Origin of the sequence: Kitasatospora sp. NPDC101235 (assembly GCF_044767505.1) — a bacterium.
Taxonomy (GTDB): domain Bacteria; phylum Actinomycetota; class Actinomycetes; order Streptomycetales; family Streptomycetaceae; genus Kitasatospora.
In genome coordinates, this window is the sequence record NZ_JBIWNZ010000001.1 from 245652 (window position 1) to 301762 (window position 56111).

Annotated in this window: 56 protein-coding genes and 1 tRNA gene (1 of these 57 only partly in view); 24 read left to right on the forward strand and 33 right to left on the reverse strand. The window is 71.8% G+C overall.

The genetic code is table 11. The features are described 5' to 3' along the window. Positions 1-266: 266 nt before the first annotated feature. Both ACIRRH_RS01170 and ACIRRH_RS01175 read left to right on the forward strand, forming a co-directional pair. A complete protein-coding gene (locus ACIRRH_RS01170; protein WP_403059902.1) occupies positions 267-845 on the forward strand; it encodes a TerD family protein in 579 nt (192 codons plus the stop codon). A gap of 147 nt (positions 846-992) precedes the next feature. Further along, positions 993-2087: a DUF475 domain-containing protein gene (locus ACIRRH_RS01175; RefSeq protein WP_403059905.1), complete on the forward strand. Its 1095-nt coding sequence runs from the start codon at positions 993-995 to the stop codon at positions 2085-2087. Positions 2088-2241: 154 nt separating this feature from the next. Here ACIRRH_RS01175 and ACIRRH_RS01180 read toward each other — a convergent pair whose 3' ends face one another. Continuing rightward, positions 2242-3381, reverse strand: coding sequence for a DUF2637 domain-containing protein (locus ACIRRH_RS01180; protein ID WP_403059908.1), 1140 nt, complete (start codon positions 3379-3381; stop codon positions 2242-2244). 341 nt (positions 3382-3722) lie between these two features. Here ACIRRH_RS01180 and ACIRRH_RS01185 point away from each other — a divergent pair, with 341 nt between their 5' ends. Further along, positions 3723-4460: a Tellurium resistance gene (locus ACIRRH_RS01185; RefSeq protein ID WP_403059911.1), complete on the forward strand. Its 738-nt coding sequence runs from the start codon at positions 3723-3725 to the stop codon at positions 4458-4460. Between the two features lie 90 nt (positions 4461-4550). Here ACIRRH_RS01185 and ACIRRH_RS01190 read toward each other — a convergent pair whose 3' ends face one another. Continuing rightward, entirely contained in the window at positions 4551-5684 is a 1134-nt protein-coding gene (locus ACIRRH_RS01190; protein WP_403059914.1) for a TerD family protein, read from the reverse strand. A gap of 357 nt (positions 5685-6041) precedes the next feature. Between ACIRRH_RS01190 and ACIRRH_RS01195 the strand changes: the two genes are divergently transcribed. The 3 genes from ACIRRH_RS01195 (at position 6042) to ACIRRH_RS01205 (ending at position 10729) form a co-directional block, all read left to right on the forward strand. Then, the gene (locus ACIRRH_RS01195) at positions 6042-7250 is read left to right on the forward strand and encodes an HpcH/HpaI aldolase/citrate lyase family protein (protein ID WP_403059917.1); all 1209 of its coding nucleotides are present in this window, start codon (positions 6042-6044) and stop codon (positions 7248-7250) included. Positions 7251-7343: 93 nt separating this feature from the next. Continuing rightward, on the forward strand, positions 7344-9896 hold the full coding sequence (locus tag ACIRRH_RS01200; protein WP_403059920.1) for a phosphoribosyltransferase: 2553 nt from the start codon (positions 7344-7346) through the stop codon (positions 9894-9896). Then, a complete protein-coding gene (locus tag ACIRRH_RS01205; RefSeq protein WP_403059923.1) occupies positions 9896-10729 on the forward strand; it encodes an HAD family hydrolase in 834 nt (277 codons plus the stop codon). Before ACIRRH_RS01200 ends, ACIRRH_RS01205 begins: the two co-directional genes overlap by 1 nt. A gap of 33 nt (positions 10730-10762) precedes the next feature. Here the strand turns inward: ACIRRH_RS01205 and ACIRRH_RS01210 are convergent, their stop codons facing one another. Together ACIRRH_RS01210 and ACIRRH_RS01215 are read right to left on the reverse strand one after the other, a co-directional pair. Further along, positions 10763-10978, reverse strand: coding sequence for a zinc ribbon domain-containing protein (locus tag ACIRRH_RS01210; protein ID WP_403059926.1), 216 nt, complete (start codon positions 10976-10978; stop codon positions 10763-10765). A 178-nt stretch (positions 10979-11156) separates the two neighbouring features. Then, entirely contained in the window at positions 11157-12563 is a 1407-nt protein-coding gene (locus tag ACIRRH_RS01215) for a hypothetical protein (protein WP_403059929.1), read from the reverse strand. 193 nt (positions 12564-12756) lie between these two features. Here ACIRRH_RS01215 and ACIRRH_RS01220 point away from each other — a divergent pair. Beyond that, positions 12757-12831 (forward strand) — tRNA-Val (locus ACIRRH_RS01220). A gap of 67 nt (positions 12832-12898) precedes the next feature. Here the strand turns inward: ACIRRH_RS01220 and xerC are convergent. The 17 genes from xerC to ACIRRH_RS01305 form a co-directional block, all read right to left on the reverse strand. Continuing rightward, the gene (xerC, locus tag ACIRRH_RS01225) at positions 12899-14041 is read right to left on the reverse strand and encodes a tyrosine recombinase XerC (protein ID WP_403059932.1); all 1143 of its coding nucleotides are present in this window, start codon (positions 14039-14041) and stop codon (positions 12899-12901) included. Then, positions 14041-14232 (reverse strand): helix-turn-helix domain-containing protein, encoded by a 192-nt coding sequence (locus ACIRRH_RS01230; protein ID WP_403059935.1) that lies wholly within the window; start codon positions 14230-14232, stop codon positions 14041-14043. The genes xerC and ACIRRH_RS01230 overlap by 1 nt, the downstream gene beginning before the upstream one ends. A 159-nt stretch (positions 14233-14391) precedes the next feature. Continuing rightward, complete coding sequence (locus ACIRRH_RS01235; RefSeq protein WP_403059938.1) at positions 14392-15648, reverse strand: DUF3631 domain-containing protein; 1257 nt, start codon at positions 15646-15648, stop codon at positions 14392-14394. 79 nt (positions 15649-15727) lie between these two features. Next, positions 15728-16597, reverse strand: coding sequence for a DNA primase (locus tag ACIRRH_RS01240; protein ID WP_403059941.1), 870 nt, complete (start codon positions 16595-16597; stop codon positions 15728-15730). A 193-nt stretch (positions 16598-16790) separates the two neighbouring features. Next, a complete protein-coding gene (locus ACIRRH_RS01245; protein WP_403059944.1) occupies positions 16791-16973 on the reverse strand; it encodes a hypothetical protein in 183 nt (60 codons plus the stop codon). Next, on the reverse strand, positions 16970-17728 hold the full coding sequence (locus ACIRRH_RS01250) for a DNA methylase (RefSeq protein WP_403059947.1): 759 nt from the start codon (positions 17726-17728) through the stop codon (positions 16970-16972). The genes ACIRRH_RS01245 and ACIRRH_RS01250 overlap by 4 nt, the downstream gene beginning before the upstream one ends. A 239-nt stretch (positions 17729-17967) precedes the next feature. Beyond that, positions 17968-18243 (reverse strand): hypothetical protein, encoded by a 276-nt coding sequence (locus ACIRRH_RS01255; protein WP_403059950.1) that lies wholly within the window; start codon positions 18241-18243, stop codon positions 17968-17970. 14 nt (positions 18244-18257) lie between these two features. Next, complete coding sequence (locus ACIRRH_RS01260) at positions 18258-18650, reverse strand: hypothetical protein (protein WP_403059953.1); 393 nt, start codon at positions 18648-18650, stop codon at positions 18258-18260. A 58-nt stretch (positions 18651-18708) separates the two neighbouring features. After that, positions 18709-18897, reverse strand: coding sequence for a hypothetical protein (locus ACIRRH_RS01265; protein ID WP_403059956.1), 189 nt, complete (start codon positions 18895-18897; stop codon positions 18709-18711). Positions 18898-19103: 206 nt separating this feature from the next. After that, complete coding sequence (locus tag ACIRRH_RS01270; RefSeq protein ID WP_403059959.1) at positions 19104-21227, reverse strand: hypothetical protein; 2124 nt, start codon at positions 21225-21227, stop codon at positions 19104-19106. Positions 21228-21321: 94 nt separating this feature from the next. Then, positions 21322-23025: a hypothetical protein gene (locus ACIRRH_RS01275; protein WP_403059962.1), complete on the reverse strand. Its 1704-nt coding sequence runs from the start codon at positions 23023-23025 to the stop codon at positions 21322-21324. Positions 23026-23115: 90 nt separating this feature from the next. Next, a complete protein-coding gene (locus ACIRRH_RS01280; protein WP_403059965.1) occupies positions 23116-23367 on the reverse strand; it encodes a hypothetical protein in 252 nt (83 codons plus the stop codon). 15 nt (positions 23368-23382) lie between these two features. Continuing rightward, positions 23383-23757: an RRQRL motif-containing zinc-binding protein gene (locus ACIRRH_RS01285; RefSeq protein WP_403059968.1), complete on the reverse strand. Its 375-nt coding sequence runs from the start codon at positions 23755-23757 to the stop codon at positions 23383-23385. Further along, positions 23754-24128 (reverse strand): hypothetical protein, encoded by a 375-nt coding sequence (locus ACIRRH_RS01290; RefSeq protein ID WP_403059971.1) that lies wholly within the window; start codon positions 24126-24128, stop codon positions 23754-23756. The genes ACIRRH_RS01285 and ACIRRH_RS01290 overlap by 4 nt, the downstream gene beginning before the upstream one ends. Next, on the reverse strand, positions 24125-25156 hold the full coding sequence (locus tag ACIRRH_RS01295) for a DUF2637 domain-containing protein (RefSeq protein WP_403059974.1): 1032 nt from the start codon (positions 25154-25156) through the stop codon (positions 24125-24127). Before ACIRRH_RS01295 ends, ACIRRH_RS01290 begins: the two co-directional genes overlap by 4 nt. Before the next feature lie 61 nt (positions 25157-25217). Continuing rightward, a complete protein-coding gene (locus tag ACIRRH_RS01300) occupies positions 25218-25598 on the reverse strand; it encodes a WhiB family transcriptional regulator (RefSeq protein ID WP_403059977.1) in 381 nt (126 codons plus the stop codon). After that, complete coding sequence (locus tag ACIRRH_RS01305) at positions 25598-25846, reverse strand: hypothetical protein (protein WP_403059980.1); 249 nt, start codon at positions 25844-25846, stop codon at positions 25598-25600. The genes ACIRRH_RS01300 and ACIRRH_RS01305 overlap by 1 nt, the downstream gene beginning before the upstream one ends. A gap of 702 nt (positions 25847-26548) precedes the next feature. Between ACIRRH_RS01305 and ACIRRH_RS01310 the strand changes: the two genes are divergently transcribed. Together ACIRRH_RS01310 and ACIRRH_RS01315 are read left to right on the forward strand one after the other, a co-directional pair. Further along, a complete protein-coding gene (locus ACIRRH_RS01310) occupies positions 26549-27319 on the forward strand; it encodes a helix-turn-helix domain-containing protein (RefSeq protein WP_403059983.1) in 771 nt (256 codons plus the stop codon). Continuing rightward, positions 27316-27789 carry an NUDIX hydrolase gene (locus ACIRRH_RS01315; protein ID WP_403059986.1) on the forward strand — a complete coding sequence of 158 codons (474 nt, stop codon included), beginning with the start codon at positions 27316-27318 and terminating at the stop codon, positions 27787-27789. The genes ACIRRH_RS01310 and ACIRRH_RS01315 overlap by 4 nt, the downstream gene beginning before the upstream one ends. Here the strand turns inward: ACIRRH_RS01315 and ACIRRH_RS01320 are convergent. Together ACIRRH_RS01320 and ACIRRH_RS01325 are read right to left on the reverse strand one after the other, a co-directional pair. Then, positions 27786-28331, reverse strand: coding sequence for an HD domain-containing protein (locus tag ACIRRH_RS01320; RefSeq protein WP_403059989.1), 546 nt, complete (start codon positions 28329-28331; stop codon positions 27786-27788). The genes ACIRRH_RS01315 and ACIRRH_RS01320 overlap by 4 nt on opposite strands. 28 nt (positions 28332-28359) lie before the next feature. Further along, on the reverse strand, positions 28360-28794 hold the full coding sequence (locus ACIRRH_RS01325) for a GntR family transcriptional regulator (protein WP_403059992.1): 435 nt from the start codon (positions 28792-28794) through the stop codon (positions 28360-28362). Positions 28795-29005: 211 nt separating this feature from the next. On the opposite strand from ACIRRH_RS01325, the gene ACIRRH_RS01330 reads away from it, so the two are divergent. Further along, on the forward strand, positions 29006-30334 hold the full coding sequence (locus ACIRRH_RS01330; RefSeq protein ID WP_403059995.1) for a PIN-like domain-containing protein: 1329 nt from the start codon (positions 29006-29008) through the stop codon (positions 30332-30334). A gap of 587 nt (positions 30335-30921) precedes the next feature. After that, positions 30922-31272, forward strand: a complete 351-nt coding sequence (locus tag ACIRRH_RS01335) for a hypothetical protein (protein ID WP_403059998.1) — start codon at positions 30922-30924, stop codon at positions 31270-31272. A gap of 183 nt (positions 31273-31455) precedes the next feature. On the opposite strand, the gene ACIRRH_RS01340 is transcribed toward ACIRRH_RS01335, so the two are convergent. From ACIRRH_RS01340 to ACIRRH_RS01365, 6 genes are all read right to left on the reverse strand, one after another. Next, entirely contained in the window at positions 31456-32010 is a 555-nt protein-coding gene (locus tag ACIRRH_RS01340; protein WP_224277079.1) for a hypothetical protein, read from the reverse strand. 66 nt (positions 32011-32076) lie between these two features. Beyond that, positions 32077-32514 (reverse strand): hypothetical protein, encoded by a 438-nt coding sequence (locus tag ACIRRH_RS01345; RefSeq protein WP_403060001.1) that lies wholly within the window; start codon positions 32512-32514, stop codon positions 32077-32079. Between the two features lie 42 nt (positions 32515-32556). Next, the gene (locus ACIRRH_RS01350) at positions 32557-33354 is read right to left on the reverse strand and encodes a hypothetical protein (protein WP_403060004.1); all 798 of its coding nucleotides are present in this window, start codon (positions 33352-33354) and stop codon (positions 32557-32559) included. Positions 33355-33382: 28 nt separating this feature from the next. Continuing rightward, the gene (locus ACIRRH_RS01355) at positions 33383-33892 is read right to left on the reverse strand and encodes a hypothetical protein (protein ID WP_403060007.1); all 510 of its coding nucleotides are present in this window, start codon (positions 33890-33892) and stop codon (positions 33383-33385) included. Positions 33893-33953: 61 nt separating this feature from the next. Continuing rightward, a complete protein-coding gene (locus ACIRRH_RS01360) occupies positions 33954-35513 on the reverse strand; it encodes a hypothetical protein (protein WP_403060010.1) in 1560 nt (519 codons plus the stop codon). Between the two features lie 75 nt (positions 35514-35588). After that, on the reverse strand, positions 35589-37055 hold the full coding sequence (locus tag ACIRRH_RS01365; protein WP_403060012.1) for a pyridoxal phosphate-dependent decarboxylase family protein: 1467 nt from the start codon (positions 37053-37055) through the stop codon (positions 35589-35591). Between the two features lie 763 nt (positions 37056-37818). Between ACIRRH_RS01365 and ACIRRH_RS01370 the strand changes: the two genes are divergently transcribed. The 6 genes from ACIRRH_RS01370 (at position 37819) to ACIRRH_RS01395 (ending at position 46193) form a co-directional block, all read left to right on the forward strand. Next, positions 37819-40389 carry an ATP-dependent Clp protease ATP-binding subunit gene (locus ACIRRH_RS01370; RefSeq protein ID WP_403060014.1) on the forward strand — a complete coding sequence of 857 codons (2571 nt, stop codon included), beginning with the start codon at positions 37819-37821 and terminating at the stop codon, positions 40387-40389. Between the two features lie 94 nt (positions 40390-40483). Further along, the gene (locus tag ACIRRH_RS01375) at positions 40484-41743 is read left to right on the forward strand and encodes a sensor histidine kinase (protein WP_403060016.1); all 1260 of its coding nucleotides are present in this window, start codon (positions 40484-40486) and stop codon (positions 41741-41743) included. Further along, positions 41740-42417: a response regulator gene (locus ACIRRH_RS01380; protein ID WP_403060018.1), complete on the forward strand. Its 678-nt coding sequence runs from the start codon at positions 41740-41742 to the stop codon at positions 42415-42417. Before ACIRRH_RS01375 ends, ACIRRH_RS01380 begins: the two co-directional genes overlap by 4 nt. A gap of 136 nt (positions 42418-42553) precedes the next feature. Continuing rightward, complete coding sequence (locus tag ACIRRH_RS01385) at positions 42554-42835, forward strand: SHOCT domain-containing protein (protein WP_403060021.1); 282 nt, start codon at positions 42554-42556, stop codon at positions 42833-42835. Next, a complete protein-coding gene (locus ACIRRH_RS01390) occupies positions 42832-43587 on the forward strand; it encodes an ABC transporter ATP-binding protein (RefSeq protein ID WP_403060024.1) in 756 nt (251 codons plus the stop codon). The genes ACIRRH_RS01385 and ACIRRH_RS01390 overlap by 4 nt, the downstream gene beginning before the upstream one ends. Further along, a complete protein-coding gene (locus ACIRRH_RS01395; protein ID WP_403060027.1) occupies positions 43584-46193 on the forward strand; it encodes an ABC transporter permease in 2610 nt (869 codons plus the stop codon). Before ACIRRH_RS01390 ends, ACIRRH_RS01395 begins: the two co-directional genes overlap by 4 nt. A gap of 80 nt (positions 46194-46273) precedes the next feature. On the opposite strand, the gene ACIRRH_RS01400 is transcribed toward ACIRRH_RS01395, so the two are convergent. The 3 genes from ACIRRH_RS01400 to ACIRRH_RS01410 all read right to left on the reverse strand — a co-directional run bounded on the left by ACIRRH_RS01400 (position 46274) and on the right by ACIRRH_RS01410 (position 47966). Beyond that, complete coding sequence (locus ACIRRH_RS01400; RefSeq protein WP_403060030.1) at positions 46274-47158, reverse strand: metallophosphoesterase family protein; 885 nt, start codon at positions 47156-47158, stop codon at positions 46274-46276. Positions 47159-47384: 226 nt separating this feature from the next. Then, positions 47385-47753, reverse strand: a complete 369-nt coding sequence (locus tag ACIRRH_RS01405) for a DUF4190 domain-containing protein (RefSeq protein ID WP_403060032.1) — start codon at positions 47751-47753, stop codon at positions 47385-47387. A gap of 57 nt (positions 47754-47810) precedes the next feature. Next, the gene (locus tag ACIRRH_RS01410; RefSeq protein ID WP_224277104.1) at positions 47811-47966 is read right to left on the reverse strand and encodes a hypothetical protein; all 156 of its coding nucleotides are present in this window, start codon (positions 47964-47966) and stop codon (positions 47811-47813) included. A gap of 120 nt (positions 47967-48086) precedes the next feature. Here ACIRRH_RS01410 and ACIRRH_RS01415 point away from each other — a divergent pair, with 120 nt between their 5' ends. The 6 genes from ACIRRH_RS01415 to ACIRRH_RS01440 all read left to right on the forward strand — a co-directional run bounded on the left by ACIRRH_RS01415 (position 48087) and on the right by ACIRRH_RS01440 (position 55175). After that, a complete protein-coding gene (locus tag ACIRRH_RS01415) occupies positions 48087-48716 on the forward strand; it encodes a TetR family transcriptional regulator (protein ID WP_403060035.1) in 630 nt (209 codons plus the stop codon). 306 nt (positions 48717-49022) lie between these two features. After that, positions 49023-49877 carry a serine protease gene (locus tag ACIRRH_RS01420; RefSeq protein WP_403060038.1) on the forward strand — a complete coding sequence of 285 codons (855 nt, stop codon included), beginning with the start codon at positions 49023-49025 and terminating at the stop codon, positions 49875-49877. Between the two features lie 236 nt (positions 49878-50113). After that, entirely contained in the window at positions 50114-51652 is a 1539-nt protein-coding gene (locus ACIRRH_RS01425) for a S28 family serine protease (RefSeq protein WP_403060041.1), read from the forward strand. Positions 51653-51923: 271 nt separating this feature from the next. Then, a complete protein-coding gene (locus ACIRRH_RS01430) occupies positions 51924-52607 on the forward strand; it encodes a TetR/AcrR family transcriptional regulator (RefSeq protein WP_403060044.1) in 684 nt (227 codons plus the stop codon). Beyond that, complete coding sequence (locus ACIRRH_RS01435) at positions 52591-54225, forward strand: acyl-CoA dehydrogenase family protein (protein ID WP_403060047.1); 1635 nt, start codon at positions 52591-52593, stop codon at positions 54223-54225. The genes ACIRRH_RS01430 and ACIRRH_RS01435 overlap by 17 nt, the downstream gene beginning before the upstream one ends. Beyond that, the gene (locus ACIRRH_RS01440; protein ID WP_403060050.1) at positions 54222-55175 is read left to right on the forward strand and encodes an amidohydrolase family protein; all 954 of its coding nucleotides are present in this window, start codon (positions 54222-54224) and stop codon (positions 55173-55175) included. The genes ACIRRH_RS01435 and ACIRRH_RS01440 overlap by 4 nt, the downstream gene beginning before the upstream one ends. Positions 55176-55189: 14 nt before the next feature. Here ACIRRH_RS01440 and ACIRRH_RS01445 read toward each other — a convergent pair whose 3' ends face one another. Then, on the reverse strand, positions 55190-55993 hold the full coding sequence (locus tag ACIRRH_RS01445) for an inositol monophosphatase family protein (RefSeq protein WP_403060053.1): 804 nt from the start codon (positions 55991-55993) through the stop codon (positions 55190-55192). A gap of 113 nt (positions 55994-56106) precedes the next feature. Here ACIRRH_RS01445 and ACIRRH_RS01450 point away from each other — a divergent pair, with 113 nt between their 5' ends. Next, positions 56107-56111: the start of an Lrp/AsnC family transcriptional regulator gene (locus ACIRRH_RS01450; protein WP_403060056.1), read on the forward strand. It continues 988 nt past the right edge of the window; 5 of the gene's 993 nt are visible here — the first part of the coding sequence; the start codon lies at positions 56107-56109; the stop codon falls past the right edge of the window.

The following is a 56111-nucleotide window of genomic DNA, read 5'->3' on the forward strand; positions in this document are numbered from 1 at the left end:
GCGGCGTGCCGGCCTGCTTTTCGCTAGACCCCCCGCCCCCCCCCCGGCGGGGGGGGGGGGGGGGGCGGGGGGGGGCCGGGGGGCCCCCCCCCCCCCCCCGGGGGGCCCCCCCCCCGCCCCGGCTTCGTGCGACCCGGTGCCGTGGTGGCCCGTCGCGCTGCGAGGATGTGAGTTCAGGAAGTTCAGCCGACCGGAGCCGGTCGGCCGGGGCCGCGGGGGACTACACCTGGATGGCGCCCCGGAACAAGCAAGGGAGGAAGAACGTCATGGTGGTCACGCTCGCCAAGGGCGGCAACGTCTCGCTCACCAAGGCCGCGCCGAACCTGACGCAGGTCCAGATCGGCCTCGGCTGGTCCGCCCGTTCGACCACGGGCGCCCCGTTCGACCTCGACGCGAGCGCCCTGATCTGTGGTGGCGGGCGGGTGCTCGGTGACGAGTACTTCGTCTTCTACAACAACCTCAAGAGCCCCGAGGGCTCGGTGGAGCACCAGGGCGACAACCTCACCGGCGGCGACGACACGGGTGACGACGAGGTGGTCCTGGTCAACCTGGACCTCGTCCCGGCGCAGGCCGACAAGGTGATCTTCGCGGTCTCGATCTACGAGGCCGAGGCGCGGCTCCAGAACTTCGGTCAGGTCCGCAACGCCTACATCCGGGTCGTCAACTCGGTCGACGGCCAGGAGATCGCCCGCTACGACCTGTCCGAGGACGCGTCCAGCGAGACCGCGATGATCTTCGGTGAGCTGTACCGCTACGCGGGCGAGTGGAAGTTCCGCGCAGTGGGCCAGGGGTACGCCTCCGGCCTGCGCGGCATCGCACTCGACTTCGGGGTGAACGTACAGTAAGGGCGAAAATCGGACTTGTCGCACCCGACCCGATCATGAGAACAGAGGGCGGTGCGGGGGTGACCTGACCGGGCCCGGCCCGGTCAGGGGCGTCTCGGGGACGAGGCCGCCCCGGCACGGCCAGAACCCGAAAGGTAGCCAACTCCCGTGTTCCTCCGCACATTCGGCTGGTCGTTCGCGATCACCGCCATCGGCCTGGTCGCGGCCGGACTGCTCTGGGGAGCCCAAGGCTTCGGCATCGTGCTGATCCTCTCCATCCTGGAGATCTCCCTGTCGTTCGACAACGCGGTGGTCAACGCCACGGTGTTGAAGCGGATGAACCCGTACTGGCAGAAGATCTTCCTGACCGTCGGTGTCCTCATCGCGGTCTTCGGCATGCGCCTGGTCTTCCCGCTGCTGGTCGTCGGCCTCACCGCGAAGCTCAACCCCGCGACGGTCATCGACCTCGCGCTGCACTCCGACAAGACCCACGAGGGCCTCACCTACGGCCAGTACCTGGAGGCGGCCAACCCGGCCATCGCGGCCTTCGGCGGCGTCTTCCTGCTGATGATCTTCCTCGACTTCATCTTCGAGGAGAAGGACTACAACTGGCTGGCCTGGATCGAGCGCCCGCTGGAGAAGGTCGGCAAGCTGGAGGCCTTCTCCAGCGTCGTCGCCCTGGTCTCCCTGCTGCTCGCCGCCAACTTCTTCGCCGGGGAGCACGCGGAGACCGTCCTGCTCGCCGGTGTCCTCGGCCTGGTCACCTACCTCGCGGTCAACGGCCTCTCCTCGATCTTCGAGTCGGGCCTGGAGGCCGAGGAGGAGCGCGAGGAGGAGGCGGAGAAGGCCGGCAAGTCGATCGTTCAGGTCGGCGGCAAGGCGGCGTTCTTCCTCTTCCTGTACCTGGAGGTCCTGGACGCCTCGTTCTCCTTCGACGGCGTGGTCGGCGCGTTCGCCATCTCCAGCGACATCTTCCAGATCACCCTGGGCCTCGGCATCGGCGCGATGTACATCCGCTCGCTGACCGTCTTCCTGGTCCGCAAGGGCACCCTGGACGACTACGTCTACCTGGAGCACGGCGCGCACTACGCGATCGGCGCGCTGGCGGCGATCCTGCTGGTCGGGATCAAGTACCACATCCCGGAGATCGTCACCGGCCTGATCGGCGTCGCCTTCATCGGACTGGCGCTCGGCTCGTCGATCCTGCGCAACCGGCGTGAGGGCGCGGACGAGGAACCGGAGCTGGTCAGCAGCGGCAAGTAGCCGTCCGTCCGGCACGCGAAACGGCCGCCCCCGGGAATCCCGGGGGCGGCCGTTCCGTGTCGGTGGTCCGGTGGGTCCGTGGTCCGGTGCGGCCCGTTCGGACCACGGACCGGACCGCTGCCCCGCTGCGGACGCGGGGCCCGGACGCCCCGGATCAGCCGAGCTGCTGCTCGATCGCGCGCAGCTTGCGCTCCAGCGAGTCCAGCTTCGGCATCGACAGGGTGTCGTCGTCGGCCGTCAGGTCGATCGTCGAGCCGCTGCGGGACGACCCGGTGCCGGAGGATGAGGAGGCCGAGGAGGACGAGTACGACGAGTACGAGGAGCCGACGGCTGCGCGCGGGCGGCGGCCGGCGTCCAGGGCGGCCGGTTCGAGCGAGTCGGTGGACTGGCGCGAGGCCGAGGTCGAGGTGGTGGCGTCGGAATCCGCGGCTAGGGCAGGCTCCGTAGTGCTCGGGCCGTCTCCGGCAGCCGTGAGGGCGGGCACCTGGCGGCCGCCGCGGGCCCGGGCGAGCATGCCACCCTGGCGGGAGATGGCCTTCAGCTCGGCCCGCTCGCGGCGGTCGGCGGTACGGGCGCGGGCCTTGGCGTCCAGCTTCGCCTGGCGCTCCTCGCGCACCTCGTCGACCGCCTCGTCCAGGCTGCGGACGTTCTCCAGCAGCATCAGCGACCAGGCCGCGTAGGTCTCGCGCGGGGCGCGCAGCCAGCGGACGATGCGGATCTGCGGCAGCGGACGCGGGACCAGGCCCTGCTCGCGCAGCGCGGCCTTGCGGGTCTGCTTCAGCGCCCGGTCGAACAGGATGGCCGCCGAGATCGACATGCCGGAGAAGAACTGCGGGGCGCCGTCGTGCGAAATGCCGCGCGGGGCGTGCACCCAGTTGAACCAGGCCGAGGCGATCGCGAACACCCAGACCAGCAGGCGCGAGCCGAGCGCGGCGTCACCGTGGCTGGCCTCGCGGACGGCGAGCACCGAGCAGAACATCGCGGCGCCGTCCAGGCCGAACGGGACGAGGTACTCCCAGCCGCCGGACAGGCCCAGGTTCTCCTTGCCGAAGCCGACCAGGCCGTGGAAGGAGAGGGCGGCGGCGACACCGGCACAGCAGAACAGCAGCGTGTACGAGGAGATGCCGTAGATCATCTCCTTGCGGCGGCGGCGCTCCTCGCTGCGCTCCCAGGAGTCGCCGGACTCGTCCTTCTTCGAGCTCTTGAAACGCAGTGTCGCCATCAGGACGGCGACGAACAGCAGGGCTGCGCCGCCGACGACGGTCCAGACCAGCTGTATGGAGGTCAGGTTCATTGCGGGTCGGGCCTCGGGTTTCCGCAGGGGACAGGATCACAGCGCGACACAGGCGGTCAGGACCAGTCGTGCGGGCACTGCCTGACGGTTCGTTCGTCGCCGCACGGCATGCCCGCCGCGCTCGCGCAGGGGCGGACGGGACACCTGTGCGGCTAGACGATATCGCGTCCGAAGGGGCGGCATGTTACGGGAGGGCGGCTTCCTCCGGCCAATCGACCCGCCGGTCGGGCCGGGTTGGGTAGGGGAGGGGGCGGACGGGGTATCCGACGGCCGGGCCGATGCCCGATCATTGGTCGGCGGACCGTCAGAACGCCTGGCGGGAGCAGGGGGGAGAGGACTGCATGGTCTCGATCTGGGAGTACCTGCGCGGGGACAAGAGCTACACCTTCGACAACCCCGGCGGTCAGCACAAGGTCACACTCACCAAGTCGTCCCCGCAGCACGCGATCACCGGGTCGGCCGCCACCACCGGCTACCTCTACGTCAACCTGCACTGGACGATGAGCTCCGGCGGCGTCCGGCCGAGCACCCGGGACTCCGTCAAGCGGTTCTTCAGCCCGCGGATCCTGCGGCCGCAGGAGCCGGACTCGGCCCAGAGCAGCGAGCCGGTGAACGTCGACCTCGACCTGGCCTGCATGTACGAGCTCTCCGACGGGACCACGGGCGTGGTGCAGCCGCTCGGCGGGCTCTTCGGCGACCTCCAGAGCGCGCCGTACATCAAGCTCAGCGGCGACGACCAGTACGGGGCGCCGTCCGGCGAGACGATGTACGTCAACCTGGAGAAGAAGGACAAGTTCAAGCGGCTGCTGATCTTCGTCTACATCTACGACGGCACGCCGGCCTTCGAGCAGTCGCACGCGGTGGTCACGATCGTGCCGCAGGCAGGGCCGCGGATCGAGATCAAGCTGGAGGAGCGGGCCCGCGCGGCGCGCTCCTGCGCGGTGGTGCTGATCGAGAACGCGGGGGACAACCAACTGACGGTGCGCCGCGAGGTGCGGTACGTCAACGGGTTCCAGGCGGACATCGACCGGCTGTACGGGTTCGGGATGCAGTGGCAGCGCGGGTACAAGAGCGACTGACGGCGACCGACGGTCTCGCGGCGGGGACCGGCCCGGGCGGGGGCCCGGGTTCGGCGGGGCCGGGGCCGTCGGGCGGCCCCGCCGGGGGCGTCAGCGGGGCTGGAACTGCGGGCCCTGCGGGGGCAGCGCGAACTCCTCGCCGGTGGGCGCCGGGGGCTGGGCCGTCGGCGGCTGCGGCGGGACGGGCGGCTGCTGGCCGGTGCCGGGCTGCGGGTAGCCGTAGCCCGGGGGGCGCTGCTGCTGCGGGACGGGCTGGTTCGGCTGGGGGTAGCCGTAACCGCCCGGCTGCGGGTAGCCGTAGCCGCCGGCGGGCTGCTGGGGGTAGCCGTACCCCGTGCCGGGCTGCTGGGGGTAGCCGTAGCCGGTGCCGGGCTGGTGGCCCGGGGGCGCGGTGGGCGGCGGGGGCATGGTCGGCGGGGCCGCGGGCGGCGGCGGGGTCGCCGGTGCGGGCGAGGTGCTCGTGGCGGCGGCCGGGGCCGGTGCGGTGGCCGAGGCCGGGGTGGCGGCCGGCGGCTGGGCGGGCGGCGACTGCGGGACGGCCGGGGCCAGGGTGAACGTGCCCGGCTCGGGGGTGGTCGGGCGCGGGTCCGGCACCGGGGTGCTGCGCGGGTCGAGCGGGCCGGAGGGGGTGGTGGTGCCCCCGGGCGCCGGGGCCGGCGCCGGGTCGGCCTGCGCCTCGTCGTCCACGGTGATGCCGAAGTCGGTGGCGAGTCCGATCAGCCCGGAGGTGTAGCCCTGCCCGATCGCCCGGAACTTCCAGGCCCCGGACCGGCGGTACAGCTCGCCCGCGACCAGGGCGGTGACGTTCTCGGCGTCGTCGATCTCGAACTCGGCGAGCGCGGACGCGCCCTCGCCGGCCGTGGCGTCGAAGAGCAGCAGGCGCAGCCCCGGCACCGAGCGGAACGGCCCGCCCTCGGAGGAGCCGGCCAGCACCACGCGGTCCACCTCGGCGGGCAGCTTGCCCAGCTCGACCTCGACCGTGTCGATGATCTCGGCGCCGCCGGAGGTCTGCTGCTTGGGCAGGTGGCGGACCAGGCCGGAGGGGTGGCGGGGCTGGTTGTAGAAGACGAAGTCGGCGTCCGAGCGGACCTTGCCGGTGGCGCCGAGCAGCAGCGCGGACGCGTCCACGTCCGGCGCACCGGGCGTGGCGCTCCAGCGCAGCACGGCGCGGACCGCCGCCGCCGGCAGTGCGATGTTGGCGCCCTTGGCCATCACGTGCGTCATAGCCGACCATCCTGCCTGTTCGCCACCCCTTCGGACAACGTGACCGGACCGCTCCGCGCCGGGTCGGGCTTTGCCAAGACTTGCGCTTTCCGGGGTTTGCCGACGTCGTTTCCGAGGTTCACCGACGGCGCGCCCATGATCGTCCAAGTGGACCGGGATGTTCCGGGAGTTCAGTGCCGGGGAACCGGGAGGGGCCGGATCCCGTCCGTACGATGGGCGGTCGAAAGGTCCCCGGGGGCTCGGCGCAGGGGCGCCCGGTGGAGGCGTGCCCGGGAACCATGGCGCCCGGTCGGCCGGTTGACCAGGGTGTCGTCGGCAACGGGCCGCAGGCCCGTCCACTTCCCGGAGGAGAGCACCTTGCGCCATTTCGGCCACCTCGCCGAGGACGTACGCGGCCGGCTCTTCCTGGAGCAGCCGCGTCCCTTCACCGCGCGGAGCGAGCCGGCGGTGCTCTCCACCGCCCTCGGCGGCACCCTCTACAGCCCGGCCACCAGGCCCGCCCTGGCCGCCGACATCCGCAAACTCGCCGGTCGGGGCGTGGTGTCGATGGTGCTCTGCCTGGAGGACGCGATCGCCGACCACGAGGTGGACGCGGGCGAACGGAACCTGGTCGAGCAACTGAATGACCTGGTCAAGGATTTCACCGACTGTGCACAGAGCCACCCCCTGCTCTTCATCAGGGTCCGTGCCGCCGCCCAGATCCCCGACCTGGCCGAACGCCTCGGACCGGCCGTCGAACTGCTCAGCGGCTTCGTGCTGCCGAAATTCACCCCCGCGAACGGCGGCGAGTACCTGGCCGCGCTGACCGCCGCCGAGGCCGCGACCGGGCGGCGGCTGTTCGCCATGCCCGTCCTGGAGTCGCCCGAACTCGCCCACCTGGAGACCAGGCGGGAGCAGCTGTTCGGCATCGCCGAGCTGCTCGCCGGCCACCGCGAGCGGGTGCTCGCCGTCCGGCTCGGGGTCACCGACCTCTGCTCCGCGTACGGCCTGCGGCGCTCGCCCGACCTCACCGCGTACGACGTGGCGCTGGTCGCCGCGGTGGTCGGGGACGTGGTCAACGTGCTCGGCCGGGCGGACGGCACCGGGTACACCGTCACCGGACCGGTCTGGGAGTACTTCCCGGTGCAGGAACGGATGTTCAAGCCGCAGCTGCGCCGGACCCCGTTCACCGGGGCCTCGGTCCCCGCCTCGGCCGGGGCGTTCCGGGCCTCCGGCGAGGAGGTCCGCCGGCGGATCATCGAACACGACCTGGACGGGCTGATCCGGGAGGTCGAACTCGACCGGGCCAACGGCCTGCTCGGCAAGACCTGCATCCACCCCAGCCACGTGCCGGCCGTGCACGCCCTCTCCGTGGTCACGCACGAGGAGTACTGCGACGCCCGCGACATCCTCCGGCAGGAGCAGGACGGTGGCGGAGTCCTGCGCTCGGCGTACACCAACAAGATGAACGAGGCCCGGCCGCACCGGGCCTGGGCGGAGCGGGTGCTGCTGCGGGCGGAGGTGTTCGGGGTGGCCCGGGAGGACGTGAGCTTCGCGGAACTGCTGTCGGCCTGCCTGTGCGGCTGATTGTTTCCGCGGCCGAGCCCGAGCCGTTCCCCCCGGTTTCCGCAGCGCCGATATGACGAACGCACCACCGCACCATCGAAGGCAGGACCAGCAGTGACAGCAACACCGCAGACGTGGACCGGCCGTTGGGTCGCCGACCGGGCCGGAATCGCGCTGACCGGCTCCGAGCGACTCCCCGAACTCGTCGGCCTGGCCCTCCGGGAGAACCGCAAGCGCGCCCACCTGCTGGTCTCCAACGTGCTCGGCAAGCACGTGCCGCAGCGGCCCTCGGTGGTCCACGGCGCCGGGCTCGAACTCGGCCGGAGGGTCCGCCGACTGCTCGGCGAGGAGGCGGCCGAGCGGGCCGTCGTGCTCGGCTACGCGGAGACCGCCACCGGCCTCGGCCACAGCGTCGCCGACGGCCTGGACGCCCCCTGCCTGCACTCCACCCGCCGCCCGGTGCCCGGGGTGGCCCCGCTCGGCGGCTTCGAGGAGGAGCACTCGCACGCCACCTCGCACCTGCTGCTGCCGGCCGACCCCGCGCTCCTCGCCGGGGACGGGCCGCTGGTGCTGGTGGACGACGAGTTCTCGACCGGACAGACGGTGCTCAACACCATCCGCGAACTGCACGCCCGCCACCCGCGCGGGCACTACGTGGTGGTCGCCCTGGTGGACCTGCGCTCCGCGGCCGACCGGCAGCGGCTCGACCGGACCGCCGCCGAACTCGGCGTCCGGCTGGACCTGGTGGCGACCGCGAGCGGCGGCGTCGAACTGCCCGCCGACCTGCTGGAACGGGCCGAGCGGCTGATCGCGGAGGCGGCGGCGGACGCGCCTTCGCAGGCCGTCACCCCGGGCACCGTGCCATCGACGGCCGCCGCGCCGCTGGTCCGGGTCGAGCTGGACTGGCCCGCCGGGCTCCCGGACGGCGGCCGGCACGGCTTCACCGCCCGCGACCGCGCCCGGCTGGACACCGTCCTGCCCCGGCTGGCCGGGCAGCTGGCCGAGGCCCTGCCCGCCGGGGCGCAGCGGGTGCTGGTGCTCGGCTTCGAGGAGCTGATGTACGCGCCGCTGCGCCTGGCCGACGCCCTCGCCGAGCGGCTCGGCGGCGACCGCGTCCGGTTCTCCACCACCACGCGCTCGCCCGTCCTGGCGGTGGACGACCCCGGCTACGCCATCCGCACCCGGCTCGCCTTCCCCGCCCACGACGACCCGCAGGACGGCGGATCGCACGAGCGCTACGCGTACAACGTCGCCCCCGGCAGCGACCCGGCGCGGCGCTTCGACGCCGTGGTGCTGGTGGTGGACGACGTGGCCGACACCCCCGCGCTGCACGAGGGCGAGCGTGCGCTGCTCGGCCAGCTGCGGCAGGTGACCGGCCGGGTGGTGCTCGCGGTGCTGCCCTCGCACCGGCCGGTGGCCGCGCCGGCCGTACTGCCCGCGGCTGCCGCGTCTGCCTCGCTGCCCGCACCCCCTTCGCCGCCCGCGCCGGCCGTACTGCCCGCGCCCCTGTACGGGCCGGCGTTCTCCTCGTACCCGGCCGAGGAGGTGGCCTGGCTGCTCAAGGACCTCTCCGGGGTCGCGCTCGAAGCCCCCACCGAGGAGCGCGAGGAGGCAGTCCAGAACGGCGGCGCGCACTACGCCGAGTCGCTGCCGGTCGAGTACCAGCCCAGCCCCGAGTACCAGGAGCTGTTCCACCAGGCGTTGCGCGGCTCCGCCGGCCGGATCGCGCTCGCCGTCGGTACCGTCGCCGAGACGCTGCTGCGCGAGCGCGGTCCCGGGCTGGTGCTCGCCTCGCTGGCCCGGGCCGGCACGCCCGTCGGCATCCTGGTCCGCCGCTGGCTGTCCTTCGCGCACGGCCTGTCCGTGCCGCACTACGCGGTCTCGATCGTGCGCGGCCGCGGCATCGACCCGGTCGCGCTGCGGTACCTGGCGGCCCACCACCGCGCCGGGGACGTGGTGTTCGTGGACGGCTGGACCGGCAAGGGCGCGATCACCCGCGAACTCGCCGACGCGCTGGCCGGCACCGGCTTCGACCCGGACCTCGCGGTGCTCGCCGACCCGGGCCGCTGCGTGCGGACGTACGGCACCCGGGACGACTTCCTGATCCCGTCCGCCTGCCTCAACTCCACGGTCTCCGGGCTGGTTTCGCGCACCGTGCTGCGGCCCGGGCTGATCGGGCCGGACGACTTCCACGGCGCCAAGCACTACGCCGAACTGGCCGGGAGCGACGTCTCGGCGGCCTTCCTGGACGCGGTGGCCGCCCGCTTCGGCGAGGTCCGTGCCGCGGCGGTCGAGGGCGCCGAGCGGCTCGCCACCGACCCGCACCGGGCGCCCGACTGGGCCGGCTGGGCCGCCGTCGAGCGGATCAGCGCCGAGTACGGCATCGACAACGTCAACCTGGTCAAGCCCGGCGTCGGTGAGACCACCCGGGTGCTGCTGCGCCGCGTCCCCTGGCGGATCCTCGCCCGGCGCGGCGCCGGTGCGGACCTCGACCACGTCCGGCTGCTCGCCGCCCAGCGCGACGTCGAGGTCGAGGAGGTGGACGGCCTGCCGTACACCTGCGTCGGCCTGATCCACCCCCGCTACAGCCGCGGGGCGACCGGGGACGACGGGCGTGCCGTGACCGGCGGGCGCGCCGTGACCGAGACTGCGGGGAAGGATTCCTGATGGGTGTTCTGGTGGCCAGCGACCTCGACCGGACGCTGATCTACTCCGAGCGGGCCATGGCCCTGGGCGTGCCCGACCGGCTCGCGCCGCGGCTGCTCTGCGTCGAGGTGTACCAGGGGCGGCCGCTGTCCTTCATGACCGAGCGGGCCGCCGGGCTGCTCGCCGAACTCGCCCGGGAGGCCTGCTTCGTGCCGGCCACCACCCGGACGCCGGAGCAGTACGGGCGGGTCAACCTGCCCGGTCCGACGCCGGACTGGGTCCCCGCGTACGCGATCTGCGCCAACGGCGGGCAGCTGCTGGTGGACGGCGTGCCGGACCGCGACTGGCGGGCCGAGATCACCGCGCGGATCGCCGCCGGCTCGGCCCCGCTGGAGGAGGTGGTCCGGCGGCTCGCGCTGTGCGCCGACCCGGAGTGGACGCACAAGCGGCAGGTCGCCGACGAGCTGTTCGCCTACCTGGTGGTCGAGCGGGCCGCGCTGCCGGCGGGCTGGCTGGCGGAGCTGACCGGCTGGTGCGCCGAGCGCGGCTGGACGGTCTCGTTGCAGGGCCGCAAGGTGTACGCGGTGCCCGCGCCGCTCACCAAGAGCGCCGCGCTGGCCGAGGTCGTGCGGCGCAGCGGCGCCGACACCGTGCTGGCCGCCGGGGACTCGCTGCTCGACGCGGACCTGCTGCTCGCGGCGGACGCCGGCTGGCGCCCGGGGCACGGCGAGCTCGCGGACAGCGGCTGGACGGCCCCCGGCGTCACCGCCCTGACGGAGATGGGGGTGACGGCGGGGGAGGAGATCGTCCGGCGGTTCCTGGCGAGGGCGTCGGCCGTGCCGGTCGGGGCCTGACCGGGGCGATCAGGGGCTGCTGACGGCCGGCGGTCAGCCGCAGCAGCCGCCGCCGCAGCAACCGCTCCCGCCCCCGGCGGCGGGGGCCTGCTGGGCGGCGGCCGCGCCGGTGACGGCAACGGTGGACAGCAGCTTCACGGTGTCCTCGTGGCCCTGCGGGCAGACGGCGGGGTCGTTGGCCTGGGCCATCGGGCGGCGGAGCTCGAAGGTGGCTCCGCAGGAGCGGCAGCGGAAGTCGTAGCGAGGCATACCGGCAGGGTACCCAGCAGGGTGTCCACCGGTCGCCCGGTCCGCGGATCGGCCGGCTGCCGATCGCCTGGTTGCCGATCGTCTGGCTGGCGATCGTCTGGCCGGCGACCGCCTGGCCGCCTGGTTGGCGCTCGCCCGGTCTGCCGCTTACCCGGTCTGCCGCTCGACCGGTCCGGTGCTACCGGTGGCCGCCGAGGTCGCCGCGGATCAGGCCGATCACCCGTGCCGCCGTGTCCCGTACCGCCGCGAGCTCGGTCAGGAAGTGCCAGTAGTCGGGGTGGCGGCCGGCCGCCTCCAGCGAGCCCACCGCGCGGTCCAGCCGGGCCACCGCCTCGTCCAGCGGGGCGGCGTGCCGCGGGTCCGGCGCGGTGCGGCCGGCCATCGCCAGCCGCTGCGCGTCCCGGATCGCGAAGCGGGCGCGCTCGATCTCGCGGTTGGGGTCGTGCTGCACCTCGTTCAGCTGCCGCAGCCGGTCGTTCACCGCGAGCACCGAGCCGTCGGCGGTCTCCAGCAGCGCGCGGACCGTCCCGATCGCGGCGGTGGCGTCCGCCCAACGCTGCTCGTCCCGGGCCCGGGCGGCCTCGGCGAGCTTGCGCTCGGCGGCGCGCCCCGTCTCCGCGACCTGGTCCGGCACCCGCTGGAGGTCCTGCCAGCAGGCGGTGCTGAAGCGGCGGCGCAGTTCGCTCAGGGCGGGCTCGACCGTCGCGGCCTTGGTCTCCAGCGCCTGGATGCGGGTCCGCAGGCTCGCCACCCGCCGGTCTATCTCCCGCGCACGCTCCGGCAGCTGCCCGGCGTCGGCGGCGATCGCCTCGGCGCGCTGCTTCACGTCGTCCGCGCGCCGCAGGGTGTCCGCGACCCCGTGCCGGGCCGGGCCTTCGGTCAGCCGGCCGAGCTCGGGCGCCAGTTCGGCCAGCCGGGCCGCCAGGTCGTCCGCCCGCAGGCCGGCGCCGCGCGCCTCGTCCAACGCGGTGGTGGCCGCGAGCAGCGCCCGCTTGGCCTGCTCGACCGCCGGGGTGACCCGCATCAGCTGCTGCTCGGCATGCTGGACGGTCGGCTGCAGGCGGCGCAGGAAGTCGTTCAGCTCCGCCCGGGCCGAGCCGAGCTGGCCCTTCACGTCCTCCAGCCGGCGCTTGGCCTGCGCGGCCGTGCCCGCGTCCAGCGTCTCGCTGTCCAGGTTGTGGGCGTCGAGCGCGGCCAGGTAGTTCACGGTGACCTGCTCGACCCGGCCGGAGATCGCCGCCAGGTCGGCCAGCGCGCGCTGCGCCGTCTGGCCCTCCTCGGCCGCGCGGACGGTCTCCACCGCGAGCTGCACCTCGCGCTGGGTCTCCTCCAGCTCGTAGAAGGCCTCCTGGGCCGCCGCCCGGGCCTCCCGCGCCTGCGCCCGTCCGCCCTCACCGCCGCGCCGGCCCCACCAGCCGCCGCTCCCGGCCGACGCCAGTGCAACCGTCCCCAGCGCACCCGCCAGCACCACCGGCAACACCAACGCGTCGGCCAGCGCACTCCCCGCCCGACGCCGCCCCCGCCCGCTCCCGCCGGCCACCGTCACTGCGCGCTCCCTGCTCCGACCCGCTGATCCGGCCTCCATTCTCCCCGATCCCCCCACTGGCCCGTCACCCCCTCCCACCCCATGGCCCGCCCCCTTCCCACCCACCTGCCGCGCCGCCCGCCCGGGCGGCTCCACCGCCTCGCCCGGCGCCCCATCGGACACCCGGCCCACACCACTCCTCGGGACCAGGTACCCTAGGCACTTGTCGTGCGCCCACCGGGCCACGGCAAGGGGGCGCGTAGCTCAGTGGTAGAGCGCTGCTCTTACAAAGCAGATGTCGGCGGTTCGAAACCGTCCGCGCCCACCAGCACAAAAGGCCCGCAGCGATCGTGCTGCGGGCCTTTTGACTGCAACAACTGACGGCAACGGCTGTGTCAGCCCGTCTTGCGGCGCCTCTTGAGGAGGCGGTCCATGTGCCCGAGCGCCTCGCGTCGAGTCTCCTCCGAGACGTGCGTGTAGACGTTCATCGTCACGGCGATCTGCGAGTGCCCCAGGATCTCCATTACGACTCGCGCGGCGACGCCGGCCGCGAACAGGATGGTCGCGCAGCCGTGCCGCGTGTCGTGGAGGCGGATGCGCGGCAGGCCGGCGTCAGCGCCGATCCGCTCGAAGGACCGGCTGAGGTTCCGCGGCTCGATCGGACGGCCGGTCCGGGAGGTGAACACGTACCCCGTCTCCTCCCACTCCCTCCCCGCGGCCTCGCGCTGCTGAGCCTGCTGGAGCCGTCGCCAGCGGAGCGGCGCGATGCACATCGACGGCAGCGGGATCACCCGGGTTCGCCGGTTCTTCGTGCTGTCGGCATACAGCTCCTTCTGCACCCGCTGGAGCTGGTTCCGAACCGTGAGCGTGCGGTGGTCCAAGTCGATGTCACTCCAGCGCAGTCCCAGGATCTCCCCGCGCCGCAGGCCCAGCGTGATGGCCAGCACGAACGCCGTGTACAGCGGGTCCGGGCGAGCAGCCTCCAGGAAGGTGATCGTCTGGTCCAGCGTCCACGTCTTCATCTCGCGCACCTCCACACGCGGGGCCGGAACCAGGGTGGCCACGTTCCGGCTGATCAGTTCCTCGCGGCACGCGGCCGTAAGGGCCGTACGGAGCACGCGGTGCGACTCCTTCGCCGTCGCGGCGGAGGCCTGACGCGTCACCGCGCTGACGAGACGTCGGACGTCGGCGACGCTCAGCGACTCCAGGCGCTTGGTCCCGATGTGCGGGATCAAGTAGAGCCTCACGTGGGTCTCGTACTTGGCGTACGTGGTCTTCTTACGCTGCGGTCGGATGAACTCCTCCAGCCAGTAGGGGAGCCACTCGGAGAGCTTCTGCGAGCGGGTCGGGGTGGGGACGCCGTCCCGGGCGCGCTTCACCAACTCCTGGCGCTTGGCGTCGCACTCCTCCCACGTGTCGCCGTAGACGGTCTTGCGCTTGCGGGTGCCGTCCGGCTGCGGCACGTACACGCGCCCCTCGTAGCGGCCGTCCTTGCGCTGCCAGATGCTGCCGGCGCCGTTCGGATTCTTTCGGGCCATCAGAGACGGTTCCCCTCGGTCTTGGTGTGGATGTAGTCGGCGAGGCTGTCGACAGCGATCCGTCGGCAGCGACCTTCGGTGAAGCTGACGAGCGTCTTGGAGCGGATGAGGTCGTAGACCTTGCTGCGGCTCATTCGGAGTGCGGCCATGACCTCGGGCACGGTCAGGGCTTCGGGGATGGCGGTGGTCATCGGGCGACTCCCGGAGGTCGGGGCATGGCAAAGGGGTGGAACCAGTGCCGGTTCCACCCCTTTGTTTTCTGAGGTCCGCTACCGCCGCTACTCCGCTACCACGCAGGTCAGATGGGGCGCGGCGGTAGCGGATGGGGTAGCGGTAGCGGACTGGTGCTGTCAGCCGGCGGTGGTGAGTTCGGCCGTGGTTTCGGTGGTGGTGGGCGGTTCGGTATCCGCTACCGCTACCGGTTCCGCTACCGGGAAGAGGGCCCTGACCTGGGCGGTAGCGGGAGTAGCGCTGGTAGCGGAGGTTTCGGGAATGGGCGGGCAGTAGCGCAGCCAGGCGTCGGCGAGGTCGCTGGCGTAGTAGCCCTTGGCGACAGCTCCGCCGATCTTGATGTTGCGGGGGCGGATGGGCTGGTTGGTGGCGGTGACGTAGTCGCCGAGCATCCGGGAGAGGGAGCGGGTGTTGAGGGGGCGGCCGTCGAGGTCGGCCCACGGGGCGTCGTCCATGCCGGTGAGGCGTTCGATGATGGTGGCGCTGGTGAGGCGCTCGGCTCCGGCGAAGGCGTCGCGCAGGTCGGCGAGCAGGCGCACGCCGAGGCTGCCTTTGTCGTTGCCCTTGGCGGCGTTGACGAGTTCGAGGCAGGCGGTGCGGGCGCGCTCGGGCCAGTGGCCGCCGGCGGCGTCGGCGACGGCGAGCAGGGGCTCCCACACGTCGGCGGGTCGGTCGGTGACGCCCTCGGGCATCTCGGGCCACGCGCCGGTGAGCTGCTCGCGGACGGTGTCGGCCCAGTCGGCGAGGCGGTCGCGCAGGGCGTGGCCCTCGGCTTCGTGGATGCGCTGGCGGAACGCCTCGACCTTCTCGTTGGGGGCCCGGCGGCGCATCCGGATGACGATGGAGCGGCTCATGATGGTGTCCGGCAGGTCGCCGAGGCCGGCGAGGACGAGGGCGGCGTAGACGGGGAACTTCTGGACGACGTGGTTCTCGCCGTCGCGGACGCTGCGGACGACGCCGCCGGTGCGGCGGTATCCGGCGTTGATCAGGCCGCGCAGGTCCTCGTTTCCGCCCGCCGCCGCACCGAAGACCGTGTCGACCTCGTCGAAGAGGACGGTGGGGCGGGCCTGCTCGTCGCACACGGAGCGGAACAGCGCGGACGCGCTGATGTCCACGGTGGTGAGCGGCCGGGGGACCAGGGTCTCGGTGATCTCCAGGGCGCGGGTCTTGCCGCTGCCGGGTTCCGGGGAGAGGAAGGCGAGTCGGGGGGTGGCCTCGAACGCGTCCATGAGGTGGGCGTGCGCGTCCCACAAGGTCACGGCAACGTAGGCGGACTCCGAGGGGAAGACGTTGAAGCGGCGGTGGTGCCGCTCGACCTCGTCCAGCAGGGCGGCGCCATCCTCGGTGGTGGTGACGGGCGGGGTGGGATCGGTCATCCTGGTGTCTCCAGTTCTGTTGGGCTGGTTGGGCGGGCCGCCGGCTCTTTGGTCGGATCGGCGGCCCGCTTCGGGCAGGTCAGGCAGTGCTGGCGCAGACGGCGGCGAAGCCGCGGGTGACTGCCCGGGTGGCGTAGTCGTGGGGGACGCCGACGTTGACGGCGGCGTCGATGAGCTGCCGGGCGATGGTGTCGAGGCCGCAGGGGCCGGGGCAGCGGGTGTGCTGGGCGGCGAGGAATCGGGCGACGCCGAAGGCCTGCGATCCGGCGCCGTTCTCCGGGCAGTCCGCGATTTTGGCGAGGCCTCGTTGCAGGCCGGTGTTGATGTAGCGGTCGGTGTGGCGGCATCCGCTGCCTACGGTGCGGGTCCAGGGCGGCGCAGGTGAAGAGACCACCTGCGCCCCGCTCGGCGGCGGGGTGGCCTCTTCCTTGGCCACCAGGGCGCGAACGGCGTCGGGCAGCAGAGTGATGGTGCCGGTGCCGTAGCCGAGCCAACGGGCGTACGCCATGGTCGACTTGACGTCGACACCAGGGCGGACAGCGTTGGCCGAGGCCATGGCGCCCCGGTACACCCAGTGCTCGCCCCGGGTGGTGGGCACGGTCAGGGTGGCAGGCAGGGCTGTGCGGGCCCAGGCGACGGCGTCGGTGTTGTCGAGGTCGACCACGGTCAGCCCCGCGCCGCCCGGGTGGTAGGCCACCGCTTCGGCCTCCCGCCACGCCCGCAGCCACGGCGGGCCGGTTAGTACGGCCGGGTCGGTGGTGGCGGCGGCCCACGCGTGGCAGGGTGCCGGGCAGGTGCACGGGCCCGGGTTCTTCATGTTCGGCCGGCCGCCGCAGGCGTTGTCCCTACAGGCCGGACAGTTGCCGACCGGGCGTTTCCCGGCTCGCAGGGGCAGCAACGGCAGGCCGAGTCGGGCCAGTTCTAGGGCGAGTTGAAGGATGGGATTCACGCCGGTCTCCAGACGTCGGCGGGGGCTCCTCGACGGCGTGCTGTTCGGCGCAGACCTTGTGCGCGGGTCTGCGCTGCTCGTCGCGAAGCGGGGTGGGGCGACGGCACCAGCGGCAGGGCCGAGGGCCGGTGCGGTCGTAGTGGTGGGCGTCGCGCCAGTCCAGGTAGGCGGACACGGTCGCTGGCCGGGCCGGTCAGCGGCGTCCGGCGGCCCAGCAGTCGGGGCAGATGTCCCGGCCGCCGGGGCGCTGGTGCCAGCCGTCGGCCTTGCGCCAGGCGCGGACCTCGGTAACGGTCCTCGCCGCGTGGTGGTGGATCTCGGGCTTCTCGCAGCCAGGCGCGTCGCAGTGGACGATCGGGATCATGTAGAAGCTCACGCGGCGACTCCGACGGCGCCGAGGTGGTGGGCGACCTGTCGGCCGATCAGCCGCGTGTAGTCCGGGGGGATGGCCTCGGCGATCTCGCGTCGGACGGTGGTCCAGTGGATGCCCATGGCGTCCTGCCACTCGGGCACGGTGCCCTTGCCGCCGCCGCTGCCGTAGACCTGGAAGTACCGGCCCTCGTCGGGGCTGACGTACCGGCCGTGCCGGTAGCCGATGGTCAGACCCCGGTGCGGGACGTGCGGCGGCTGGTCGAGCAGCAGCCCGCCACCGGCCTCGAAGTTGCGGTGCCTGAGCACCCGTCGGCCGAACATCTCCCCGCACAGCGTGAGGTCGATCCTCATCCGGCGCGAGGCGCGGCCGGGGGGCTGCTCGATGACGTACGGGCGGCCGGTGGACTCCAGCGCCTCGCGGGTGGGTTCGAGCAGGTCCGCGTACTGGTCACGGCGGGCGGCGTTGGTGCCGGCGGTGAGCGTGCAGTCGAACTGGCAGGGCGGCCCGGCGGAGATCAGGTCGAACCGGTGGCCGTGGGCGGCGATGGTGTCGACTGCGTCCCCTTGCAGGAACGGGAAGGGGTAGCGGGGCTGGTCGAGGATGTCGACGCCGACGACGTCGAAGCCGGCCAGCCAGAACCCCATGCCGGCGCCGCCGATGTTGCAGTAGGCGTCCAGCACGGTCAGGCCGTTCCACTGTCGCGCGGGCAGCCATCCGGCCGCCGGGCGGAGGTCGAGGGACAGCTCCGGGGCGGTCACTGGGCGCCGCCGAGCAGGTCGTCCAGGATCACGAGCGTGAAGCGGGCGAAGTCGGGCATGCTTGGTCCCATCTCTGAGGGGATGCACGGCCCCGCACCGACCGCCTGTCTTGGCGGATTGCCGGTCGGTGTGGGGTTTCGTGCTGTGCGGCAGCGGGTCTGCCGGTCCCCCGCACCGTCCGGGCCCCGGCCGCTGGCCGCGGCGGTGGTCCGGGCGGCACGGCCGGTCGGGCAGGCCGGTTAGAACGGCGGGTCGTCGGAGTAGACGGGCTGGACCTGGTCGAGCCAGCGACGGGCGGCCCAGCGCGGTACGGGCAGCAGGCTGCGGGTGCGGTCGGGGTTCCAGCAGCTGCACCAGATGTTCTCGGTGCCGGCGTACTCGCCGGTGTCGTAGTCGCCGTAGTCCTCGGTCCAGCCGCCGACGCCCCGGCAGTCGGGGCAGGCCGGGTCAGGGGTGTCGGTCAGGTGGATCGCGGGGTGGGGCCAGGTGATGTAGCGCATTCGCATACGGGCCATGACGGTTCCTCCGGTCAGCGGTTGCGGTTGGAGACGGTGACGTTGACGTTCACGGCGCCCTGCCCGCCCCCGCCGCCGGAGCCGCGGGTCTTGGCGAGGCAGTAGGCGCCGGCGCCGATGACGGCGAGTCCGCCGAGGCTGCTGCCTGCGGCGGCCACGGCCTGGAGGGCGTAGCCGATGCCGAGTCCGGCGGCGCCGAGGCCGATGCCTCCGGCGGCGAGGCGGGCGGGCCACGGGTCGCGGCCCGGCACCGTCGGTGCGGGGGCCGGGATGACGACGGTGGGCTGCTGCGGGACAACGGGATGGGTGTAGGCGGGGGCGGGCTGCGGCGGGGCCTGGTAGAGGGCGGGCGGTGCGGTGAGCGGGGCGGCGGCGTACAGGGGTTGGCCCTCGGCGGTGTAGAGCACCGGGGCGGGCTGCGGGTACAGGGTGCTTCTCCCGTCGGGGTTGGTGCGGGGCGGGTGGTCAGTGGCCGGAGACGATCCGGGTGACGGTGGCGAGGATGTTGTTCACCGGGTCGGCCATGCCGGTGGAGGCGATCGTGAAGCCGCTCAGCCAGAGCACGAGGGCAGTGGGCAGGGAGACGCGCCGGTCGCGGATGAGGACGGCAGACAGGAGCGCGAAGAGGACGGCGGCGCTGAGAGTGACGGCCATGAGCGGACCCTTTCCGGGGCGGTGGAGGGTGGTGTGTCGGGCTGGCGCGGCTTGTCGTCTTGCTTGTCGTGCGGCTTGTCGCCTGTCGCTTGTCGGCTGTGGCTTGTCGCTTGTCGCCTCGCAGGTCAGAAGGGGGTCCGTGGCCCCGCGAGCGGCTTTGGACCCCCTTCTCGGCGTGGCGGGCGACAGGCGACAAGCGGCCGGTATCAGTCCTCGGCGGGGGGCTGCGGGGCGTGGGCGCGGTGGACGTAACGGGTCTTGGTTCCGGACCCGGTCCGCACGACTTCGCCCGCCTCGGCCCACTCCTTGAGCCAGCCGTTGATGGTCTGGCGGGTGGTCCCGAACTCGGGCTTGAGGATCTTCTCCATGGCGCTGGCGCCGGTGCCTTCGGGCCCGGCCTTGATCAGGAGCATGAGTGCGGCCTCACGCGCGCCGGGCTTGTCCGGGGCGCTCTCCTCGCGGCCGGTGGTCCAGGTGGACGGGTCGGCCCAGTCGGTGCCGTCCGGGGTGTCGCCGTCCTTGGTGGCGGAGGGCAGCAGCCAGATCGATTCCAGGTCGTCGTCCGGCGCGGCCGGGGGCTTGTCCCATCCGGCGGTGGCCTTCCACCCGCCGGCCGGGGCGCCGCCCTTGGCCGGGCGGGCGGGCGCGGGGCCGGACGTGGTGGTCGTCGCGGCCGGGGCGGCTCCGGCGGTGACGGGTTCGGTGCCGGCCCAGAGGTGGCCGCAGCGGTCCATGGTCCAGCGGTCGGTGTAGTCGGTGCCGGCCGCTTCGAGGGAGGGGGCGTCGAGGGCGGGGCGGCGGTGGGCGGTGGCTGCGCTGATCTCCTCGATCATGTCGGGGGTGATGCGCGGCTGGCGGGCCTTGGCGGGCTGCTTGCCCTCGGTGCCGAGCAGCACCGACCCCGGTCCGGAGAACGAGTCCTCGGCGCGCAGGGCCCGCCAGCCGAAGAGGTGGCCCAGCTCGCTGTCCTCCAGGGCGCCGGTGGCGAGCCGGTTGGAGGCCATCTTGCGCACGAGCGGGTCGGGCATGACGTCCTGGGTGACGCGCAGGACGGAGATGACGGCGCGGATCGCCATGGCGCGGGCGATGCGGACGACTTCGGAGACGCCGGCGAGGATCTGGCGGGCTTCGCGGGTGGCGGCGGCCTCGGCGCCCTCGTCCATGATGATGACGATCTCCGGGACGGTCGGGGAGACCGGGAGCTTGTCGTCGTTCGCGTCGCGCATCGCGTCCTGGTAGGCCACCTTGCGGGACTTGGCGATGCGCACGGCTGCGGCGAGCATACGCTTGGCCTCGCCGATGGTGGAGGCGACCCAGTCCACGCCCGGGACGGGAATGTCGGCACCGGCCCACCGTGAGCCGTCGCGGCCGAGCTGGGCGTCACGCCAGGCGTTGAGCCACGGCAGGCCGATCGAGCCGCCGTTGAGGTCGATCACCCACACCAGCACGTCGTTCGTCTGGTCCAGCCGGGCAATCAGCGAGTGCAGCCAGTTCGTCTTGCCGGTGCCGGTGGGGCCGGTCACGATCGTGGACGCCTGCCGCAGGTCCATCTCCGCCCGCGCGCCGTCGGACAGCATCGCGACCGGGATCGGGTTGTTGACGGTGGTGGTCTCCTCGATCTCCTCGACGGGGAAGAACAGTTCGTCGGTGAGGACCTTGGTGGTGACCTGGATGAGCACGCGGCGCCGAGAGATGCCGGGCATGACCTGGAGGCCGCAGCCGTCGGGCAGGTCGAGGTCGGAGCCCAGCGCCTCGGCGCGGTCGGCGATGGAGCGGCGGGTGGTCCCGCCCTCGGGGAGTTCGAGTTCGAGGGTGTAGCCGGCGCCGGAGGGCCAGTGCTCGATGCCGAGCACGGTCACCTCGACGTTGCAGACCCGCTTGATGCGGTCGGTCCAGTCGGCGGCGAGCTGGCGGCGCGCGCCGATCAGCAGCAGGTGTGCGCGCTTGGCCTGCTCCACCTCCTCGTGCGCGGCGAACGCGGCGCCGAGGGTGCCGGCGGCGATCCCGGCGACGGCGAGCGACCCGAGCTCGGGCCACTGCCACGGGCCGCCGTGGGCGAGCGCCCACGACGACCAGCCGCCCGCGGCCATCCAGCACGTGCCCCGAAACGCCATGGTGGCGCCGGTCAGACGGTTGCGCAGGCCGGCGCCGAGGGTGCCGAGGGCGCCGGCGGCGCCGGCGGCGAGTGCCCATCCGGCGGGCATGCTGGTGGCGTGGCCGAGCGCGGTCGTCGACAGGGCGCCGAGGGTGCCGTTCAGGGTTCCGGACAGCAGGCCGTGCCCGGCCTTCCAGTCCAGACGCGGTCCGGTGTTCTTGGTGTTCTTGGTCATGGCGGCGGTCTCCAGCCGGGAAAGGGCGGCCGGGCCGTCCACAGGGTGTGGACGGCCCGGCGAGGGGTGTGGGTGCTGGGGATGCGACGGTGGGTCAGACGTTCCACTTCCGCTCGGCCTCCAGGCCGTTGCGGGGGTTCTCCTGGCGCTCCAGGTCATCGGCGTGGGCCTGCCGGAAGGTCGGGCCGACCTCCTCCAGGGCGTTGACGACGCGGCCCATCGCGCGGTAGCCGGAGCCGATCTCCTCGACCACGGACGGGTCGACCGGCAGCTGCTCGGCGGCCTTCTCCGCGAGGACCCGCAGCACGTCCTGGAGCGTGGTGAACGCGGCGGGCAGTTCCTCGATCAGGGCCTTGAAGTCGCCCATGGTCTCGGGGTCGAAGGTGGTGGCCGCCTGGAGGATCACGTCGGCGGCGGAGGTGAGGCTGAACGTGGCGGCGGTGCCGTCCAGGGACTCGGACATGGCGGTCTCCTTCACGGTGGGCTTGCCGAGGGTGATCGGGTCGACGGCGGGGGTGGTGTCGGGGCGGCTGGGGCGACCGAAGAGCTCGAACACGAGGCCGTCGGCGCCGGCCGGGCTGGTCCCGGGGCCCTCGCCCGGCTGCTGCCGGCGGGGGAACGCGCTGGCCAGAGCGTCGGCCACGGCCCGGGCCCGGCGGCCGGGGACGTTGACGGTCTCGGCGGGCACCGGCACCTGCGTGCCGTCGGCGGCCTGCTTGCCGAGGATCGCGGAGTCCCGGGTCTGCCGGACGGCGCGGGCACGGGTGGCCAGGCGCTGCCAGGTGCGGCGCATGTGACCGGCGACCTTGCCCTTGTGCTTCCAGTTGCCCGCCAGTGCGGAGCCGATGCCGACCAGGCCGGTCGCGAGCGCGGCACCGCCCATCCGGGCCCGGTGACGCATGGCCGAACGCTTCAGCGCCTTGGCCTGCACCGGGGAAACCCGCCCGGCCCCGGCCGAACCGGCCGGGCTCTTCGAGCGGGCACCGGAGCCGGTGGCCGGGTCGATGCCGGCCGCGCGCAGGGCCTTCGCCTGACCCTTCTCGACCCGGCGGGCGGTGCGCTCGGCGACCCGCGCCAGACGCTCATCCCGCCGGGCCGGACGCTGCGCGGACCGCCCGGCCGGGGCCGGGTCCTTCAGGCCCGGCAGGCGGGAGGCGGCCTTGGCCAGCGTGTGCACGATCGCCGGCGGACGGTAACCGGTGCCGGAGCCAGGCCGCCCGGCCTGCCGGGACGAACCACCGGTGGCCGCCCCGGCGCGGTGGGCGGCGTGGTGCGTGGTTCCGGCCGTTCGCTGCATGCCGGGCCGTCCCTTCGGGTCTGCGGTGTGGTGAGCGGGAACACCGGCCCCGCCCCGGCTACCGGCCGAACCAGGGCCGGACCGGCGGGCGGCAGCGGCAGAGTTCGCCGCACGGCTCTGCGGCGAAGCAAAGTTGGAGCCGGCGACGCGGGCGGGAGGGAGGCCACCGGCCCCGCCCGCACGATGGGCGGCGACCGTACGGGCGGAGGGGCGGGGGTTGGTGTGGCGGTTGCGGGCCTTGCGGGCCTTGCGGGCCAGGCAGCCGAGGGCGGCGGCGCCAGCGGCGGCACCGACCACGGCAACGGCCCCGCCGCCGAGCGAGGCAGCACCGGCGCCGGCAGCCCCGAGGGCGTTGGCGACGGCCACCGCCAGCGGGACACCCGGAACCGCGCCCTGAGGCGCGGAGGGCTTTGGTTCGGGCTTGGGCTTCGGGTCGGGCGGTGGCTGGTTCTGGGGTGCGGGGACGACCTCGACCAGCGTCGAGGCCACCGGTTCGGACATGATGGGCACTCCGGTTCTCTGAGAGGACGGGTAGCCCGGAACCGCCGACAGCTCGCCAGCAATGCGGCGGTTCCGGGCCGTTATGGCTGGTCAGAGCCGGTAGGGCTCCAGGGAGAAGAACACGAGGTGCGCGTTGCTCTCGGCCAGCTCAGGCTCGTACCGAGCGAGCCAGGCCCGGATGGCGACGTAGGCCCGTTCGCGGGAGCTGCCCGGCGGGAAGGTTGAGCTGCCGTGGCGGCTGGTGACGGCGAAACCGCCGTTGCCGAGCGGGTACTGCAAGGTGATCAGCCAGGTGTGCGTGGGCTCGGCAGCCGGGATGGCGCCGGCGATGGTGTCGGGCACGAGGACTCCGTGGGGTCAGGCGGTGATCGAGTAGGGGGCGGCGCAGGTCAGGCAGGTGCCGAGGTGCGCGGGCAGGACGTAGCCGGCATCCGTGCCGCAGGCGGGGCAGGTGCGGCGCGCCCGGTTGGCTTTGGCGAGGGCGGCGGCCCGGGCGGGGGTCATCGGCCGTACGGGCTTGGCCAGTGCGAGGCGGTAGAGGTAGGCGGGGCGGGTGCCGCCGTAGCGGGAGCGCCACATGACCTGCGCGGCGACGTCCTGGCCGCCGGGGCGCAGGCCCTTGGCGCGGAGCTGGCGGCGGGTGAAGAGGCCACGCGGCGCCATGCGCCACGGGTAGGTGGGCGTTCCGCCGTGTCGGGCCCCGTCGGGGTCCCAGTGCCGGGGGCGGCTCACCGCTCCTCGCCCGTGGCTGCCTCGGGCAGGGTGAAGTAGCCGACCAGCCTGATCGGCGTGCCGGCGTAGGTGGTGGTGGCGCTGAGCCAGGCGAAGCGGCCGGTTGTGGCGAGGTCGACGCCGGCCGGGTCGAGGCCGAGGCGCTGGCGCCACTGCTCGAAGTCGGCGAGGGCGGTGGCGTGGTGGTGGAAGGCGAGGGTCAGGCCCTCGGTGAGGACCAGGTCGCCCGAGGCGTCGCGCTCGTCGGTGACGACGCGCTCGCTGGTGATCCTCGACGCGGGCAGGTCGGGGTGGGCGGTGAAGAGCGCGAGCAGGGAACCGACGGCGTTGATCTGGGCGCCGGCCGTGGTGGTGTCGGTGGTGGTGGTCACGATGCCTGCTCCTCGACGCGGGGGGCGGTGGTCTCTTCGGTGGTGGCCGGGACGGCGTGCAGAGCGGGCCGCTCCGGGCGGGCGCCGCGCAGTTCCTGGTAGCGGGCGGCGACCCATCCGACGGACCAGCCGGTCAGTTCAACTGCCTTGCGCTGCGGGATGCCGAGCGTCACGGCGGTCTGGATCTTCTGCCGGGCCTGGTCCTCGGACAGTCGCTCGTCGGCGGCCGGAGCGGACAGGAGTTCCTGCCGCAGCCGCTCGGTCTCCTGCGCGGCGGTCTGCTCACGCTCGCGCTCACGACGCTCACGCTCGCTCGCCTCGCGCTCACGACGCTCACGGTCGTGGCGGTCGGATTCCTCACGGCGCCGCCGTTCGTCGCGCTCCGCGTCCTTATGGCGGGCCCGTTCCTCGCGTTCCTCACGGGCCATCCGTTGCTCGTGCTCACGCTGCTCGCGGGCCATCCGCTCGTCGTACTCACGACGCTCACGCTCGGCCTTGTCGGCCCGGTCGTACTCGGCCAACCGGTCCTCGCGTTCCTGCCGGCGACGCTCGTCTGCGCGGTGCTCGCGCTCGGTCCGCTCATCGCGCTCACGGGCTTCACGGGCGGCCAGCGCGGTGGCGATCGCCCGCCGGTAGGCGAGCGAGGTCTCCGCTGTGACGATCAGCAGCAGCGGCGCCACCGCGTGGACCGCCACCCCGACCTTGTCGTGGTCCAGGGCGGACTGACCCACGTTGAGCAGCACCGTCATGAGGCCGGTCATCCAGCGCAGGACGACCGGCCAGCGGCCGCCGTCGCCGTTGAGGCGGGCGAGCGTGCTGTCCATGCGGACCACGATCACCACCGCCGCGTCCACGACCAGCGGCAGGATCGGGGCCGTCCACTCCCAGCCGTCGGAAGTGTGGTGGGACATCAGCGGGGTGACCGTGAGCACGCTGTAGAGGACCGCGCCGAGCGTGATCGTCCACGTGCCCACGGCCAACGCGCGCTCGGCCGAACGGATCTGGTCGGGGCTCATTCGCAGCTTCACCGCGACCACCGCCGGGTGTGCGGTGAGCGCATCGTGAGCGCGGTGAGCATCGGGGCGTTCATCAGTGAGCACCCCCGGCGGCGCGGCGTTCGCGGGCGGCGAGCTTGCGGCGGCGCTCACTCACGCTCCACCGCTCGGTGGCGTTCAGCCCGCCAAAGACACCGTGCTTCTCGCGCCGCTCCAGCGCCAGCTCCAGGCACATCGAGCGGACCGGGCAACCAGCGCAGATCATCTTGGCGCGGCGCTCAGCCCACTCGGCGGCGTCGGCCCCCATCTGCTCGGGGTCCGGGTAGAACAGGTCGGTGTCGACGCCAGCGCAGGCAGCGCCGCGCAGGTCGCCGTCACCGTCCGGGCGGTACTCGGCGAGCACGGTGGCGGCCGGGCGGGTGGCCAGGTGCGGGGTGCGGGTCGCGCCGTTGATGAGGGTGTGGAGCTGTGCCATCACGCGGCCGCCTTCCAGGTCAGCACCCGGCGGCGCTCGGCCGTGCGCATCAGCGCGGACGCGAACCGGGCCGCCGGCCCGTCCAGGTCCCGCAGGATGTCCCGCGCGGCATCGAGCCGGACCCGCCGGTCCTCGGCGGTCTCGTCCTCGCTGCCGGTGAACAGCTCGGCGTCCACACCGACGCCGAGCGCGAGTTCCGCGAACTCGTCCGGCGTCACGGCGTCCTGGCCTGCGACAATCAGTTTCATGGGTCGTGTTCCTTCACTCGGACGGCCCTGAGCGGTCCCGGTGTTCCCGCACCGGGACCGCAGCCGTGTTGGGGGTCGGACGATCGACGAGCGTCCGCGCGGACCCGACGTACCTCCGCCGAGGCGGTGGGACGCCGGGAACCGTGATCGCTGGTCGATGCCTCACCGGCAGTTGGCCCGGCGAGGCGACCTATGTCTCTTGCGGTCGATCGGGTTCATCGGGCACCTCCTTCGGTCGAGCGGGCAGGGAAACTCACTGCAAGGGGGGCCACGCCCCCACTCTCCGGCCGTTGCTCGCGGTCACCGGGCCACCTCGCCAGTCGGGGCCGAAGCCCCTGTCCCCTGGCCTTTGCGGAGATTGCAGCGTCCTCCGCCTCAGCTCACAGACGCCCCTTTGGAGGGGCTGTTGCATCACTCCGAGAGGCGCGTTTGTGCAGCTCAGAGCAGCCCAAAGAAGGGCTGTCAGTTCGCCAGCCTCGCCATGCGAGACATGTTGAACATGTCTCTTACGATGCCGAGAAGCCGACGCTTCGTCAAGTCCTTCGTTTGGTTCGGCCGGAGAGTCCCGGCCGCGCATCAATAGATTCGACTCTCCGGCCCTGTCGGAACACGGCGCGTCTGGACGGCTACGGTCCGACTTCGCTACGGTCGAAGTCGTCCCGGATCGTCCAAGCGCCGCACCATCGTCCAGGGGAGGGCGAGATGGCCAATGAGAGGCTGCGAGGGGCAATCCTCGGCAGCAATTTGACGATTGAGCAGATCGCGGAGCGGCTGGGCGTGAGCTCGCGAACCGTCGAGCGATGGGTGGAGGCCAAGGACGAGCGCCGGCCGTACCGGCGCTTCCAGTACGCGCTCGCCAACCTGTTGCAGCGAGACCTGTCGGACCTCTGGCCGGATGAGCAGACCAGCAGCGCGGCGGCGGAGGCCGGCCGGGCCGAGCTGGTGAAGCTGTACCCACACCGTGCGGTCGTGCCGAAAGAGCTGTGGACGTCCCTCTATGCGAAGTCCACGCGGCACTTCGACCTGGTGGTGTACGCCGGCTTCTGGCTGTCGGAGGACCCGCTGTTCTTCCGCCTCGTCCGAGAGAAGGCGCAGGCGGGCGTGCCGGTAAGACTGATGCTGGGTGACCCCGACTGCGGGGGAGTGGCCCAACGGGGCGAGGACGAGGGGATCGGCCCAGCGATGGCGGGCAAGATTCGCAACGCGCTCGCCAACTACGCGCCGCTGTTCGGCGTTCCCGGAGTCGAGTTCCGGCTCCACTCGACGACGCTCTACAACTCGCTCTACCGAGCCGATGACGACCTGCTCGTCAACGGACACGTCTACGGTGTCGGCGCCTACCTGGCGCCGGTGATGCACCTCTCCCAGGTGCCCGGAGGCGAGCTGTTCAGCACGTACGTGGCGAGCATCGAGCGGATCTGGGAAAGCTCCCGGATCATCACCTCGCCGAATCTTGAGAGTGAGGCCGCATGAGCCGCATTGACTACTTCCACGACCCGGCCGCCCCGCAGGCGAACTCCGTTGTGCCCTCCGTTACCGCCGTCGTGACGGACGTTGACGGGCGGCTGCTACTGATCCACAAGACGGACAACAACCTGTGGGCCCTCCCCGGCGGCGGCCACGACATCGGGGAGTCCGTAGCGGACACCGTGGTCCGGGAGGTTCGGGAGGAGACGGGGATCGACGTCGAGGTGGTGTCCGTCGTCGGGCTCTATACGGACCCTGGTCACGTCATGGCCTACGACGACGGGGAGGTCCGGCAGCAGTTCTCCATCTGCTTCCGAGCACGCCCTACCGGCGGCGCTCTGCGGACGAGTTCGGAGTCGAAGGAGGTCCGCTGGGTGAACCCGGCGGACCTCGACGACTTGGAAATCCACCCGTCCATGCGGCTGCGGATCAAGCACGGCTTGGCATCGGACCGCACCGAGCCGTACATCGGCTAGGCCGACGTGCCGATCTGGAGCAGCCGGCCTTCGACACGTCGCGCGGCCGCATCGATCTCCGGCTCGGCGCGGCGGATGAATCGGCCGACGACGCTGTCTGGCCCGTAGCGGCCCACGATCTCGCCGATCCGGTCGGGCGTCGTTGTTGGCGTGCCATCCGGAGTGGTGGTCATGTCGCAGTAGATCAGCGCGTCCACCAAATGGGGTTCCTCCAGTGGGAACTCTGCTTCCAACTCCCGGCGAAGGCCCCGTTCCTCGGCTTCGAGCAGGGCGCAGGAGTGGTGGGCGACCAGTCGCACGACGCGCTCGTCCACGTTCTCCGCGCGGAGGAACCGCGCGCCGTCGAGCGGGTGAAAGCCCGTGTCGACGATCCGCGGAGAGTAGCCGACGTCGTGCAGGACCGCTGCGGACTCCAGCAGCTCGGCATCCGGGCCGAGGATGACGGCCAGGGCGCGCGCCTTGCTGGCCACCCCCTTGGAGTGGTTCCAGCGGCGCGGCAGGTCGATGGACAGAAGGGATTCGGCAAGCTCGTAGGCCCACACGATGGCATCCGTTCCTAGGTGGCTGTGGTCAGGAGTGATTGGTGGGAAGTGCGCGGACACGGCGCCCCTTCCCATGACGGACTTCGAGAACGCCTGCGCCTTCCAGCTGAGCGAGGGCACGCCGGACGGTACCCCGTGCGGCACCGGTCGTCTCGGTGAGTTCCTTCTCAGACGGGAAGTCGGCGTCTACGCCGAGTTCGTGAACTAGGGCAGCGAGCTGGTCGAGCACTGGGACCTTCTGCTCGGTCCCGACGACGAGCCACCCGACGCCTGGTTGTGATCGGATCAAGCCCTCGGCGGCGAGGACATCGAGGGCGCGCTTCACCGTGGTGCGGGCGACGCCATGCCCTTGCATCAGGTCAGCCTCTGATGGAAGCGACGTCATGGTGGAGTCCCCGCTGATCTGGGCGCGCAATGCGTCGGCAATCCGCAGGTACGTACCGCGCGGGCTCCGCTCGGGCACGGGGTAGCTCCTTCCGTAGGTGGATACCTAGACAGGATGGACGATCCTGGGGGCAGGCTGCCAGCGGCAGAGCAGTAGTAGCTGCGAGACGAGTGGACTCTCCGAAGGCTGGTTTCTTCAGGCGTTCTTCCAAAATGGGTGCAGTCTGGCAGTGACTGGGGCATGATGATGGGCCAGTTACTAGTTCGTCGGACGTGCGTTGGAGATTTCGGTGTCCGATTCAGAGGATCGCGCCAGAGAGTCAAAGAGCCTTCATGATTGGTTCCCGGCATTTCATCCGAAGAGTACCGAAGAGCTGACAATTCTCATTCAGGGTGGCCTGGTCGCCCTTGATGCAAATGTGCTGCTAGACCTCTATCGATATATTCCCCAGGCTCGAAATGAGCTGATCTCGGCGTTGCGGGAGCTGGGTGACAGGCTCTGGGTTCCCTATCAGGCCGGAAAGGAGTTTCACGAGCGACGATTCAATGCCATTTCAAATCAACAGAAGAGCTTTGATGATGCCTTGTCGTCTCTCGTGCAGGCTAAGTCGCAGGCGCTGAAGTCCCTGGAGCAACTGCAGGCTGCATGTTCAATTCCAGAGGCCGAATTGGCCGATTGCGTGAGATCACTGAAGCGGGCATTCGGCGGCGCTGAAGGAAAGGTCAAGGGGCAGCGAAATAGGCTGGATGTAGATCAAAAGTCGGCTATTTCTGGAGATCATATCCTCCGGGAGATCGATGACCTGCTTGATGGGAAGGTTGGTCCACCCCTCGAAGCCGATTCTGAAGTTCGCGTCCGAGAGGGTGCCGAGGCTCGGTTTTCTCAAAAGATACCTCCTGGTTTCGAGGACTCCGGAAAATTGGGCGACAGGTCCCTTGGCGATCTGCTGCTCTGGGAGCAGTTGATTGCGGAAGCTAAACGGCGCAAGATTCCCGTTCTGCTGGTCTCTCGCGAACAGAAGCCGGATTGGGTGCGCAGGAGGAATGAGGATGTTCTCGGGCCGCACCCTCTCTTGGTGGATGAGATGAATCTGCGTGCGGGAATTTCGTTCCACCTCATGCACCCGGGGGACTTTCTGCGCGTTGCCAAGACCGCACTGAAGGTCGCGGTAAGTCCCTCGACTGTTGAGGTGGTAAAGAGGGGGAGGGGGATTGAGGTCGAGCACGTCGCGCAAAATCGACTGTTCCGCCAGGGGTCGATTTTGGGGGGTGAACGCGTAGAGATGGCGCTCGTTGAGCGGGAGCACCATATGCAAAATAGAATGCACCAACTGAAAATGAGGCAAGCGGCTTTCCTGGGGGATGCTTCGACGCTTAGGGCGCAGCTCGCTGAACTCGGGAGTGACTCGGCAGAATTTAACCATGGCACAGCGCGTGAGACGATAGCCGACCTTCAAGTTATTGAGACCAACCTCGCCCAGGTTGAGCGGGAGATAAGATCCTTGGATGCCGAATGGAAAAGTATTGCCGCTTTGATCGCTGATCTGAATGAGAGTCGAGCCGCGCGCTTATCGCGGAATCGGCAGATGGATTTCCCGCCTGGCGATTCGGATGGTTAGCCGCTGTAATGGGAACCGGCGCTTAACGCCCTCGCATCAGAGCGGAAGGTCGGCTTTCGATGCGTGCTAGTTCGCGGCCATACGTGGCCGCCAAGATGTGACGTTGGTCATCGATAGCTATGTCGGCGGACACCGGTCGCCCATCAGGTACTCAGACGGGTCGGAACTGCGCGCGAACCCGTAGCTTCTGATACCGCCTACTTGAACCTCGGGGTACGTGTGCTGCTGCTAGACCGCTGTGTGAGCTGAAGTGGCGTGCGCCTTCTGGGGCTCCGATGACGGCAGATCCTGACGGCAACACCGGCGGACGTGAGACGGCAACGGATGTCGCCTGCGGCCGGCTGGCGGGAGACGCGTGCGGCTTCACTGAGCCTGGGCGAATGGTCGAACGAGCTTACAAAGCAGATGTCGGCGGTTCGAAACCGTCCGCGCCCACCCTCCGAACAGCAGGAACCGAGGCTGCGGCCCAGGTCGGGACAGGTGTCCCGACCTGGGCCGCAGTCGTTCCGGCGATCTCGCCACCGCGAACAGGCGATCGGGACCGACCATCGCTCCGGAGTCGCGGGTCGGACGTCGTCCTCTCACTCGTGAGGAAGCGTTCCCCGGCGTGTGCGGGGCCTGCGGGTGCCGTCCTGGACCACGGGTACTACGAGACGACTGCCAATCACGGGAACCGGCTTCTCATCTTCAACTACACGGCTTGGGGCTGGATCTGGGTCGTCGTCGGGATCGCACAGATTCTGGCCAGCCTGGGTGTGTTCCTGGGGGTGAGGGCTGCCCGGATCACCGGCATCGTGCTCACCTCGATGTGCCCGGTGGGCCAGCTGATGTTCCTGTCGACCTTCCCCTTCTGGTCGCTGTTCATCATGACGATGTCGCTCCTGGTCATCTACGGGCTGGTGTCCGAGCCCCGACACGTGGTGGGCATGCGAGTGTGAGCCCCGGCCCGGGGACGGGAAGTGCCGAGGCGGCCGCACCTCGACCGGACCCTGGTGATCGTCGGCGCCCTCGCCCTGCGGCTCGGTGGCGAAGCTCGCCGCGCACCCGAGGCCGGCAGCGAACGAGCCCGGTGTCCCCGACCGCGATGGTCGGGGACACCGGGCTCACGCGGTGTCGGCCTGTCAGACCTCGATCACCCGCAGCGCGGGGTGGTCGACCGTGTTGAGGTAGAGCTTCTCCTTGGTGCCCTCCTGCTCCAGCTCGATGACCAGCCGGTACCGGTACAGGCCGGGCTTGGCGGTGCTGAGCACGGTGCCGGCCCAGTAGTAGTAGACCGGGGTCAGCGGCGAGCGCATGCGGTCGGGCATGCCGTAGATCTTGAGCTCGGTGAAGAGCTTCCGCTCGGCCACGTCCTCCTCGTCACCCAGCTCGGTGTCGAGGATTACGATGTTGTTGATCTTGGGCATCGGCGGCCAGGTGCCGTCCAGCCGCCGCTCCATGTCGATCGGGCGGATGATCCAGTTCAGCACCTGGCCCTGCTTGCAGACCGTCTCCAGCTGCCGGGTGCCCTGGCCGGACCCGCCGACGCTGTTGTCCATCATGTACATCGCGTCGCCCAGCGAGCGGTTGGCCGTGGCCCGCTCCATGTTCACGAGCGTGACGATGTTGAGCTGTACCGAGTTCAGCTGCCCGGGGTTCTGCTTGTCCGCCGAGGCGCTGCTTGTACTGGTAGTCAAGGTTCCTCCTTCGAGCGCGCCGTTCCGGGCGGTCCAGTGCCCGGAGCCGTCCGCTGCTCAGAGCTGTCAGGTGGCCTGGCCGACCAGGACGGGCGACACAGTGGTGGTGATCGGCTCGACCTGCGTCCCCAGCCGGAACCTGATCCGGTACGGCACCGGGGACGTGGCGTCCTTCTTCACCGTCCCGGTCCAGTAGGCGACGTCGGTGCCCGGGTACACCTTCCGGACCGGCTCGCACACCTCGGGGTCGATCACGATCCCGTCGATGGCCACGAAGGCCTCGCACTCGAGCGCCAGCACGTTCCAGAGCAGCTGGTCGCCGGCCCTGACCTTGGTCCGCAGCTCCTCGGTGCCGAAGTCGGCGGACCCGCCGGCCTTGTTGGTGTCGTACAGGTACAGGTGGCCGTGGGTGCTCTGGGACGCCAGCATGCCCACGCAGTCCACCACCGCGGTGATCGAGATCGGGCGCTTCGGCGTGGTCTTCAGCCGTGGCTTGGTGGTCATCTACTCCTCCTCGTCCTTACCGGGACTTCCTGGGTCAGGGGCTCAGCCGAAGGCGGCCGGGGCGATCGGCAGGTAGCCCATGCCGGCCCCGGTGAAGCCGTTCCGCTTGGGCTCCGCGGTGATCCGGAGCTTCGACTCGCAGGTGAGGTTGACCGGCTCCCAGGTCCAGTCGCCCGCCCGCCGGACCAGCTCGTGGAGCTGGATCCGCATCTTGTAGCTGTAGGTCCCGGGCCGGGAGGTGTCGATCGTTGCCGACCAGTACCAGCCGTCGGTCACCAGGTCCGGGGAGCCGTACTCGGCCGGGTAGATGACCTTCTCGTCCACCGCCTGGCCGAAGATGTCGGTGATCACCGGCGCCGGGTAGTTGTGGGTGTCCTGGCCGTGGTCGGAGACCACCCGGCCCGTGACGTCCAGGACCCGCTGCCCGGAGAGGGCCCGGGAGCGCGAGGTGCCGTTGACCCTGGTGCCGACGGTCTTCCGGATCCGGGCGAGTGCGGCCTCGGTGTCGCCGTTCGCCACCCCGGGCTTCTCGGTCAGCGTCGCGAGCTCCGCCAGCGCCTCCTTCTCGGCCTCCCGCGCCCGGGTGGTGTGGTAGCCGCGGGGCACCGTCGGGGGGATCGAACCGAGGCTGTACGGAAGCCAGTTGAGCACCTGCTCGCCGGCCTGCGAGCCGTCGCTCCAGTAGGTGCCGTTGATCGCGGTGACCAACTCGCCGGTGCCCTGGTTCAGGGAGCCCTGGAGCTTCATGTTGTCGAACAGATAGGTGTTACCGGTCAGCGTCCGGGACTCCAGCGCGTTGCCGACGTCCACGAGCACGATGATCGCCAGTTGTTGGGCCATGCGCCCACCCTCCTTGTCGGTGTTCCGCCTACAGGCACATCAGTGCGGGCGAGTCGACGTGCAGCACGCTGTGCTCGCCCTCGTACATCTGGAGCTCCAGCCGGTACCGGTACGGCACCCCGGGCACCAGGTACGGCGGCACCACGCCGGACCAGACGTTGAGGTCCAGCTGTCCGCCCGCCACCCGGTGGCCGGCCGACGGTGCGCCGCCCGCGCCGTCCGCGCCGCCCGCCGCACCGCCGTCCGTGCCCTCGGCCGGGCCGCCGTGGTCGACGCCGTGCGCGGTCGCGCCCGCACCCTCGTCCGCCGGCACGAAGCTGATGCTCCGGATCTCGACGGGCGTCTGCAGGTCCACCGCCAGGGCGGACCACTGGACCACCTGGCCCGGCACCACCACGGTGCACAGGTCGGGCGTTCCCTGGTTCTTGCTCTCGAACGACCCGTCGTCGATCAGGCAGAGGTTGCCGTTGAGCAGCGTCTTGTCCGACAGCGCGCCGATCACGTCCACCACGACGGCGATGTTCACTTGCGGTTTCATACTCACTCCATTCCTCAAACCAACGTTCCGGAGCGGCAGTTGTACCGTCCCGCCGGTTCTGTCAGCCCCGGTCGCGCACCAGCGGCACCTTGCCGACCGACGTCCGCTCGATCTCCGCGGACGCCCTGGGCACGAACTTGATCAGGAACCGGTAACCGGTCTTCTCGATCGAGGCGGGGTTCGCCTCGCCCTGGTTGAACAGCGAGAGCGAGCGGGGCAGCGCGTTGACGAAGACGTGCTGGACGCCGTACGGGCCGAGCGCGGCGTCCATCCGGTACGTCAGACCGGGGACGTCGTCGACGGACGCCAGCAGCGTGATCGTCTTGCCCTCGCGGTGGTTCACGAACTGGATCTCGTGGGCGACCACGTCCAGGTCCGTCGCCGTGGCCTTGAGCAGGTCCTCGCGCAGCGCCTCGTACGCGCGCGGGGCCGAGTACTGGCTGTCGTTCAGGTGCAGGATGTCCCCGGTGCGGCCGGCGAACTCGAACCGGCCGGTCTTCGGCCCCGGCCCGTCCAGCCTCGGGCGGCGGATCATCCGGTCGCCCAGCTTCAGCCGCAGCAGCGGTGCCTCGTGCCCGTGCAGCCGGGTGACGACCAGCTCGCCCTCCTCGCCCTCGGCGACCCAGCGGCCCTGCTCGTCGACGATCTCCACCAGGTGCAGCCCGGGCACGGCCGCCAGGTAGGGCGACTCCTCCGTCAGCTGCAGCCCGATGGTCTCGGCCTGGGTGGCGGCGAAGTAGCTGAGGATCGTCAGGTTCGGGTACATCGCCTTGAGCTCCGCCCGCTTGCGCTGCGGCAGCACCCCGCTCCCGTACAGCGCCACCCGGAAGCTCTCCTTGGCCTCCTGGCTCATGCCCGCGCCGAGCTCGCTGAGGATCGCGATGCCCGCGGTGATCCCCATCAGCGCCTTCGGGCCGGGGTACGAGAACATGTGCTCCAGCACCGGGGCGGTGACCGGACCCGCGCCGATGTAGTTGACCCCCGGCACCTGGGCCAGCACCCCGCCCACCATGGTGCCGCTGCTCCACATCTGGTAGTCCGCCAGCGTGGTGTACAGCCACTTGGGGTCGTTGCCGGGCAGGTACCCGCCGAGCTGGTAGGCGCCCATGAAGCGGCCGGCCACCTCGTAGGTGTCCCGCAGCTCCCGCAGCGAGTACACCGACTCCAGCGGCTTCCCGCCGCTGGTGCCCCCGCTGGCCACGATCTCGAAGCCGCCGCGCGCCAGCGGCACCACCATGCCCGGACGCGAATCCATGAAGAACTCGCGCTGGGTCTCCTTGTCCGACAGCGGGATCCGCTGCCACTCCTCGTACGTCTGCGGGGCGCCGCTGATGCCGGCGCCCGAGAGGCGGCTGCGCCAGAGCGGGTTGAGCCGCACCGTGTTGACCATCTGCTGGAGGCGGCGCAGCACCAGGGCGTCCTGGATCTCGTGCGAGACCTCGCTGTACGGCGCCTGGCAGACCCGCTCGCACTCGCGGAGCTTGCTCGCGAACGAGGGGAGCTTCTCCACGGCCTCGACCGAGTCCGGCTTCAGTTCCCACTCGGGGATCAGCCAGTTCGCCAGTTCACCGGCGCCGCCGGGGGCCGCCGGCCGGGTGGGCGCGGTGCTCACTGCACTCATCGTCAATTCCTCGTCCTCGTGTTGTTCACTTTTTCATGTGCTGCGGTTCGTTCGGACGCGACTCTTCGGCGGCCTTCAGCCGGCATCGGCCAGGACGTCGGCGCCGACCCGCCTGATCTCACCGAGCAGCATCCGGAAGTGATCGACGGTGATCTGGTGGTTCATCATGACCACGCGCAGCGCGGCGACCCCGTCGATGTTCACCTTGGAGATGAAGAAATTCCCCTGGATTTTGATCCGGTTCCTGATCGCCACCTGGAAGCGGTGCACGTGTTCGTCCGGGAGTTCGGCGGGACGGTAGCGGAAGCACAGGATGTTGGCTTCCGGCCGGTGCACCGTTTCGAATTCCGGTTCGTCCTGGAGGAGCCGGTGGATCTCCTCGGTCAGTTCACAGAGGTGCTCGATCTTCTCGGCGAACAGGGCCCGGCCGTAGACGGACCAGAGGGTCCACAGCGGCATGATCATGGGCCGCTTGGTGCACTCGAAGTTCCTGGCACCGCTGTCGAGCTCGGTGTAGCGGTCCGGCTCCTCGTCGAAGACGTAGCTGGCGCGCTGCTGGAAGGCCCCGAGGCTGTCCTCCTTGTTCCGGTAGAACAGCAGCGTGCAGGGCGCCGGAACGAACATCATCTTGTGTGCGTCCCACGCCAGGGAGTCGGCCTTCTCGATCCCCCGCAGCTTGTGCCGGAGCCGGTCGGAGACCAGCAGGCTGGCGCCGTGTGCGCCGTCGACGTGCAGCCAGATGCCCGCGGCCCGGGCGATGTCGGCGAGCCCGTCGAGCGGGTCGAAGGCGCCGACCGAGGTGGTGCCGGCCGAGGCGACCAGGGCGAACACCTTCAGTCCCCGCTGCTCGGCGGCCTCCAGGGCCGGCCGCACCTGCTCCAGGCAGATCTGCTGCTCCCGGTTGATCGGCAGGCGCACGATCTGCGACTCGCCGATCCCCAGGATCCCGGCCGCCCGCGAGACGCTGTAGTGCACGTCCGCGCCGACCGCGATGGCGGGGCGGGGCAGGCCGTGCGCCGTCGGGCTGCCGCCCGACCAGAAGTCGGGGAACATCTTGTTCCTGGCCGCCAGCAGTGCGGTCAGGTTGGCCAGTGACCCGCCCGAGGTGGTCACCATGGCGAAGGAGTCCGGCTCCCAGCCGATGAATCGATTCAGCTCCTCGGCCATGATGCGCTCGGCCACGCTGGGCAGCTGGCCCGCCTCGTAGAACGAGGACGGCTGGTTGACCACCGAGCTGACGAAGTCGACGACCCCGCCCAGCGGCACCACGCCCGAGAACTGCCGCCCCATGTAGCCGGGTGAGTGGACCTGGATCCCCGTCCTGACGTACAGGTCGGTGATCCCGTCCAGCCGCTTCTCGTCGAAGGCCGCGATCTTCTCGCGCTCGGAGGTCATCAGGGCCCTGGCGGCCTGGGTCAGTGTTTCGGGGTCGATCAGTTCGAGCCCTCTGATCGAGGAATCGGCCAGATGGCTTTCCAGTCGGCTCAGTACCGTCTCGGAATTCTCGCGGAACAGCTCGGGGTCGAACGTGTCGGCCAGCATTTCGCCGGCGCGCGGTTTTCCGACCCTGAGAGATGCGGAGGGACTCGGCTTCCGAGCGCCGAGCAACGGTCCCACTCCGCCTTTTTGCTCGATCATCTTCTGATTCGAGCGAGATTCCACCATAGGAGCCCCCCAATGGCCCTTGTTGAGGACATCGAGACTTTCCCTTTCCGGCAGTGTCCATGTCCAGCCGGGTCACTCCAACGAGTGAATCTTCGTTTTTTGTAGGCGTTCGATTGCGCATCGTCGTGACTCGACTCAAGTGCGTGACCGCCGGTAATGTCGCTGGCCAGGCCGGTGAAGTGGTCCATCACATTTCAAACGCCAAAATCGAACAGGGCGGCGACTATTCAAACGCCAGCCAGGAATATGCTGTTTTGGCCTGACGGTTCGCCCGGCGGGCCGATTCCGGTCTTTCTGGCTGGTAACAGGCAGGCCTGCGGCCCGGCCCTCGCGCCGCACCCGGCTTCGGGGTCCGGTGATCTTGTGTGGTGGGGAGGTGGGATGGCGTGTGATGTGGACGGCGTGATCCGGCTCTTCGACGGCCGCCCACGCGCAACGTCGCGGGCGGGTTGCCGGCGATGGCGGTGACGTACAGCGGCGGTGCGCTGTCGGAGCAGGTCACCGGGCGAACGCGGCCGCCGTGCGGCCGGACGGCGGCGAGGCCCGGGCACGCCGGGCGACGGCCCCGGCCGGCTCGACGGGCGAGGCGCCACGGCCTGTGTTTGTGTGGCTGCAAACCGCTTGGGAGAGGTGAATCGCCGTGTCCATGCCCCCGTTCGGATCGAACGATCCGTTCTCCGACCTGCTCAGCCGGTTCTTCGGGATGAGCCCGATGGCCTCCCCGCCCGCCGTGCAGCGAGTACCGATCGGGCGGCTGCTCAGCGAGTCCTCGCAGGAACTCCTCGCGCTGGCCGCGCAGCGCGCGGCCGAGGACGGCTCCAACGACCTCGACACCGCGCACCTGGCCTGGGCGGCCACCCGGGTGGGCCCCTCGCGCCGGATGCTGGAACGGGCCGGCGTCGATCCGGACCGGCTCTCCGGCGACCTGGAGCACGCCCTGCCGTCCGGCAGCCGCGACGCGGTGGACGTCCGGCCGGCGCTCACCCCCGCGGCCAAGCGCGCCCTGCTCGCCGCACATGCCCGCTCGCAGGCGGTCGGCGCCTCGTACATCGGCCCGGAGCACATCCTCGGCGCGCTGCTCGACCAGGAGCGCTCGGGCGCCGGCGTGGCGCTGCGCAACGCGGCGCCCTCGCAGGAGGCACTGAAGTCGGTGCTGGAGGAGCGCGGCACCGGCGGTGAGCGCGGCAGCACGGGCGCCCGCCCGAGCGAGACGCCGACGCTGGACGAGTACGGGCGCGACCTCACCGAACAGGCGCGTTCGGGCCGGCTGGATCCGGTGGTGGGGCGGGCCGAGGAGATCGAGCAGACCGTCGAGATCCTCTCCCGGCGGACCAAGAACAACCCCGTGCTGATCGGCGAGCCGGGCGTCGGCAAGACCGCGATCGTCGAGGGCCTGGCCCAGCGGATCGTCTCCGGGGACGTGCCGCAGAGCCTCAAGGAGAAGCGGGTGGTCACCCTCGACCTGACCGCGCTGGTGGCCGGCTCCAAGTACCGGGGCGAGTTCGAGGAGCGGTTGAAGAACGTGATCGACGAGGTCACCGCGGCCGAGAAGAGCGTGATCCTGTTCCTGGACGAGCTGCACACCGTGGTTGGCGCGGGCAGCGGCGGCGAGGGCTCGATGGACGCCGGAAACATCCTCAAACCGGCGCTCGCACGCGGCGAGTTGAGCGTGGTCGGCGCGACCACGCTGGACGAGTACCGCAAGCACCTGGAGAAGGGCGCCGCGCTGGAGCGCCGCTTCCAGCCGGTGCTGGTGCCCGAGCCGAGCGTCGACGAGACGGTCGAGATCCTCCAGGGGCTGCGCGACGCGTACGAGGCGCACCACCAGGTGCGGTTCACCGACGAGGCGCTGGACGCGGCGGCGACGCTCTCCGACCGGTACGTCAGCGACCGCTTCCTGCCCGACAAGGCGATCGACCTGCTGGACCAGGCCGGTGCCCGGGTCAGGCTGCGCAGCCTGAGCGGGTCCACCGAGGCGACCGGGGTGCAGGACCGGATCACCAAGCTGAAGCGGGAGCTGGACGAGGCCGTCGCGGACGAGGAGTTCGTCCGGGCCGCCAACCTGAAGACCGAGCTGCGGCAGACCGAGGACGAGCTGGCGGCGATGGCCGAGTCCCGCGAGGAGGTCGTCGACGTGACGGCCGACGACATCGCGCAGGTGCTCTCCTCCCGGACCGGCATCCCGGTCGCGGAGCTGAACGCGACCGAGAAGGAGCGGCTGCTCAAGCTGGAGGAGCACCTGCACGAGAAGGTGATCGGCCAGGACGAGGCGGTCACCGCCGTCGCCCAGGCGGTGCGCCGCGGCCGGGCCGGGATGGGCGACCCGGAGCGGCCGACCGGCTCCTTCCTCTTCCTCGGGCCGACCGGCGTCGGCAAGACCGAGCTGGCGAAGGCGCTGGCGGCGCTGCTGTTCGGCGACCCGGACCGGATGATCCGCTTCGACATGAGCGAGTTCCAGGAGAAGCACACCGTCTCCCGGCTGGTCGGCTCCCCGCCCGGGTACGTCGGCTACGAGGAGGCCGGGCAGCTGACCGAGGCGGTGCGCCGCAAGCCGTACAGCGTGCTGCTCTTCGACGAGGTGGAGAAGGCCCACCCGGACGTCTTCAACCTGCTGCTCCAGGTGTTGGACGACGGGCGGCTGACCGACTCCCAGGGGCGTACGGTCGACTTCCGCAACACCGTGGTGATCATGACCAGCAACATCGGCTCGCAGCGGATCCTCGACCGCGCGGGGGAGATGGAAGCCCGGAGCGGAGCTCCTGACGCGGCGCTGCGGGACGACCTGATGCACGATCTGCGGCGGCAGTTCCGGCCGGAGTTCCTCAACCGGATCGACGAGGTGATCGTCTTCCACGCGCTCACCAGGAAGGACCTGCTGTCGGTGGTGGACCTGCTGCTGGACCGCAGCCGGCGCCGGCTGCGGGCCCAGGACGTCGAGCTGGACGTCACCGAGGCGGCCAAGGAGTACCTGGTCAACCGGGGCTACCAGCCGGAGTTCGGGGCCCGGCCGCTGCGCCGGACGATCCAGTCGGAGCTGGACAACCGGATCTCCAACCTGCTGCTGGACGGTTCGGTGCGGGAGGGGGACACGCTGATCGCGGACGTGAGCGACGGGGAGCTGGTGGTCACGCTGGCGCGGCCGGAGGCGTCGGCGACCTTCGACGAGGCGCAGGCGAAGGCCCGGGCGTCCGCGGACGCTGCGGAGGGCTGAGGGCGAGCCGCGGTCGGGCGTACTCCAGCGGGAGTACGCCCGAACGCCACTGGTGGAGGACGCGCGGGGACGGGGCGCGGTCTAGCTTGTGGGCATGATGCCGCCCACGTCCCCGCCGACCGAGCCGCCCCCGACCGAGCCGCCCCCGGCGGAGCAGCCGCCGGAGGAGCCGCCCGAGCCGTGGCGCCCGCCGTGGGTGCGCGCGGCCAAGGCGGGCTACCCGCTCGGGGTGGCGGCGGCGGTCGCGGTGCTCCAGGTGGTCGGCTCGACCTTCGCCGCGCACAACCAGCACGGGCGGGTCCCGCTGGACGCCTTCGGCTACCTGCTGCTGCTGCTCGGGCCGGCCCTGCTGGTGCTGCGCGACCGCCGGCCGGTCGCGGTGGTGGCCGGCACCTCGGTGGTCACCGCCGGGTACCTGGCCGGCGGGTACCCGTACGGGCCGGCCTTCGTGAGCTGGCTGATCGCCTGCTGCGTGGCGATCGGCTCCGGGCACCGCCGGGCGGCCTGGGCCGGCGTGGGCGGGGTCTACCTGGTCCACCTCCTGGTCACCTTCGTCCTGCCGGAGAGCTGGCAGCGCGCGGCCCCGCCGTCCGGCAGCATCTGGCCGCAGGAACTCGGGCTGTCGGCCTGGCTGCTGCTGGTGATGGCGGGGGGCGAGCTGGTCCGGTTCCGGCGCGAGCGGATCGCCGCCCACCGGGCCTACCGGCAGCAGCTGGAGGAGCGCCGGGCCAACGAGGAACGGCTCAGGATGGCCCGGGAGTTGCACGACATCCTGGCGCACAGCCTGTCGCTGATCAACATCCAGGCCGGGGTCGCGCTCGCGCTGCTCGACCGGCGGCCGGAGGAGGCCCGCGGCGCACTGGTCACCATCAAGTCGACCAGCAAGGAGGCGCTCGGCGAGGTCCGCCAGGTGCTCGCGACGCTGCGCGGGCCCGGGGCGGCGCCGCGCGGGCCGGCCCCCGGGCTGGACCGGCTGGACGAACTCACCGAGCAGGCGGACCGGGTGGGCCTGGAGGCGGAGGTGCAGGAGCGCGGCGAGCGGCGCGAGCTGTCCGCCACCGTCGACCTCGCCGCCTTCCGGATCGTCCAGGAGGCGCTCACCAACGTGGTGCGCCACTCGGCGGCCCGGCAGGCGGTCGTGGTGCTGGACTGGAGTGACCCGGCCGTGCTGGTGGTCCGGGTGGAGGATCCGGGGCCCGCGGTCCTCGGTGACGCGGGCGGGTCGGGCAGCGGGCTGGTCGGGATGCGGGAACGCGTGGCGGCGTTCGGTGGCACCATCACCGCGGGGCCGCTGCCGGACGGCGGCTTCCGGGTCCGGGCGGAGCTGCCGACACCGAAGGCGGAGAGCGATTGATTCGGGTACTGCTGGCGGATGACCAACTGCTGGTCAGGGCGGGCTTCCGGGCCCTGCTGGACCTCCAGGACGACCTCACGGTGGTCGGCGAGGCGGGTGACGGCGAGGCGGCGCTGCGGCTCACCCGCGAAATCGTGCCGGACGTCGTACTGATGGACATCCGGATGCCGCGGATGGACGGGCTGGAGGCGACCAGGAGGATCGCCGAGGACCCGGCGCTGTCCTCCGTCCGGGTGGTCGTGCTGACCACCTTCGAGCTGGACGAGTACGTCTTCGAGGCGCTGCGCTCGGGGGCGGCGGGCTTCCTGGTCAAGGACACCGAGCCGGCCGACCTGCTGCGGGCGATCCGGGTCGCGGTCGCGGGGGACGCGTTGCTCTCGCCGGGGGTGACCAGGCGGCTGATCGGCGAGTTCGCCGCCCGGTCGAAGGCTCCCGAGACCGTGCCGGAGGGCCTCTCGGACATCTCGATGCTGACCGAGCGGGAGCGCGAGGTACTGGCGCTGGTCGGGATGGGGCTGTCCAACGAGGAGATCGCCCGGCGGCTGGTGGTCAGCCCGCTGACGGCGAAGACGCACGTCAGCCGGGCGATGGCGAAGCTCGGCGCGCGGGACCGGGCGCAACTGGTCGTGCTGGCCTACGAGTCGGGGTTGGTGCGGCCGGGCTGGCTGGGCTGAGCGGCCCCTACTCTTCCGGGAGTATCCCAACTGTCGCTGCTGGTAGGACGCGTGATGAGACCGCTCGGCGGGACGCTCTAGGCACCTCGGGAACCCCCGAGGTCCTGGAGGCCCACCACCGAGGAGTTGAACCACCATGTACACGCAGCTGGCCGACTGGCACGGCCCCGGCCCGTGGATCCTGCTGATCCCGCTGGTCTGGATCGCCGTGGTGGTCCTGGTGATCGCGGTGCTGCGCCGCACGGTCCGGCGGCGGCACGGCTGCGGGTTCGGGGGCGGGGCCGTGGCGGAGCATCCGCTGGCCGTCCTGGGCCGCCGCTACGCCGAGGGCGACATCGACGCCGAGGAGTACCGCGCCAAGCGGGCCGTGCTCAGCGAGCCGCCGCGGGACGACACCAGGGGAGGTGGCACCAGGTGACCACCCTGGACGTCGTACGAGGCGCCGCCGCCCGGGTCGCCGATGCCGTGAAGATCTACGGCATCGGCGGCACCGAAGTCCGGGCGCTGGACCACGTGACGGTGGAGTTCCCGGCCGGGCGGTTCACCGCGATCATGGGCCCGTCCGGCTCGGGCAAGTCCACCCTGATGCACTGCGCGGCCGGGCTGGACACGCTCACCGCCGGCACCGCCTGGATCGGCGACACCGAGCTCGGCACACTCAACGACCGGCGGCTCACCCTGCTGCGCCGGGAGCGGATCGGTTTCGTGTTCCAGGCCTTCAACCTGGTGCCCACGCTCACCGTCCTGGAGAACATCACCCTCCCGCTCGATCTGGCCGGGGCCGCCCCCGACCAGGCCTGGCTGGAGACGCTGGTCGACGTGGTCGGCCTGGGCGACCGGCTGCAGCACCGTCCGAGCGAGCTCTCCGGCGGCCAGCAGCAGCGGGTCGCGGTGGCCCGGGCGCTGGCCGGGCGGCCCCGGGTGGTCTTCGCCGACGAGCCGACCGGCAACCTCGACTCCCGCAGCGGCGGCGAGGTACTCGGCCTGCTGCGCCGGGCGGTGGACGAGATGGGCCAGGCCGTGGTCATGGTCACCCACGATCCGACGGCCGCCGGCTGGGCCGACGAGGCGCTCTTCCTCGCCGACGGACGGCTGGTGGACCGGATGCGGCAGCCCACCTCCGCCCTGGTGCTGGACCGGATGAAGGCCTTCGAACGGGGGCGGTCGTGAGCGAGCGGATCCGAGCGAATCGAGGCGGGCGCACGAACACCGTTCCCCTCCGGCTCAGCCTGCGCTCGCTGCGCGCCCACCGCAGGCGGCTGGCCGGCACCCTCCTGTCCATCCTGCTCGGGGTGAGCTTCCTGACCGGCACGATGGTGCTCGGCGACACCCTGCGGGCCAACTTCGACACCCTCTTCGCCGACGCCAACGCCGGCACCGACGTCGTGGTCCGCAGCGCCGACGTGCTGGACTCGCCGGGCACGGTCGGCGGGGTACGGGCGCCGGTGGCGGCGGCGCTCGCCGACCGGCTGCGCACCGTACCCGGGGTGGCGGCCGCCGAGCCGTCGGTCCAGGGCGCGGGCCAGCTCATCGGAAGCAACGGCAAGCCGATCGGCGGCCAGGGCCCGCCCACCCTGGCGGGCAACTGGCTGACCGACGGCCGGCTCAACCCCTACCGGCTGGCCGAGGGCCGGCCGCCGGCCGCCCCGGGCGAGGTTGTGGTGAACCGGGGCGCGGCGAAGGCGGGCGGGCTGCACCTCGGCTCGACCACCGTTCTGCGCACCCCCGATCCGGTACCGGTCACCGTCGTCGGCATCGCCACCTTCGGGGCGGACGCGGACGGCATGGGGCCGAGCACCTTCACCGCGATGACCTTCGCGGACGCCGAGCGGTACCTCACGCCCAAGGGAGAGGGGCAGGCCGCCTCGATCCAGGTCCGCGCGTCGGGCGGGGTCTCCCAGCGGGAGCTGGTCGACCGGATCACCCCGCAACTGCCCGCCGGCGTCCAGGCGATCACCGGTGCGGCGGCCACCCAGGAGTCCACCCAGGTGCTGTCCGGGCGGTTCCTGACCATGTTCACCACGCTGCTGCTGGTCTTCGCCGGGATCGCGTTGCTGGTGGCGACGTTCACCATCCACAACACCTTCGCCATCGTGGTCGCCCAGCGGACCAGGGAGCACGCGCTGCTGCGGGCGCTCGGCGCGGTGCGCGGCCAGGTGCTCGGGGCGACGCTGGCGGAGGCGCTGGTGGTCGGCCTGCTGGCCTCGCTCGGCGGGCTGCTGGGCGGGATCGGGGTGGCCGCCGGGCTCAAGGCGCTGTTCTCGGCGCTCGGCTTCGCCCTGCCGACCGGTGGCATGGTGATCAGCGCGGCCGCCGTCCTGCTGCCGCTGCTGGTCGGCACCCTGGTCGCGGTGGGCTCCGCGCTGCTGCCGGCCGTCCGGGCCGGGCGGACGGCTCCGCTCGCGGCCCTGCGGGACACGGGCGTCGACCGGGCGGCGCAGGGGCGCTCGGGCACCGTCCGGGTGGTGCTCGGCAGCCTGCTGCTGACCGGGGGAGTGCCGGTCGCCGTCCTCGGTGCGACCGACGGCCCGTCCGTGCTGCTGACGGCGCTCGGGGCACTGGCGGTGCTGGCCGGCACGGTGGTGCTCGGCCCGGTCGCCGCGGCCGGCGCGGTGCGGATGTTGGGCGCGCCGCTGCCCAGGCTGCGCGGGGTCTCCGGGGTGCTCGCCCGGCGTAACGCGGCCCGCAACCCACGCCGGACGGCGGCCACCGCGAGCGCGCTGATGATCGGAGTCGCGGTGGTCACGCTGTTCACCGTGTTCGGCGCCTCGATCAAGGCCACCCTGGACGACACGGTGAGCAAGTCCTTCGCGGGCGATCTCGCCGTCACCACCGCCTCGTTCGGGGCCGGCGGCAGTGGGATCAGTCCCAAGGTGGCGGACGCCCTGGCCGCCCTGCCCGAGGTGCGGCAGACCGTCGGGCTCGGCCGGGGCGTGGCCCGGATCGACGGGCACGGCCGGACGCTGGACGTGACCGACCCGGCCCGGCTGTCCGGGATCGTCGACCTCGGCCGGGTCGACGGCTCACTGGCCGCGCTCGGCACGGACGGGCTGGCGGTCTCCCGCAGCGAGGCGCAGCAGCACGGCTGGCTGCTCGGACAGTCCGTCACCGTGGGCTTCACCGACGGCACGAGCGGCCCGTTCACCATCCGCGCCCTGTACGAGGGCGGCAGTCTGGCCGGCGACTACCTGATGACCCGACAGGCCTGGGCCCCGCACCGGGGGCAGGACGCGGACACCATGGTCGCGATCGGGCTGCGTGACGGCGTCTCGGCTGCGGCGGGCAAGGCGGCGGTGGAACGGGCGCTGGTCCCGTACGGCAGTCCGCAGGTGCAGGACCGCGCCGAGTACGCGAAGAGCGCGGCCTCTGGCGTCGACATGATGCTCTCGGTGGTCTACGCGCTGCTGGCGCTGGCGGTGCTGATCGCGCTGCTGGGCATCGCCAACACCCTGACGCTGGCGGTGCACGAGCGGACCAGGGAGTTGGGGCTGCTGCGCGCGGTCGGCCAGACCAGTGGTCAGCTGCGGGGCATGGTGCGCTGGGAGTCGGTGCTGGTGGCGGCCTTCGGGACGGTCGGCGGGCTGGGCCTCGGAGCCTTCCTCGGCTGGGCCCTGGTGCGGGCCTCGGACAGCGCGGGGACGGGATCGTTCGCGATACCGCCCGTGCAGCTGGCCGTGGTCCTGGCGGCCGGGCTGCTGGCGGGCGCGGTGGCCGGACTCCGCCCGGCGGGGCGGGCGGCGCGGCTGGACGTCCTGCGGGCGATCGCGGCCGAGTAGGAGGTGACGGAAGAGGAGGCGGCGGGACAGCAGGTGACGGCGTAGCGGCGTGGGACAGGAGGGGCCGGTGAATCGGAGGGTCAGCCCGCGGACTGCGGGAAGACCTCCCGCAGCAGCGGGTCCGGCAGTCCGCGCTTGCGCCACTCGCGCGGGTAGCCGAGCGAGACCTCGGTGAACGGAACGCCGTCGTAGGTGGTGCGGCGGGGGATGTGGAGGTGACCGTAGATCATCGCCGCGGTGTTGAACCGGGTGTGCCAGTCGGCGGTCAGCTCGGTTCCGCACCACTGGGCGAACTCGGGGTACCAGAGGATCTCGGTGGGCTGGCGGACCAGCGGGTAGTGGTTGACCAGGACGAGCGGGACGTCCGGGTCGCAGGCCGCCAGCCGCTTCTCGGTCAGCCGGACGCGCTCGCGGCACCAGGAGTCGCGGTCCGGGAACGGGTCCGGGTAGAGCATCCGCTCGTCGGCGCAGACGATGCCGCTCTCGTAGGCGGCCGCCAGGGAGGCCTCCTTGGTGGTCGTGCCCGGCGCACGGAAGGTGTAGTCGTAGAGGAGGAAGAGCGGGGCGATGCGGACCGGTCCGCCGGGGCCCTCCCAGAGCGGGTACGGGTCCTCGGGGGTCACCACGCCGAGCCGGCGGCAGCGTTCCACCAGATGCTCGTAGCGGGCCACTCCGCGCAGCTGGACCGGGTCCTCGGGGTGGGTCCACAGCTCGTGGTTGCCGGGCACCCACACCACGCGGGCGAAGCGCTCGGCGAGCAGGCCGAGGGCCCACTCGATGCTGGTGGTGAGCTCGGCGACGTCACCGGCGACGAGCAGCCAGTCGCCGGGGTGGGAGGGCTGGAGCTTCTCCACCAGGTCGCGGTTCTCCTGGTAGGAGATGTGCAGATCGCTCACGGCGAGCAGCCGTCCGCCTGACGGGGTGGACCGCGCCGGCTGTGCGTCGCTGCGGTTCTCCGTAGTCACTCCTGCCCCCTGAGGTCGCCCGGCCGATGGGGCCCACCCTACGTGGCGGGCCGGGGGAGCGGGGCGGGTTGACGGGATCAGCCGTTCCAACCGCCGTTCAGGGAACCGAGGTCAGCCCGGTGAATCAAGGGCGGAACGGTGATCCATTGCCGGAACGGTGGCTCAGGGGCGGATCGGAGGGCGATGCAGGAGCAGGAGCCCGGCGTGGAAGGCGGGTTGGGCCGGTTCAGGAGCCGATGTCGATGAGCACGCCGTGGGAGGTGGCGATGGTGACGGCGAGGATCACCAGCGAGGCGATGCCGAGGGTCAGGCCGAGGAGGGCGCGGCCGCGCCGGCTGGTGCCGCGGATCAGGGCCAGCGTGGCCAGGGTGATGGCGATCGGCCCGAGGACGATGTTGAACAGCAGCAGGCCGGGGAGGCCGAGGAGGAAGGAGGCGATGGCGAGGCCGTCCGCCTCGGAGGTGCCCTGACGGTCACTCTCCTGGACGAGGGCCTCCGGGCGACCGGTGCTCCGGCGGCTGACGCTCTGACGGCCGGCGCCTTGGCGGCTGACACTCTGGCGGCCGATGGCCGGACGTTCGGTGACGGTGCTCATGGTGGTGCGGATCCTCTCTGTGGAGTGGCCGCGGGTGCGGTCCGCGGAGCGGCCGGGTCAGCGGTGCCGGAGGCGGGCGATGCCCTCGCGGGCGCCGAAGGCCAGCAGCCAGGCGGTGATGCCCGCGGAGGCGGCGAGGAAGACCGGGAGCGAGGTGTGGGCGGCGGTGCCGATCAGGACACCCATGGCGACCAGGGCGGAGAACAGGATCACGGCTGGCTCCTTCGGCTGCGGCTGGGACTGCGCCGATTTCGGTTGACAAGTGTTCACTGACTTCGGCCCCACTGTACGCTCGGCTGGCCAAGTTCAGCAAACGAATGTTTACTGAATGGCGTGAGTCACACCGTTGGGGCCAGGCAGGCCCAGAAGCAGCAGAGCCGACGGGCATTGCTGGACGCCGGGCTGCACCTGTTGGCCGATCAGAACCTGGCGAGCCTGGGAGTCCGTGAGGTCACCCGCGAGGCGGGGCTCTCCCCGGCCGCCTTCTACCGGCACTTCCCGGACCTCGCCGCCCTCGGGGTGGCGCTGGTCGAGGAGTCGCTGGCCAGCCTGCACGTCATGATCCGCTCGGTGCTCGCCGAGGCCGGCGGTGCCGAGGAGCTGATCGACCGTGCGGTGGACGTGATCGAGCGGCACGTCCGCGAGCACCGGGCGCACGTCCGCTTCCTGGCGCGTGAGCGGCACGGCGGAGTCCGGCAGGTGCGCGAGGCGATCGACGCCGAACTCGGCCGCTTCGCCGCCGAGGTGGGAGACGCCCTGGCGCTGCAGCCGGTGTCGCAGGGGTGGAGCGAGCGGGATCTGCGGATGCTCGCCGAGCTGTACGTCGACCACATGGTGTCCACGGCCGCCGCCTTCCTGGAGGCGCTGGAGACGGACCCGGCCCGGGGGCGGCGGATCGCCGCGACCGCCCGCCTCCAGCTGCGCCTGATCAGCCTCGGCCGGGAACACTGGCAGGCGGGTTGACCGTCCCTGCGCGGGAGTTGACGGCCTCGGCGGCGGCGACCGGCCGGCCCGCGATCCGGACCGCCGATCAGGAGCCGCCGATCAGGGGTGCGAGCTGAGACCGCCGATCCAGGGTCGCGAGCTGAGGCCGCCGAGCCGGACCGTGAGCCGGATCGCGAGCCAGGCGGTTGATCCGGTTGGCGGCGGTAACCGGCCATTGCGTCTTGGGTGGTTCTTGGCGTTGCTTTGACTCTTGACAGTAAGTCATGTCCGGGACAGCTTTGGTGGACCCCCACCCGTGGACCCCCCCACACCGAGAGGTCTCTCATGAAGAAGCCGCTCATAGGCACGGTAGCCACGCTCCTGATCTCCGGAGCCACCGCCCTCGTCGGGGCTGTTCCGGCCCAGGCCGCAGCCCCCGCCGCCGAGTCCGCCACCAAGCCCGTCTCCGCCGTCACCTTCGCCGGGACGGTCGCACTCAGCAACTGCTCCGGCTCGCTGGTGCGGATGCCCGGCTCGGCCGCGAGCGACCCGGCCCTGGTGCTCTCCAACGGTCACTGCCTGGAGACCGGCATGCCCGGCCCGGGCGAGGTGGTCCTCAACCGTTCCTCCAGCCGGACCTTCACCCTGCTCAACGCCAGCGGCGGCAGCGCCGCCACGCTGCGTGCGACCAAGATCGTCTACGGCGCGATGACCGACACCGACGTGTCGATCTACCAGCTGAACACGACCTACGCCTCGATCCAGTCCCGGTACGGGATAGCCCCGTTGACCATCGCCGCCACCCACCCGGTCCAGGGCACCTCGATCCGGGTCGTCTCCGGCTACTGGAAGAAGATCTACTCCTGCTCGGTCGACGGCTTCGCCTACCGGCTGAAGGAAGCCGACTGGACCTTCAAGGACTCGGTCCGCTACACCTCCGCCTGCAACGTGATCGGTGGCACCTCCGGCTCGCCGGTGGTCGACGCCTCGACCGGCCAGGTGGTCGCCGTCAACAACACGATCAACGAGAACGGCGAGTCCTGCACCCTGGACAACCCCTGCGAGGTGGACCAGAACGGCGCGGTGACGGTCCGCCGGGGCATCGGTTACGCCCAGGAGACCTACGGGATCCCGGCCTGCTTCGCCGCCGGCAACCGCTTCGACCTCACCCTCCCCGGGTGCACCCTGCCCCGCCCGTAGACGAGTAGCCACCCGGCTCGGCGGGGAACGCTCGACCCGACGGAATCCTCAACCGGCAGCAGAGCAGGGCGACCCCACTGACCAGCACTTCTTCCCGATGGGCCATCCGTGAACGGCGGGTGGCCCATTCGGCCGTCCATCGGCCGGCCGCCGCCGCATCACCCACGCCGCATCACCCATGCCGCACGGCCGTACCGGCAGGCGGCAGTCATGTCAGTTGAACAGAGGGAGAGTTGATGACCACCACCGTGAGAAGGCTGCTGGTTTCCGCCTTGCTGATACCGCTGCTCGCGTTCGGCGGCCTGGTGAGCCCGGCGTCCGCCGCCGACGGCCAGGGCGCGCAGGGCGCACAGGGTGCCCAGGCGGGACAGGGAGACCAGGGCGACCAGGGCAACGGGTCCCGCCACGGCCGGAGCCCCGCCGACGACCCGAACGCCGACATCAAGGACCGCCTGGCGGCGATCCCCGGGGTGACCATCACCGAGGAGAAGCCGACCACCACCGGTCACCGGTACTTCATCGCCACCTACACCCAGCCGATCGACCACTTCCGGCCCTGGCTGGGCACCTTCCAGCAGCGCTTCAGCGTGTTGCACCGCGGCTACGACCGCCCTACCGTTTTCTACACCAACGGCTACACCCTGGGCACCAGCCCGTCGCGCACCGAGCCGACCCGGCTGGTGGACGGCAACCAGGTGTCCATCGAGTACCGGTTCTTCACCCCCTCCCGCCCGGAGCCGGCGGACTGGTCGAAGGCCGGCATCCGCCAGGGCGCCGCGGACTCGCACCGGCTGGTGACCGCGCTCAAGCGGATCTACCAGGAGGAGTGGCTGTCCACCGGCGGCAGCAAGGGCGGCATGTCGTCCACCTACTTCCGCCGCTTCTACCCGGACGACGTGGCCGGCACGATCGCCTACGTCGCGCCGAACAACACGAACGTCAACGACTCCGAGGCGTACAGCGAGTTCTTCCGCACCGTTGGCACCCCCGAGTGCCGGGCCAGGCTGAACGCCGCCCAGCGCGAGCTGCTGGTGCGCCGCGACCGCCTGGAGGCCCGTTACATCGCGGACAACAAGGCGGCCGGCTCCACCTTCGACACCCTCGGCACCCCGGACCGCGCGTACGAGGCCGGCGTGCTGGACGTGGTCTGGGCGTTCTGGCAGTACAGCCTGGAGTCCGACTGCGCCAAGGTCCCGGTGGCCGCCACCGCGACCGACGACGAGCTGTACGCCTGGTTCGACGCGCAGTCCGGCATCACCGGCAACAGCGACCAGTCGCTGGCGAAGTACACCGCGTACTACTACCAGGCCGCCACCGAGCTGGGCGCGCCGTTCTTCGACGTCTCGCACCTCAAGGGCGTGCTGCACTACGACTACAAGGAGCTCTACTCGGTCCGCACCTTCGTGCCGAAGGAGATCCCGACCGTCTTCAACCCGAACGCGATGCCCGACATCGACCGCTGGGTGAAGCGCGAGGGTGAGCGGATCATGTACGTCTACGGCGGCAACGACCCGTGGGGCGCCAAGCCGTTCCGCCTCGGCCGGGGCAGCGAGGACAGCTACGTCTACACCGTGCCCGGCGGCAACCACGGCTCCAGGATCGGGCAGCTGCCCGCCGCCCAGTCGGCGGAGGCCACCGCCAAGGTGCTGGAGTGGGCCGGTCTGGGTGACCCGATCGCCGCCCGCTCGCTGACCAAGTCGCCGCAGCCGATCGCGGACTTCGGCCCGCTGGACGTCGAGGGCCAGCGGCTGGAGCAGGAGCGCCGCCCGCTGTAGCACGGGCGCAGCAAGCCGCACCACGAAGCACGAGCAGGAGGCCGCCCCGCGTTCCGGGGCGGCCTCCTCACGTCGTTCCGGGCCTCCTCGCACATCCCGGAACCGCCGGACCCGGCCCGGCCGGAAGGCCCGAGCGGAAGGTCCGGCCGGGAAAAGCCCGACCGGACCAGGCCGCCCGCGAAGACCCGCCCGCGAAGACCCGGCCCGGAAAGACCCGACCGGACCAGGCCGCCCCCTCCCCGAAGCAGTGAATCAGTGCTTCAATGCTTCCATGGCCTACCGCCGCACGCCCGCCGTACAAGCCCGCCTGGACGCCCAGCGCGAAGCGGTGCTCCAGTCGGCGGTCGGTCTGCTCGCCGAGCGCGGCTACGGCGGCTGCACGATGGCCGCCGTGGCGGACCGCGCCGGGATCGCCACCGGCAGCCTCTACCAGCACTTCGCCGGCAAGGCCGAGCTGTCGGTGGAGCTGTTCCGCCGGGTGGTCACTCACGAGATCGACGCGGTCAACGACGCCGTCGCCCTCCGGGACACCCCGCGGCAGCGGATCGCCGCCGTGGTCGAGACCTTCGCCGCCCGCGCCCTGCGCGCCCCCCGGCTGGCGTACGCGCTGTTGGTGGAGCCGGCCGACGCGGTCGTGGACGTCGAGCGCCTGGTGTTCCGGCGGGCGTTCCGGGACGTGATCGCCACCGAGATCGCCGCGGCCGTGGCGAGCGGCGAACTGCCCGAGCAGGATCCGGTGTTGACCGCCGACGCCCTGGTCGGCGCGGTCGGCGAGGCCCTGGCCGGCCCGCTCGCCGCCGCACCGGTCGAAGCCGCCGGGCCCGAACACGGCGGCAACACCCCGAGCGGCAACACCCCGAGCGGCAACACCCCGCGCGACAACACCACGGTGGTCCCCGCCCTGGTCTCCTTCACCCTGCGTGCCCTGGGAGGACGCGATGACAGCGACGCATGAGGTCACCAACCAGGTGCCCCTGCCGTACGGACACGACACCGCCGCCGACCCCACCCTGCTCGCCGCCCTCCAGCGGGCCGACGCCGGCTGGGCCGAGCCCCAGCTGCGCGAGCTGGGCCGGCTGGCCGGTTCCGAGCAGGCCGCCGAGTGGGGCCGGCTGGCCAACGAACACCCGCCGGTGCTGCGCACCCACGACCGCTTCGGCCGCCGGATCGACGAGGTCGAGTTCCACCCGTCCTGGCACGAGCTGATGCGCACCGCCGTCTCGTACGGCCTGCACGCCGCGCCCTGGCGGGACGAGCGGCCCGGCGCCCACTCCGCCCGCGCCGCCGGGTTCTACGTCTGGGGCCAGGTCGAGGCCGGCCACACCTGCCCGATCTCGATGACCTACGCCGCCGTCCCGGCGCTGCGCGCCAACCCCGCCCTCGCCGCCGAGCTGGAGCCGCTGCTGGCCGCCCGGGAGTACGACTTCGGGCTGCGCGAGCCGCGGACCAAGCGCGGGCTGATCGCCGGCATGTCGATGACCGAGAAGCAGGGCGGCTCGGACGTCCGCACCAACACCACCGCCGCCGCTCCGCAGCCGGACGGCACCTACCGGCTCACCGGCCACAAGTGGTTCACCTCGGCGCCGATGTCCGACCTCTTCCTGACCCTCGCCCAGGCGCCCGGCGGTCTCAGCTGCTTCGTGCTGCCGCGCGTCCTCCCGGACGGCAGCCGCAACCGGCTGCAGCTGATGCGACTGAAGGACAAGCTCGGCAACAAGTCCAACGCCTCCGCCGAGCTGGAGTACGACGGGGCGGTCGGCTGGCTGGTCGGCGAGGAGGGCCGGGGTGTCCCGACCATCATCGAGATGGTCAACATGACCCGCCTGGACTGCACCGTCGGCGCGGCCTCCGGCATGCGCTACGGCGCCACCAGGGCGGTTCACCACGCCCTGCACCGGCGGGCGTTCGGCAAGGCGCTGGTCGACCAGCCGCTGATGCGCAACGTGCTCGCCGACCTGGTGGTGGAGTCCGAGGCGGCCACGATCGTCGCCATGCGGCTCGCCCAGGCCACCGACCGGACCCTCGCCGGGGACGGGAACGAGGCACTGGTGCGGCGGCTGGGCCTGGCGGTGGCCAAGTACTGGGTGTGCAAGCGCGGTCCGGCGCACTCCGCCGAGGCGCTGGAGTGCCTGGGCGGCAACGGCTACGTGGAGGAGTCCGGGATGCCCCGGCTCTACCGGGAGGCGCCGCTGGTGTCGATCTGGGAGGGCTCCGGCAACGTCGCCGCCCTGGACGCGCTGCGTGCCATGGCCAAGCGCCCGGAGAGCGTCGAGGCCTTCCTCGGCGAACTCGACGCCGCCGCCGGTGCGGACCGCCGACTGGACGCGGCCGTCGCCGCGCTGCGCAAGGAGCTGACCGACCTGAGCGACCTGGAGTACCGCACCCGCCGGCTGGTCGAGTCGATGGCGCTGGCCTTCCAGGGCTCGCTGCTGGTCCGGTACGGCAGCCCGGCGGTGGCCGACGCGTTCTGCGCGAGCCGGCTGGGCGGCGACCACGGTGCTGCCTTCGGCACCCTGCCGGCCGGGGCCGACACCGGAGCGATCATCGACCGTGCCCGCCCGGTGCCCGCGTGAGCACCGCGGAGAGCGCCCACGAGACGGGCGCCCACGAGACGGGCGTCCACCAGGAGGACGTCCGGGAAGCCGCTGTCGTACGGCAGTTCTGGCAGGCCCTCGGCCTGCCCGGGCTGATCGACGTGCACACCCACTTCATGCCGAAGAACGTCCTCGACAAGGTGTGGGCGTACTTCGACGCGGCCGGCCCGCTGGTGAACCGCCCCTGGCCGATCACCTACCGCGAGGCCGAGGAGCAACGGGTCCGGCGGCTGCGGGACTTCGGCGTCCGGGCGTTCACGTCCATGCTCTACCCGCACAAGCCCGGCATGGCCGGCTGGCTGAACGCCTGGGCCGCCGGCTTCGCCGCCCGCACCCCGGAGTGCCTGCACACCGCGACCTTCTTCCCCGAGCCCGAGGCACCCGGCTACGTGGCCCGGGCGATCGGGGACGGCGCCCGGGTGTTCAAGGCGCACCTCCAGGTCGGCGGCTACGACCCGGCGGACCCGCTGCTGGACGAGGTCTGGGGCCTGCTCGCCGAGACCGGCACCCCGGTGGTCACCCACTGCGGGTCCGGGCCGGTGCCGGGCAAGTTCACCGGCCCCGGCCCGATCGGCGCGGTGCTGGCGCGGCACCCCGGCCTGGTCCTGGTGGTCGCCCACCTCGGGATGCCCGAGTACCGCGACTTCCTCGACCTGGCCGAGCGCCACCCGGCCGTCCGGCTGGACACCACCATGGCGTTCACCGACTTCGCCGAGGGCGACGGCCCGTTCCCGCGCGAGGAACTGTCGCGCCTGCGCGGGCTCCGGGACCGCATCCTGCTCGGCAGCGACTTCCCCAACATCCCCTACCGGTACGTCCACCAGCTGGAGGCGCTGGCCGGGCTGGGGCTGGGGGAGGAGTGGCTGCGGGCGGTCTGCCACGACAACGCGGCCGCCCTCTTCGGGCTGTCCGCCGGGACGGCCGGCTGACCGCCCCGGCATCCTCAGCCGACTGCCCGCAGCACCTCCAGCGCCTGCGCGTGCAGCCCGGGCGCGGCGGCGAGGAAGCCGTCGGAGCCGGCCGTCCAGGCCGACCCGGTGGTGTCCGTCACCGCCGCGCCCGCCTCGCGCGCGATCAGCGCCCCGGGCAGCAGGTTGCCCGCGTCGAGGCCGTACTCCCAGAACAGCGCCAGGTGCCCGGAGCCGACCTGGGCCACCTGGAGTGCGGTCGGGCCGAGGTTGCGCACCGCCAGGACCGCCCCCGCCATCGCGGACAGCGACTCGCCCGCCCGGCGCAGCGCCACCGGATCGGCGGCCACCCGCGGCGGCTGGCTGGTGGCGGCGACGGTGACCGCCAACTCCCGCTCCAGGGGCGCGATCGGCCGCCCGTCCAGCTCGGCCCCGCCGCCGAGCACCGCCCGGTAGGTGCGCCCGTCCTGCTCCGGGGCGTGCACCACGGCCAGCACCGCCGCACCGTCCCGCACCAGCGTGGCGGTCACCGCCCAGTGCGGCTGCCCGAGCAGGTACTGCACCGCGCCGTCGGTCGCGTCGCACAGCCACCACTCGCCCTCGGCGGGCACCGAGCCGTCCAGCTCCTCGGGCACCCGGCCGGCCTGCGGGCGCAGCGCCGTCAGCCGCTCCCGCAGTACGGCGGCCGCGGGGCCGTCCAGCTCGGCGAAGCGGGCCGCCGCCTCCTCGGCGGTCCGTGCCGTGACCGGGTCGGCGGACCGGCGCGCCGCCAGTTCCGCACCGACCTCGCGCACCGCGGCTTCCACGCTCTCCGCCAGTGTCCACAGCTCGTTCGTCACGGTGACTCCTCCTTGCTCCGGGCCGGTCTGCGCTCCGGCTGGTCGGACAAGGAGTACCGTCGGGGCTGCCGAACAGGACGCAGAAGTCGTCGAGACGACGGGGATCGGACATCATGGA

Bases quoted from the DNA above. Each gene is read 5' to 3' on its own strand.
- ACIRRH_RS01270 (WP_403059959.1), bottom strand. From the start codon at position 21,227: ATGACCAAGAACACCAAGAACACCGGACCGCGTCTGGACTGGAAGGCC.
- ACIRRH_RS01205 (WP_403059923.1), top strand. From the start codon at position 9,896: ATGGGTGTTCTGGTGGCCAGCGACCTCGACCGGACGCTGATCTACTCC.
- ACIRRH_RS01345 (WP_403060001.1), bottom strand. From the start codon at position 32,514: ATGACCACCAAGCCACGGCTGAAGACCACGCCGAAGCGCCCGATCTCG.
- ACIRRH_RS01375 (WP_403060016.1), top strand. From the start codon at position 40,484: ATGATGCCGCCCACGTCCCCGCCGACCGAGCCGCCCCCGACCGAGCCG.
- ACIRRH_RS01430 (WP_403060044.1), top strand. From the start codon at position 51,924: ATGGCCTACCGCCGCACGCCCGCCGTACAAGCCCGCCTGGACGCCCAG.
- xerC (WP_403059932.1), bottom strand. From the start codon at position 14,041: ATGGCCCGAAAGAATCCGAACGGCGCCGGCAGCATCTGGCAGCGCAAG.
- ACIRRH_RS01180 (WP_403059908.1), bottom strand. From the start codon at position 3,381: ATGAACCTGACCTCCATACAGCTGGTCTGGACCGTCGTCGGCGGCGCA.
- ACIRRH_RS01275 (WP_403059962.1), bottom strand. From the start codon at position 23,025: ATGTCCGAACCGGTGGCCTCGACGCTGGTCGAGGTCGTCCCCGCACCC.
- ACIRRH_RS01185 (WP_403059911.1), top strand. From the start codon at position 3,723: ATGGTCTCGATCTGGGAGTACCTGCGCGGGGACAAGAGCTACACCTTC.
- ACIRRH_RS01360 (WP_403060010.1), bottom strand. From the start codon at position 35,513: ATGAGTGCAGTGAGCACCGCGCCCACCCGGCCGGCGGCCCCCGGCGGC.
- ACIRRH_RS01230 (WP_403059935.1), bottom strand. From the start codon at position 14,232: ATGACCACCGCCATCCCCGAAGCCCTGACCGTGCCCGAGGTCATGGCC.
- ACIRRH_RS01215 (WP_403059929.1), bottom strand. From the start codon at position 12,563: ATGGAGGCCGGATCAGCGGGTCGGAGCAGGGAGCGCGCAGTGACGGTG.
- ACIRRH_RS01425 (WP_403060041.1), top strand. From the start codon at position 50,114: ATGACCACCACCGTGAGAAGGCTGCTGGTTTCCGCCTTGCTGATACCG.
- ACIRRH_RS01265 (WP_403059956.1), bottom strand. From the start codon at position 18,897: ATGGCCGTCACTCTCAGCGCCGCCGTCCTCTTCGCGCTCCTGTCTGCC.
- ACIRRH_RS01355 (WP_403060007.1), bottom strand. From the start codon at position 33,892: ATGAAACCGCAAGTGAACATCGCCGTCGTGGTGGACGTGATCGGCGCG.
- ACIRRH_RS01255 (WP_403059950.1), bottom strand. From the start codon at position 18,243: ATGGCCCGTATGCGAATGCGCTACATCACCTGGCCCCACCCCGCGATC.
- ACIRRH_RS01305 (WP_403059980.1), bottom strand. From the start codon at position 25,846: ATGAAACTGATTGTCGCAGGCCAGGACGCCGTGACGCCGGACGAGTTC.
- ACIRRH_RS01315 (WP_403059986.1), top strand. From the start codon at position 27,316: ATGAGCCGCATTGACTACTTCCACGACCCGGCCGCCCCGCAGGCGAAC.
- ACIRRH_RS01235 (WP_403059938.1), bottom strand. From the start codon at position 15,648: ATGACCGATCCCACCCCGCCCGTCACCACCACCGAGGATGGCGCCGCC.
- ACIRRH_RS01405 (WP_403060032.1), bottom strand. From the start codon at position 47,753: ATGAGCACCGTCACCGAACGTCCGGCCATCGGCCGCCAGAGTGTCAGC.
- ACIRRH_RS01210 (WP_403059926.1), bottom strand. From the start codon at position 10,978: ATGCCTCGCTACGACTTCCGCTGCCGCTCCTGCGGAGCCACCTTCGAG.
- ACIRRH_RS01300 (WP_403059977.1), bottom strand. From the start codon at position 25,598: ATGGCACAGCTCCACACCCTCATCAACGGCGCGACCCGCACCCCGCAC.
- ACIRRH_RS01190 (WP_403059914.1), bottom strand. From the start codon at position 5,684: ATGACGCACGTGATGGCCAAGGGCGCCAACATCGCACTGCCGGCGGCG.
- ACIRRH_RS01350 (WP_403060004.1), bottom strand. From the start codon at position 33,354: ATGGCCCAACAACTGGCGATCATCGTGCTCGTGGACGTCGGCAACGCG.
- ACIRRH_RS01385 (WP_403060021.1), top strand. From the start codon at position 42,554: ATGTACACGCAGCTGGCCGACTGGCACGGCCCCGGCCCGTGGATCCTG.
- ACIRRH_RS01435 (WP_403060047.1), top strand. From the start codon at position 52,591: ATGACAGCGACGCATGAGGTCACCAACCAGGTGCCCCTGCCGTACGGA.
- ACIRRH_RS01170 (WP_403059902.1), top strand. From the start codon at position 267: ATGGTGGTCACGCTCGCCAAGGGCGGCAACGTCTCGCTCACCAAGGCC.
- ACIRRH_RS01310 (WP_403059983.1), top strand. From the start codon at position 26,549: ATGGCCAATGAGAGGCTGCGAGGGGCAATCCTCGGCAGCAATTTGACG.
- ACIRRH_RS01420 (WP_403060038.1), top strand. From the start codon at position 49,023: ATGAAGAAGCCGCTCATAGGCACGGTAGCCACGCTCCTGATCTCCGGA.
- ACIRRH_RS01365 (WP_403060012.1), bottom strand. From the start codon at position 37,055: ATGCTGGCCGACACGTTCGACCCCGAGCTGTTCCGCGAGAATTCCGAG.